This is a genomic window from Rhizobium indigoferae (assembly GCF_034554815.1).
Taxonomy (GTDB): Bacteria; Pseudomonadota; Alphaproteobacteria; order Rhizobiales; family Rhizobiaceae; genus Rhizobium; species Rhizobium leguminosarum.
This window is the reverse complement of the sequence record NZ_CP140635.1, coordinates 4,758,420-4,813,692: the sequence shown is the minus strand read 5'-3', so window position 1 is coordinate 4,813,692 and position 55,273 is coordinate 4,758,420. Positions and strand designations below refer to the sequence as shown.

Below are 55,273 nucleotides of genomic sequence, written 5' to 3'. Positions count from 1 at the left end.
CTGTCGCGCATTTTTCTTTGGGGAGGGAACAAGCCCGAGCGCTTGCGTTCTGAAGCAACGCGCACCTACACCCAAAGGAGATGTGTTGATCTCGTAGGCGACGAAGCAGAAGAAGCATTGGCCACGGGTAATTATGACGAACGACCCAGCGAGAGAATTGTCGGGGAAAAAGTTGTTCTCGTGCCTTGTCGATATGAACCTCTCGAAGTGCACATCGACGATGCTATCTTCGGGGCGAGCTCTTACGCAAAAATGAAATCCACAGGGTCTCGGGTTGTCGAGGGGGTACGCGCCAATGCATGCGACGGTCGCTTCGGACACCTGCCCGACGACCTTAACGACCTCGCAGCTCTTGTAGCGGCGGAGAGTGCATGGACAATCCTTCTCTGTGATAAACGCCCGGCCGTTTCATTTCTTGCTGTAGGACTAGCCGCCCAGACGCATGCGGCTGAAGCATTCTGTTGGGCTGATGCAGAGCTCGGTCCTCAGCTACGCCAATTCTCGCCTAGCGACGAAAACTCAACCGAACTTGCTTTCCAAAATGACCGTGAAGCGGCAGCTTATCTGGACATCATGCCCGTCATTTTCGAAACTTGTTCGTTGATGAGGCCACAAGAGGCCACGAGTGCCCAGTCAGCCTTTCTCAGTGACCTTTCATCTAGGTTTCTCACCGATCTCGACTTTAGTGCACTTGATTCAGACTTGGCTCGCCGTGTTGCACTGGCAACCGCAGAGGCTATCGACGGACGTTCGTTGACGTGGCTTGCCTACCCGCTTGGTCTTTTGGAGTCGCTGTGCAAGAGCAGCGCGGACAGCGAGCCTTGCGCGACGCTTAGGAGAGCCGAAGAAACCGCCATGATCCAGCCTATAGACGAGTGGCGCCATTGGCCCGACAGATCAAACAATCCGACCGCCCAAGATGGCGTGTCCGGAATCGACGTGAGCGCTCCGGTCTTCGTGTACGTTGCGGCGGAGGACCTGTTCAGTACACAGCTCGACGCCGTGCTCAGCAAGCTCCTGGTGCGAAAAAGGAATAGCGGTGGAGAAATTGTCTGGCCGGCCCTAGCCCGGAACGAGACCATCACCTGGAACGTCGACTTCGATATTTTTCAAACGCCCGTTTTCCCTTTCGAGCACGATCCTGCCATTCAGCAATGACCCTCCGCGCGACGCGGTGCGCCTCGCACCACCGGTTGAATTAGTGGAGTTAAGGGTCTTTCGCTCACAACATGAGCAGATTATGGCCACCGGCGGCCGCCACTTCGAGCGCGCGCTTGGCGCTTTCCTGGCCCTTGATCTCGGCGAGATCCGGCAGGTTTGCGGCATTGGCGCGGATCGACGCCTCCGGCCTGGATAGGACCTGCGTGCCACGGAAATGATTGGCAAGGGCGATCAGGCTGCGGGGTGCAAGGATATCGACCTCGGCGCCGCCCAGGCGGCTTCGGCGCCGCTTTCGGCCGGGCAGATCAGCCCCTTGCCGAGCGCATCGGCGCCGATCGCAGCCGGCAGCGCGCCTGATATGGCGGCGATCGTGCCGTCGAGGTTGAGCTCGCCGACGACGACAAAATCCGATAGGGCATCGGCGGGAATGGCGCCGAGGGCGGCCATCAGGGCAAGGGCGATCGGCAGATCGAAATGCGAGACCTCCTTCGGCAGGTCGGCAGGCGCCAGATTGACCGTCACCCGCTTCGCCGGCAGCGCCAGGCCGGAGGCGTGGAGGGCCGCCTGCACGCGCTCTCGGCTTTCGGCAACCGCCTTGTCAGGCAGGCCGACGATCTGCATCCCGACCTTTCCGGGAGCAACCATGACCTGGACCTCGACCGGCACACCTTCGATACCCTGAAATGCAACCGTACTGACACGCGCGACCATCAACCCATCCCCTTGCCGCAAACTTGTATATACCGCCCTGCAGCCTTTATTCGATGCATGTCGTGGTCCCTTGGGCGACATGCATTAAGGCTAGCGGTTACAATCTGGCATGGAAACTGGAATAAAACAAGAACAATCAAAGAACGGAATCAGGCATCCGCTGTGACCTTGGTTGCGCTCGGTCGCGGGACCTCAGAACGGTCATGGGCGGCTGGCTCAGCCGCGCTTGCGCTCGATCGCATCCCAAAGCAGGGCGGCTATATCGGCACCGCCGAACTTCTTCACCTCGCGAATGCCTGTGGGCGACGTGACGTTGATCTCGGTCATGTAATCGCCGATCACATCGATGCCGACGAGCAGGAAGCCGCGCTCCCTCAGCGCCGGGCCGATGCGGGCGCAGATTTCCTGTTCGCGCGGCGTCAGCTCGGTCGCCTCGGCACGGCCGCCGACATGCATGTTGGAGCGGCTGTCGTGTTCGGCCGGCACGCGGTTGATGGCGCCGGCGAATTCGCCGTCGACCAGGATGATGCGTTTGTCGCCCTTGCGCACGTCGGGCAGATATTGCTGGGCGATGAAGGGCTCGCGGAAAAGCTGGCCGAACATTTCGAGCAGCGAAGAGAGGTTGCGGTCGTCGCGGGTCGAATGGAAGACGCCGGCGCCGCCATTGCCGTAAAGCGGCTTCAGGATAATATCGCCCATCTCGTCGCGGAAGCGGCGGATCTCGGCGGCATCCTTGGTGATCAGCGTCTTCGGCATCAGATCGGAGAATTCGGTGACGAAGATCTTCTCCGGCGAATTGCGCACCCAGGCCGGATCGTTGACGACGAGCGTCTTCGGGTGGATGCGCTCGAGCAGATGCGTCGCGGTGATATAGGCCATATCGAAGGGCGGATCCTGGCGCAGCAGCACGACATCCATGGTCGCGAGATCGACGCGCTCCGGCGCGCCAAGCTCGTAGTGATCGCCCTTGACGTCGCGCAGCACCATCGGCTCGACGCTGGCATAAAGCCGGTTGTCACGGAAGCTCAGGCGGTCGGGGGTGTAATGGAAGAGCCTGTAGCCGCGCGCCTGCGCTTCCAGGCTCATGGCGAAGGTGGAATCACCCGCGATATTGATGCTTGCGACATGATCCATCTGGACCGCTACATTGGTGATCTTGGCCATTTCCATCCCTCGCTGAATGCCGGACAGATGTAGGTCGGCCAGATATCAAACGCAACGGCCAATCAAGGGCTTCGGCACTGGAGCATTTTTGTTTTTTGCGCAATTCCGGACACAAAACCGCTGCGCAGTTTTGCTGGAATTGCCTTTCACCGCGTTTCGAGTTTCCGCATCAATCGGCCGCGATAGCTATCGAGAATGACGGCGAGCACGATGACGGCGCCGATGACGATCGGCTTGATATTGTCGTCGGCGCCCAAGAGCTGCAACCCCGTCGACAGCACCTGCAGAATGCAGGCGCCGACCAGCGTGCCGACAATCGAGCCTTTGCCACCCGAAAGGCTGGTTCCGCCGATGATGACGGCGGCGATCGCATTCAACTCGTAGCCGATGCCCGCAACCGGGCTGCCGACATTGAGACGGAGCAGATAGACCATGGCCGCAATGCCGGCCGTCAGCCCTGAGATCGTAAAGACCGCAATCTTGTACCGTTTGGGCTCATGCCCCGACAGCCGGACAGCCTCTTCATTGGTGCCGATCGCGAAGACGAAGCGCCCGAAGACGGTGTAGCGCAGCACGAACCAGCCGATGAGGACGACGACGATCGCAATCAGAAAGATCGACGGAAATATGCCCCAGAAGATCAGGTTGCCGAAATCGACGAATGGCTGAGGCAGGCCGGTGATCGTGGAATTGTCGCTGACCACGCGCGCCAGGCCGCTCGCGACGTTCAGCATGCCAAGGGTGACGATAAAGGAAGGAAGCTTCCACTTCTCGCAAATCCACCCGTTGACGGCGCCAAGGATGGCACCCGTGCCCATCGACGCAAGACATGCGAGAACAATCGCCTGCCATGGCGAAAACGCCGGATTGATCATGATCGTCGCACCGATCACCGTGCAAAGGGCAAGCAGCGACCCGACCGAGAGATCGATGCCGCCAACGAGGATGACGAAGGTCATGCCCGCAGCAAGCACGGTGTTGATGGCAATCTGCACGAAGATCTTCAGGAAGTTCTCCGGCGTTGCGAAATAGGGCGCCGTCGCCGAGAAAAACGTCAGGATCAGAATGAGGGCAATGGCGACGCCCGCCTCCTTCAGCGAGATCCGGACAAGCTTGTCCCAGACGCTCACCTCTTTCGCCTCGGTCTGTTTTTCAATGTTGGCGGACACGACTGTACTCCTTGTAGGCGAGCGAAAGGATCCTGCTCTCGTCAAATTGTTCCCGAACTATTTCGCCCGATATCTTGCCGTCGGAGAATACGATGATGCGATGGCAAATGCCCATGAGCTCCGGCAGATCCGAAGAGACGACCAGAACGCCTTTTCCCTGAGCCGCAAACTTCCACAGAAGCTCATAAATCTCGGCCTTTGCACCGACGTCGATTCCACGGGTCGGCTCATCGAAAATCAGCACTTTGGGACCGCGGAACAGCCATTTTGCAATGACTACCTTTTGCTGGTTGCCGCCGGAAAACGTCCTGACGGCCTGATGGATGGACGGGGTCTTGATGCGCAGTTCGCGCACGAGGCGCTGCGAATGATCATCCTGCGCCCTTCGCATGATCAAGCCGTTGCGGGAGATCTTGGCGAGATCGGTTATGGTGGCATTTTCGGCGCAGCTCATATCGAGCATCAAGCCCTGCATCTTGCGGTCTTCGGTTGCCAGGCAGAGCCCGGCAGCAACGGCATCCTTTGGCGAATGGATCGCAACCGGCTCGCCATTCACGCGGATTTCGCCGGCCGCTTTGGCATCGGCGCCGAATATGGCGCGAACCGCTTCCGTCCGGCCGCTGCCGACAAGGCCGGCAATGCCGACGATTTCCCCCTTTGCCACGGAAAATGACAATTCCGGACTGTTTCGCGTCACCTTCAGGCCGGACACACCGAGCGCCTCGCCGGACACGGTGCTGTCGCTGCGAAAAATGCCATGATCCGAAAGCTTCCGCCCGACCATGAGTTCGACGATGTCAGGAATCGCAAGTCCGGCCAGTGGACGCGTGATCACATGCTGGCCGTCGCGCAGCACCGTCACATCGTCACCGACGTCAAAGATCTCCTCCAGCCTGTGAGAGATGTAGAGCGTGGTCACGCCACGCCGCTTCAGGCGCTTGAGAATTTCAAAAAGGCGATCGACCTCCTTGGAGGTCAAGGTTGCCGTCGGTTCGTCGAGAACGAGAAGCTTGCTTTCGTAGCAAAGCGCCTTGGCGATTTCGACCAATTGAAGCTGGGCAACGCTGAGGCGGCTCGCCAGTGTCGTCGGAGCCACGTCGAGGCCGACCTCTTCCAGGAGTTCCGCCGCTCTGCTGTTCATCGCCTTATAGTTCACCAGGCCATATCGGCGCGGCAGATGCTCAAACAGCAGGTTTTCCGCCACCGTGAGGTTGGAAAGCGGATGCAGTTCCTGGTGAATGACCCGGATGCCCGCCTTGAACGCCTCCAGCGGCGAGGCCGGATGGTATGGCTTGCCGTCGAACAGGATTTGACCGTCATCCGGCCTGAAAACGCCACCGAGCAGGTTGATCAGGGTCGACTTTCCAGCACCATTCTCGCCGAGAAGAACGTGCCCCTTGCCGCGGCCGATCCGCATGGAGACATCCTTGAGCGCCACGACGCCCGGGAAGCGCTTGCCGATCCCTTCCAGCCTCAAAATCTCGTCATCTGCTGCGTCTGACACGTCGACCTCATGCACGCTCTGTTCGAACTCCACGCAGGACGCATCCCAGGGCTCGGAAGCGAGCCTCACCTGAAGCGATCAACGCGTCAATCGGTTGCTAGCGGTGAGCGCCGGCCGCAGCCGGCGCTTCCTGTACGCTGCCGCTTTTTCAGGCACGCGATGCGGGCGATCCCGACTATTTGAGATCCGCTGCGGTGACCAGCTTGATGTCGGTCTTGACCCAGCCGGTGAATTTCTCGCCGGCAAGTTCACGCATGCCATACTGGATGCCGAGGACCGCCATCTGCGCACCATACTGTTCGACGGTGGCAAGCATCTTGCCATCCTTGATCAGCGGCTGGACCGGCGGAATGTTATCGAAGCCGACAACCTTGATCTTGCCACTTTGGCCGGCCGCATCGAGCGCCTTGACAACGCCGAGGGCCATCGAGTCGTTGGCTGCCATAACGCCCTGAATATCCTTATATTTCGTCAGGAAATTCGTCATGACGGTATTGGCTTCTTCCGTCTCCCAATGGGCCGTCTTGCTGTCGAGAAGCTCAAGCTTGCCAGACTTGACGGAGTCCACGAAGCCTTCCTTGCGCTCCTTGGCATTGTCGGCCTCGGGGTTACCCTCGAGGATGACGACCTTGGCGCCGGGTCCCAGATCCTTGGCAAGCGCGTCGCCCGCAAGCGTCGCCCCGCCCTTATTGTCAGGCCCGAAGAAAGCGAGATCGATACCGGCTTTCTTCTTCGCATCGGCATCGAGCGGCACGTCGATGTTGATGACCTTGACGCCAGCCTTGACTGCCTTTGCCAGCGGGGTTGCCATGGCCTTTGAATCGGCCGGCGCGACAACGATGATATCGTATTTCTGCGTGACGAAGTTTTCGACGGCATCGACCTGGGAAGCGAAATCTCGCTCGTCCTTCATGCCGACGGCCTTGAAGTCGAACTTGTCCTTGTTCTCGGCCGCATATTTGTCGGCGCCGGCCTTCATCTGCTTGAAGAACTCATTGGACAAGGATTTCATGATCAGGCCGACCTTCGGCTTGCCGGCCGCAAAGGCGGGCGACACGCCACAGGACAGCGCAAGCACCAAGGTGCCGGCAAGTCCGAGCTTCAATGCCGCACGGCGCGGCGCATTGATCAAGACGGATTCACGCTTCATAGAATTGGACATTTTTTCCTCCGAACGGTCCTGGGCTCAGCTCCACCTGAGTTGCCTGCGGCAATGAACCGTTTCCAACGACATCTGGGTAGCACGCCCTTAAAAATTGTCAAGCAGTGGGAATTCAGCCAAACACCCGCTTTTGTTCCTGTGTTTCGCTCATATCGGTGTGCATGTGATGAACCGTTTCCATTGAGCGTTGGCCCACGCTCATGCTATGGAGACTGGCGGTCAATATTGAGATGCAGCCCTTTGACGAGGGCGGTAAAGACCATTAGCTGGAAGCTTCGATCAGGCGCCCTTCGGTGTCTTCCGAAGGCGCAGAGAAAGGGCCACTGTTTCCGTTATGTCAAAGGTCGGGATTCGAGAGGTTGCCAAGCTTGCGGGAGTTTCCACCGGGACCGTTTCGCGAATTTTGAATGATCATCCCTCGGTGACGAAGGAGTTGCGGGCGCGCGTCACAGCGATCATCAAAGACCTCGGCTATACGCCCGACCCGTCGGCGAGAAGCATGCGCGGCAAGGTCAGCCGCCTCATCGGCATCGTCATTCCGGATCTGACCAATCCCTTCTTCGCGGAACTTGTCCAATCGGCGGAACAAGCGGCGGCAAATCACGGCTATAATATCATCGTCATGACGTCGTTTGATCATGCGGCCAAGGAGGCTGACCGCATCAAACAGCTGACAAGCCGTAAGGTCGACGGCATCATGCTGGTTCCCAGCAATGATTTCCACACACTCAAGCTGCCGAAGGGATTGCCGATCGTCGTCGTCGACCGGCTTATGCCAGGGTATTCCGGCATTGCCGCCGATCACCGCAATGGCGTTCGTCTTGGCGTCGAGCATCTTTTGCAGCTCGGCCATCGCCGCATCGGCTTCATTTCGGGGCCCGGGCACTCCGTCCCCGCTAACGATCGACTCAGGGGCTATCTCGATGCAATCGAGCAGGCGAGGGAGCAGGCAGACGGCACACGAATGGCAGGACCACCGCTGATTGCCGAGGCGGCCTTCGACTACGAGAGCGGCCGTTCCGCGGGAAATTATCTTCTGGCCCGCGCGCGAAACGAGCGGCCGACGGCGATCTTTGCAAGTTCGGACCAGCAGGCAATCGGCTGCATGCGGGCAGCGCATGATCTGGGAATCCCGATACCTGCAGCCCTTTCGATCCTCGGCTTCGACGGTATCCCGCTCGCAAGCATGACAACGCCACGCCTGACGACAGTGAAGCAGCCGATTCAAGACATAGCCGCAGCGGCGGTGGCCGTTCTGTTAAACAAGCAAACCGCGCCCGAGCTCGACAATCCGATCCTATTCGCTTGCGAGATCTTGAAGGGCGAAACAACCGCTTCGCCTCAGCCTGATTAGCGCGTAACTCCCAAAATCGAAATCGATCTTCAGGCAGCGATGCCCTGGTTGCCGCCGTTGCGCAGCATGTTGCGGAGGCGGTAGGCGATCGCCAGTGGCTTCGGGAAGGGTTTGCGCAGGAAGGCGACCTTGCGGACGTAATTGTCGACCCGCCAGCTCGCCCAGGTTCCGCCGGCGAAAAAGGCGACGTCGCCGGCGCGCAAGGTGCGTTCGGTGCCATCCTCGGCAGTGATATGCACCTCGCCTTCGAGGATCATCACGGTCTCGTCCCAGCCGAAGCGCCAGCGGAATTCACCCGCCGTGCAATCCCAGATCGCCGTCAACGACGCTTCGTCATAGCCGCGCGAGTGTTCGGCGGTGCGGGCCTGCGGATTGCCGCTGACGATCCAGTCCGGATTGATCGGCGTCGGCTTCAATGGCAGCAGGTCGCTCGCATGCGCCACGAAGGATTTCCCGGCCGGCTTCGCCACGGCATAAGGCGCGGAGCGCGCGGCCATGGCGACCGCACTTGCAAGCATCAGCTTCCAGGCCATGAAACAATCCCCAATTGTTATCCCTACCGAGATTTGGGGTAGCAGAGAGTCGTAAGAACCTCGTTCACGCGGGAACTAAAAGTTTAACGATTCGAAAACGGATTGGACCATAAAGGCGCTAAACGCATCCGGAAAGTGCCGCGGCAGGCGGCCGGGCATGATCGCCACGATATCATAGCGCTGGGAAAGGCGAGCCTGGTCCGCCTGGCGGGCGAGCCAGAGATCGCTTGCCGCCCGTATCCGCTTCTGCGCGGCGATAGAGACGGCATCGACCGCCGCGGCCTCGCCATGGCGGGCCTTGACCTCGACGAAGACGGCGAGATCGCCCTTGCGGGCAATAATATCGATCTCGCCGAGCCGGGTGCGGTGGCGCAGTGCCAGGATGCGGTAGCCCTTCAGCATCAGGAAGGCGGCCGCGACATATTCCGACATGCGGCCCCGGCGCAGCGCCTTCCTCCTGATGGCGGTGAGATCATTATCGCCCATCGGCGTTCTTGATCTCCAGCAGGCGCTGGTAGAGCACCTTGCGCGGCAGGCCGGTGAGGCGGGCGGCCTCGGTGGCGGCGCCTGCCGTCGGCATTGACTTCGACAGGTCGGCCAGCATGGCTTCGACATCGGCCTCATCAGTCTCGACCGGCTCTGGCGGACCGATCACGAGGACGATCTCGCCCTTGACGTTTTCCACTTGCTGATAATGGGCGGCGAGGTCGGCAAGCGTGCCGCGACGGAACTCTTCATAGGTCTTGGTCAGCTCGCGGCAGACGGAGGCGGGCCGCGTGGCCCCGAGCACATCGGCGGCGGCCAGAAGCGTTGCGCCGATGCGGTGCGGCGATTCAAAGAAGATCAGTGTCGCGGGTGCCGCGGCAAGTTCACCGAGACGGTCGCGGCGGGCCTTGTCCTTGGCCGGCAGGAAACCGGCGAAAAGGAAGGCATCGTTCGGCAGGCCGGAGCCGACAAGGGCTGCGAGCGGCGCAGAGGCGCCGGGAATGGGAATGACGCGGTACCCTGCCGCAATCGCCTGCTGCGCCAGCCGGTAACCGGGATCGGAGACAAGCGGCGTGCCGGCATCGGAGACCAGCGCCACCGAACGCCCGGCTTCGAGCGCCTGCAGCAACCTTGGACCGGCCTCGTTGGCATTGTGCTCATGATAGGCGAAGGGGCGGTTCTGGATGCCATACCGATCGAGCAGCACGCGCGTGACGCGCGTATCTTCGCAGGCAAGCACGTCGGCGCCGGCCAGCGTTTCGAGCGCCCGCAGCGTAATGTCGCCGAGATTGCCGATGGGGGTGGCGACCAGATAGAGCGCCGGCTCCAGCGGCCGCGCCGGCACCGTTGCATTGTGCAAGCGGAAGCTTCGCCGGGTGGCGGCGTCCGCTGTCGTTTCCTCATTCATGCCATTTGCTTTCGTCCCGCCGGCTCGTCGCCGGCATCGAAGCCTTTATGGGCGAGCCGCACCGCTTCGGCAAGGGTTCGGATTTCTGTGAGCATTGCTCCGGAAAACCGCAAATGCAGGCGCGCGTGCGTCCATGCCTCTTGCAAACCAATGCTGAAGTCTGCCATTTTGCCCGTCCACTCCCCCGGCCTCAAGCCGGGACAGCATTCTTCGGGTGCTCGATGCGCCCGGACAGTCACGGTCGAAAGCGGTAGCATCCCATGCGTATTACTATTGAGCGGTCAAACCTGTTGAAATCGCTGAACCACGTCCACCGCGTGGTCGAACGTCGCAACACGATCCCGATCCTGTCCAACGTACTGCTCAAGGCCGACGGCCAGAAGCTCGACATGAAGGCGACCGACCTCGACCTCGAAATCACCGAGGCGACACCTGCTAGCGTCGAGCAGCCCGGCGCCACTACCGTTCCCGCCCATCTTCTCTACGATATCGTGCGCAAGCTTCCCGACGGCTCGGAAGTGCTGCTTGCCACCAGCACCGATGGCGGCGCGATGACCGTGCAGTCCGGCCGCTCGAAATTCTCGCTGCAGTGCCTGCCGGAGTCGGACTTCCCTGATCTCACAGCCGGCACATTCACACATTCCTTCAAGCTGAAGGCGACCGATCTGAAGATGCTGATCGACCGCACGCAGTTCGCGATTTCGACGGAAGAGACGCGTTATTATCTCAACGGCATCTTCTTCCACACGATCGAGAGCAATGGCGAGCTGAAACTCAGGGCGGTTGCGACCGACGGCCACAGGCTGGCGCGTGCCGATGTTGATGCGCCCTCCGGCTCCGAGGGCATGCCGGGCATCATCATTCCGCGCAAGACGGTCGGCGAACTGCAGAAGCTGGTCGACAATCCCGAAACGACGGTGACCGTCGAGGTCTCCGACGCCAAGATCCGGTTGACGATCGGCTCGATCGTCATGACCTCGAAACTGATCGACGGCACCTTCCCGGATTATCAGCGCGTCATCCCCACAGGCAACGACAAGGAAATGCGCGTAGACTGCACGACCTTCGCACAGGCGGTCGACCGCGTCTCGACCATCTCCTCCGAGCGCGGACGCGCCGTGAAGCTGGCGCTTTCCGACGGGCAGCTGATGCTGACCGTCAACAATCCCGATTCCGGCAGTGCGACTGAGGAAGTCGCCGTCGGCTACGACACGGATGCGATGGAAATCGGCTTCAACGCCAAATACCTGCTCGACATCACCGCCCAGCTTTCCGGCGAGGAAGCGATCTTCCTGCTTGCCGATGCCGGCTCGCCGACGCTGATCCGCGACACGGCGGGCGACGATGCGCTCTACGTGCTGATGCCGATGCGCGTCTGAGGGGAACGAAGGCGACCGCTTGCCGTTTTTCCTCCTGTCAAAACGGAGGATCCCATGAGCAAAAAGACGGGAACGGTGCGCATCGGCATATCCGGCTGGACCTATGCGCCCTGGCGCGGCCAATTCTACCCGAAGGACCTGCCGCAGAAGCAGGAGCTTTCCTACGCCGCGCGCCACTTCCGGTCGATCGAGATCAACGGCACCTTCTACGGATTGCAGCGGCCCGAAAGTTTCGGCCGCTGGCGCGACGAGACGCCGGATGATTTCATCTTCGCGGTCAAGGGACCGCGCTTCATCACCCATATGCTGCGGCTGCAGAATATCGAGACGGCGCTCGCCAATTTCCTCGCCTCCGGCCTGCTGCGGCTTGGTCCCAAGCTCGGGCCGATCCTCTGGCAATTGCCGCCGAACATGGCCTTCGATCCATCCCTTTTCGAAAGCTTTTTGTCGCTGCTGCCGCATGACCGCGACGCGGCGATAGCGCTTGCGAAGCGTCACGACTGGCATATCAAGGGACCGGCCTGGCTTAAAAGCGACGGACACCAACCGATCCGCCATGCGCTCGAAATCCGCCACGAGAGCTTCCGCTCACCCATCTTCATCGAGATGCTCAGGCGTCACAAGGTCGCTCTCGTCTGCGCCGATACGGTGAAATGGCCGCTGCTGATGGATATCACCGCCGATTTTGTCTATTGCCGCCTGCATGGCTCCGAAAAGCTCTATGTCAGCGGCTACGAGGACGAAGCACTCGACATATGGGCGCAACGCATCCGCGCCTGGGCCTCGGGCGGAGAACCTGAGAACGCGACACGGGTACTGGCGCCCGTAGCGGCGCGCACCAAGGGCCGCGACGTTTATCTCTATTTCGACAATACCGACGTGAAGCTGCGCGCACCTGTCGACGCCGATCACTTGGCCGAAAGGCTGGCCGATCTCATGCCCGGTTCCGCGCCGAAAGCCGCATGAACTGTTGATGCCGATGTCCTTGTTGCGAAAATCCTTGTCCCTTAAGCGACAAGCGGCATATTAAGGCATTCGATCAACATGCGGATGGGTGGAGAATGAGCTTACGGGTCAAGGTGAAGGAACGGTTCGGGAAGAGGTTCGACGACGAGATCCGCTTCTTCCGAGGCATGATGCAGGGGCCGAAGACGGTAGGCTCGATCGTGCCGACCTCCTCGATCACGGCGAAGCGCATGGCAAGCGTCGTCGATATCCATTCCGGGCTGCCGGTGCTAGAACTCGGGCCGGGCACGGGCGCCATCACCAAGGCCATCCTCGGCCGCGGCGTTCGTCCGGAAAATCTCGTTGCGATCGAATATTCGACGGATTTCCACAAACATCTGCTGCGGACCTATCCCGGCGTGCACTTCATCAACGGCGACGCTTTCGATCTTCAGACCACTCTTGGCAATTTCGGCGGTCTCACCTTCGATTCCGTCGTCTCGGGCATTCCGCTTCTGAATTTCCCGATGGCGAAGCGCATCTCGCTGCTCGAAAGCCTGCTCGATCGACTGCCGGCCGGCCGGCCGATGGTGCAGATTTCCTATGGGGCGATCTCGCCGATCGCCGCCAATCCCGACCGCTACCATATCCAGCATTTCGACTTCGTCATGCGCAACATTCCGCCGGCGCAGCTCTGGATCTACAAGCGCGGCTGAGATGTTCGGGATCTACATCACTCATCCGCAGGTCAAGATCGACGCCAACGTGCCGGTGCCAAAATGGGGGCTTTCCGATGTCGGCGCGGCACGTGCCCGCAAAGCGGCAGAGAGCGGCTGGGTCAGGCAGTTGCAGCGCATCGTCTCCAGCGACGAGACGAAGGCGATCGAGACGGCCGAAATTCTGGCGGAGGCTTCCGGCGTGACCGTCGAGATCGTCCCCGCCATGCACGAGAACGACCGCTCGGCCACCGGCTTCCTGCCGCCGCCGCAATTCGAAGAAGCGGCCGACTGGTTCTTCGCCCATCCGGAACAAAGCTTCAAGGGCTGGGAGCGCGCCGTCGACGCGCAGGCCCGCATCGTCGAGTCTGTTAACGCCGTTCTTGCCACACATGATGCGACGGCGCCGATCGCCTTTGTCGGCCATGGCGGCGTCGGCACGCTGCTCAAATGCCATCTGGCGGGGAGCTCGATCGCGCGCGACCGTGACCAGCCGGGCGGTGGCGGCAATCTCTATGCTTTCGGTCTTGCGGATCGCCGCTTATCATGCGACTGGACGCCCATCGAAGACTGGCAGGGGTGACTTCAGATGGACGCACGCGAGCGGTTGATCGTCGGCCTGGATGTTCCAACGATCGGCGAGGCGGAAAGACTGGTTTCCGCGCTCGGCGACGATATTCTCTTCTACAAGATCGGCTATCAGCTGGTCTTTGCCGGCGGCCTGGAATTCGCCCGCGATCTTGCCGCCAGCGGCAAGAAGATCTTTCTCGACATGAAGCTGCTCGACATCGACAACACCGTTGCCTCCGGCGTCGAGAACATCGCCAAGATGGGCATGTCGATGCTGACGCTGCACGCCTATCCGAAAGCGATGAAGGCGGCGGTCGAGGCCGCGGCCGGTTCCGGCCTCTGCCTGCTCGGCGTGACCGTGCTGACCTCGATGGATGCCGATGACCTTGCCGAGGCGGGCTACAGCCAGGATCCGCACAGCCTGGTGCTGCGCCGCGCCGAACAGGCGCGCGCAGCCGGCATGGGCGGCATCGTCTGCTCGGCGGAGGAAGCGACAGCGGTGCGCGAAATCGTCGGACCCGAGATGGCGATCGTCACCCCCGGCATTCGCCCTGATGGTAGCGAAAAGGGCGACCAGAAGCGCGTGATGACACCTTTCGACGCGCTGAAGGCGGGAGCGACGCATCTCGTCGTCGGCCGGCCTGTCGTCAAGGCGCCCGATCCCCGAGATGCCGCCCGCGCCATCCTCAGCGAGATGGTGTCGGCGCTCTGGCCGGCAAACCGCTGATAGTTTCAACGACAAAAGGGAGAAGACCATGGCCAAGGGATATTGGATCGCCCGCGTCGACGTTCGCGATGCCGAGCGCTACAAGGATTATGTGGCGGCCGCCAAGCCGGCCTTCGAAAAGTATGGCGCGAATTTCCTGGCGCGCGGCGGCGCCTTCACCGAACTCGAGGGCAAGGCGCGCGTCCGCAACGTGGTGATCGAATTCCCGTCGATGCAGCATGCGGTCGACTGCTACAATTCGCCGGAATACCAGATCGCCGCGAAAATCCGCCAGGAAGTCGCGGATGCTGAAATGGTCGTCGTCGAAGGGGTCTAGAGCGGTCTCGCATCCCGCAAAACTGACGGTACGATAGGCCTTCCCGTCGCGCCGGGATTCGGCTAAGACGAAGCCAATCAAGCATTCCGCAAAGCCTTTCGAGGAGCCTGCCATGACCCTTGCCAACCTGCCGCCGCTCGTCACCGTGTTCGGAGGGTCCGGCTTCGTGGGCAGGCACGTGGTTCGGGCGCTGGCCAAGCGCGGTTATAACATCCGCGTCGCCGTGCGCCGTCCCGATCTCGCCGGCTTTCTGCAGCCGCTCGGCAATGTCGGCCAGATCTCCTTCGTCCAGGCGAACCTGCGCTACCGCAGCTCGATCGATCGCGCCGTCGACGGTGCGAGCCACGTCGTCAACTGCGTCGGCATTCTGCACGAAACCGGCCGCAACACTTTCGACGCCGTGCAGGAATTCGGCGGTCGTGCGATTGCTGAGGCGGCGCGCGGCGCAGGTGCGACACTGACGCATATTTCGGCGATCGGCGCCGACGCGAAATCCGATTCGGACTATGGCCGCACCAAGGGTCGCGCCGAAACGGCCATCCTCTCGGTCAAGCCCGATGCGGTGATCTTCCGTCCGTCGATCGTCTTCGGACCGGAGGACAGCTTCTTCAACAAGTTCGCCGAGATGGCGCGCATGTCGCCGATCCTGCCGCTCGTCGGAGGCGGCAAGACGAAATTCCAGCCTGTCTATGTCGAGGATGTCGCTGAGGCCGTCGCCCGCGCCGTCGACGGCAAGGTCGCCGGCGGCAAGGTCTATGAGCTTGGCGGGCCTGAGGTGCTGAGCTTCCGCGAATGTCTCGAGACGATGCTGAAGGTAACGTGCCGCAAAAACCCGCTGGTATCCCTGCCCTTCGGCATCGCTTCGATGATCGGCAGCATCGCTTCGCTGGTCCCCTTCATAACGCCGCCGATCACGCCGGACCAAGTGCGCCTGCTGAAGCGCGACAATGTCGTCTCCCCCGAAGCCGAGGCGGAAGGCCGCACGCTGAAGGGCCTCGGCATTGCGCCCACCATGGTGGCATCGGTGCTTGGCTCCTACCTGGTGCACTATCGTCCGCACGGCCAGTACACGGGTACCGGCAAGGCCGCCTGACCATCTTTTCCGAGGAACGATAACGCCGTCCGCCGATACCGCGGGCGGCGTTTTGGCGTTGGCGTGTCCCGCAAAGCCCGGCGCAAGTTTGAAGTGTTCTGGTGCTCGGCATACTCAGCGGCGTTGCATAAAAGACGCATCGGAATTTTTGTGGAATTAACGCCAAATTTAGCAGGAACGTTTATTGCTATTTGCCATTCCACTGACTACCAAACCCGCGCGTCTTCCAACGGACTCAACGCCTGCGGTCGCGTGCGGCAATCACTGTGAAAGGCATTTCTCGATGGGCAAGTCAATCGCGCTCCTGTTTGCGTGTGCGGCGCTGGTTATCCTTGCAGGCTCTTTCGTTGCACCCGGTTCGGTCGCGGCGGTAAAGGGCGATTGCTCGCCGGCCTACGGCGTCGATCCTTGCTCGACGGCTTCGATCATCCATTGACGAAAGGCCGGCCCTGCGCCGGCATGCTGCTCCAAGCAAGCAGTCGACCGGAACGCCTGAAACAGGGCGCTTCCAGATCACCGCTCAATATCGCCTGTTTCAAAACGGCGGCGGGCGCTTATCCCCTCAACATCGCCTATCTGAAATCGGCGCCCTGGCGGTAATCGAGTGTCTATTCGAGAAGTCCGGCGGGCATTTGCATTCGCGCCGGGAGTTGCGCGAATGCAATGCGGGACGGATGTCTCAGGCAATGAAACCGGTCGCGGCCATGCCGAGCAGCAAGACACCGAGAATGATGCGGTAGATGGCAAACAGCGTAAATCGGTTGCTTCTGATATAGGCAAGCAGCCATTTGACGGCGATGAAGGCGACGACCGTGGAGACGACGAAGGCGATGCCGAGCGCCGTCCAGTCTTCGCCTGCCGCTCCACCATCCCTGAACGTCTTCAGCAATTCATAGCCGCTTGCGGCATACATTGTGGGGATGCCGACGAGAAAGGCGAATTCCGTCGCCGCTGCGCGATTGCCGGTGCCCGCCAGCATGGCGACGAAGATCGTGGCGCCGGAGCGCGACGTTCCCGGGAAGACGCCGGCGACGATCTGGGCGATGCCGACCAGGATGGCGACAAGCCAGGTGATCTCTTTATGAGGCGGCCTGCGGGCGGCGGCCCATTCGGCAAAAATCATCCAGATACCGCCGATGATGAGCGCCCAGGCAATCGGCGTCGCGGTCTCCGGCAGTTCAAAGCCGAGCTTCTTGACGACCAGTCCAAGAACGGCGGTGATGAGAAAGGCGACGATCAGCTTGGCGGCATAATCGCGGTTGGCAGGATCGCGCCAGCCAAGCACCAGATCCAGCAGCCGACGCCAGTAAATGATGGTGACGGCGAGGATAGCGCCCGCCTGAATAACGATGTTGAACATATCCGACCGATGTCCGAGCCATTGCTCCGCAATGATCAGATGGCCGGTGCTCGAGATCGGCAGGAACTCGGTGATCCCCTCTATGACGCCGAGAATTGCAGCATTTATATAATCCATACATTGTCTCCGGTTTAAAGTTCGGTCGGGCCTGAGCGCTTGGGCCGATCAGGCTGCCGCTTCCATTCGTTCGTTAGACCGTGTTTCGCCATTATCAGGTGGCCTGAAAAATCCGATTCGCTTGTATTGGCGGGGCCAAGCTCCTATAGCTTCAACCAATGAGTCATGACTAGGGCGCTATAATTGAGCTGCCACACAGTCCTGTAACAGCAATCACAACGCCCGAGTATCGATGCCCACGCTTTATCATCATCCCATGTCATCCGCATCTCGCTTCGTCCGGCTGATCCTGGCGGAATACGGCTATCAGGCGGATCTGATCGAGGAGCAGACATGGGAGAAGCGCCGGGATTTCCTGGCGCTTAATCCGGCCGGCACGCTGCCGGTCTATGTCGACGACAGCATGCGCGCGCTCTGCGGCGCGAGCGTCATTTCCGAGTATCTGGACGAGACGCATGGCGTCTTGAAGCGCGACCGGCGGCTGCTCGCCGAAGATCCTTTCCAGCGGGCGGAAATCCGCCGGCTGACCGAATGGTTCATGCAGAAAATGGAAAACGACGTGACCAAGCCGCTCGCCCGCGAGCGTGTCTACAAGTTGCAGATGACAGCGGATCAGGGCGGTGGAGCGCCAGATTCCAAGGTTTTACGCACAGCGCGCGCGAATATCCGCCAGCATATGCGCTATCTCACCTGGCTCGCCGGTTCGCGTCAGTGGCTGGCGGGCGAGCGGATGAGTTATGCCGACCTGGCCGCCGCGGCCTCGATCTCGATCCTCGATTATCTCGGCGAGATCGAGTGGGCGGATTCGCCCGTCGTCAAGGACTGGTACCAGCGGCTGAAGTCACGTCCCTCCTTCCGGCCGATGCTGACCGAGCGCGTGCGCGGACTGACACCGGTTTCACACTATGCCGATCTGGATTTCTGACGAGGGCTCTTCATGCCCGAACCGAATGATGACCAAGGCCGCCGCCGCCGCGACAATTTGACCGAGTTCGTTCGGGCGGAATCTGCTGCCAAGGGCTTCGATCTCTGCCGCATCACGCGTCCGGACGCGATCCCCGAAGCCAAGGAGCGTCTCGGCCAGTTCATCGATGCCGGGCGCCACGGGACGATGGACTGGATGGCGGAGACTCGCGACCGGCGCGGCGATCCGCGCACACTCTGGAGCGACGTGCGCTCCGTCGTCGTCTTCGGCTTGAATTACGCACCGGAGGAAGATCCCCGCGGTATCCTCGACAAGCCTGATAAAGCGGCAATTTCCGTTTACGCCCGCAACCGCGATTACCACGACGTCATCAAGGGCCGGCTGAAGGAAATCGCCACGCGCTTTGCGGCACGGGCCGGCGCCGACGTGAAGGTCTTCGTCGATACGGCGCCTGTCATGGAAAAGCCCTTAGCGGCGGCGGCGGGGCTCGGCTGGCAGGGCAAACATACCAATCTCGTCAGCCGCACGCACGGTTCCTGGCTGTTTCTCGGCACGATGTTCACCACCGCCGATCTTGCCATCGACGCGCCGGAGAGCGATCATTGCGGCTCCTGCCGCGCCTGTCTCGACATCTGTCCGACGGCTGCCTTTCCGGCGCCTTACCAGATCGACGCGCGGCGCTGCATCTCCTACCTCACCATTGAGCACAAGGGACCGATCGACGCCGATTTGCGAGTGCTGATCGGCAATCGAATCTATGGCTGCGACGACTGTCTTGCCGCCTGTCCCTGGAACAAGTTCGCAAACTCCGCCTCCGAGATGAAGCTGCAGGCGCGGGAAGATCTGAAGGAGCCGTCGATCGCCTTTCTGCTGACGCTTGACGATGCCGCCTTCCGTACCTTTTTCAGCGGCTCGCCGGTGAAGCGGATCGGCCGCGACCGCTTCGTCCGCAACGTCCTGATCGCCGCCGGCAATTCCGGCGACAAGGTGCTCATCGGGCCATGTTGCGAGCTTTCGGACGATCCCTCGCCCGTAGTGCGCGGCATGGCGGTCTGGGCGCTTTCACGGCTGATGGAGGCTGGCGAATTCTCGGTCTTTGCCGCACAAAGGGCGGATGAGAAAGATGACGACGTCCTGAACGAATGGCGATTGGCGGGAGTGGGCTGATGCATGTGATGATCTTTGGCTGCGGTTATTCCGGCACAGCGATCGCCAAGGCCTTATCAGGCAACGGCGTGCGTGTTTCCGGCACCACGCGTTCGCCAGACAAGATGGACGTGCTCCGCCAGAATGGCATCGAAGCATTCCTTTTCGACGGCGAGAGCATGGACGAGGGGCTGCGCCGGGCGTTGACTGGTGTAACGCATCTCGCGCAGTCGATCGCGCCTGGAAAGGCCGACCCGCTGCTGCGGCTGCTTGACAAGGACGGCGCAAGCCTGCTGCCGAAGCTTGAATGGATCGCTTATCTCTCCACCGTCGGCGTCTATGGCGATCACAAGGGAGCCTGGGTGAGTGAGGAAACGCCGTGCCTGCCCATTTCCGGGCGGTCGAAGGAGCGGCTCGAGGCAGAAGAGGGCTGGCTGGCGATGGGCCAGGAGCGCGGTGTGCCGGCGGCGGTGCTCCGCCTTTCCGGGATCTATGGGCCGGGCCGCAACGCCTTCTGCAATCTGGCGAAGGGCACGGCGCGACGGCTGATCAAGAAGGACCAGGTGTTCAACCGCATTCGCGTCGAAGATATCGGTGCCGCGACCCACTTCCTGTCGGAGCGCGGGCTCGGCGGCATCTATAATGTCACCGACGACCGGCCCGGCCCGCCGCAGGATGTGATCGTCGAGGCAGCCCGCCTGATGGGCGTCGAACCGCCGCCCGAGCAAGCGTTTGAGACCGCCGAACTGACGCCGATGGCACGCTCCTTCTACGGCGAGAACAAACGCATCTCGAATGCGAAACTGAAGGCCACCGGCTTCGAATTCTCCTTCCCGAACTATCCGATGTCGCTTGCGCAATTGTGGCAGGACGGGCGCTGGCGTGGTTAGAACGCAGTCCTGTTTGCGACGGGATGTACTCACCCAAAATGAGTAGGAAATTCCTACTTTGCCGCTTTGGCCGGACAATTTTCGCCGCATCTTATGGTTAACGGCCTTTAAATTTGCCCAAATGTGGCAGCAAATATGGCGAAATCGGAAAAATATTTTCGCGATTTTCGTGAACGCCAGGCCGTTAACTATCCCTTCGGAAAATTCGTTCGGATTTTAGCTGATTTTATTAGGTTTTTTCCACATTTGGGGGCGGCATGGATTCCTGAGATTCCATCACCGCACTCACGAATGTTACAGATTGTAATATTCCGTGAACACATCCAGCACTTTTTCGCCACTTTTTCGCAGATTTAAGCCCCGCCGCCTGCAAGGGCGTGAGTTCAATAGTTGAGGGATACTCTGTTTTGAAGAAAATACGTCGTTCTATTATCGTCGCCGCAACTATTGCCGCCTGTTCCTCCATGATTCCGGCGGAAGGTTTTGCTGCAAATGGCTGTGGCGGTGCTTCATGGTACGCACTTCGCTCCAAAACTGCTTCCGGGGAACGTATGAACCCTGCCATCTTGACTGCCGCGCATCGTTCACTTGCTTTCGGCACCAAGGTGAAGGTCACCAACCGCAATAATGGCCGCACTGTCGTCGTTCGTATCAACGATCGTGGTCCGTTCATCCGCGGTCGTGTGATCGACCTGTCGCGCGCCGCCGCGCAGAATATCGGCATGGTGAGCTCCGGCACCGCGAAGGTTTGCTACCAGGTCATCAGCTGAGGCGCCGGAAGCGGCGCTTGCTCTTGCCGTCAATCGCGGTTACCACCCGGTTGAGACTTGTGAACAATCCACTGCGTGACTATCGCGTTTGCGCTGGTCGTTCACACGCCACGGCAACAGGAGACAATGTAAATGCGTCTGGGCGGCCGCCTCGAAGGGGCGATTTCTGTGCTCGCGGACATCGATGCCCGCAAGCGGCCCGTCGCCGACGCGCTGAAGGACTGGGGCCTCGCGCACCGCTTCGCCGGTTCCGGCGATCGTGCGGCGATCGGCAACATCGTCTATGACGCACTGCGCATGCGGCTTTCCCATGCCTGGCTGATGGATGACGATAGTGCCGCGGCGATTGCCCATGCCGTCATGTTCCGCCAATGGGGTTTCACCCCGGACAGTCTTGCCACCGAGCTGGCGGATGACAAGTTTGCGCCGACGCCACTGAGCGCCGATGCCGCCGCGGCGTTTGAAAGCCGCTCGCTCGACGATGCGCCGCCGCATATCCGCGGCGATATTCCCGAATGGGTTCAATCCTCCTTTGAACAAGCTTTTAGCGCCGCCTGGCTCGCCGAGGCGCAAGCGCTCGCCGCCCGCCCGACGCTCGATCTGCGCGCCAACCTGCTCAAGGCCTCCCGCGACAAGGTCGTCAAGGCGCTCGAAAGAGCCAACGCGCATGCAGCGAAGATCGCCCGCCAGGGCATCCGGATTGCCGCCGGCGAAGGCGCCTCGCGTCTTCCCAACGTGACAGCCGAGCTTTCGTTCCAGAAAGGCTGGTTCGAAGTTCAGGACGAGGGATCGCAGATCGTCGCCGACCTGGTGCTCGCCCATGATGGCGAACAGGTTCTCGACTATTGCGCCGGCGGAGGCGGCAAGACGCTCGCCATGGCGGCGGCCATGCAGAACAAGGGACAGGTTCACGCCTATGACGCCGACCGCAAACGGCTGGCGCCGATCATCGAACGGCTGAAGCGGGCGGGCACACGCAATGTCCAGGTGCATGACGACGCCAGGGCGCTTTCCGGCCTTGCCGGGCGCTGCGACAAGGTGCTGGTCGACGCGCCCTGCACCGGCACCGGTACATGGCGCCGCCGCCCCGATACGAAGTGGCGGCTGACGGCCAAGAACCTCGACGAACGCACCGCCCAGCAGCAGGACGCGCTGGCGCAGGCGAGCAGCTTCGTCAAATCAGGCGGCGAACTGATCTACGTCACTTGCTCGGTCCTGCCCCAGGAGAACGAGGAACAGGCGCGCCGCTTCACGGCCGCCAATCCTGATTTTCAGATCGTCAGCGCCCTACCCGCCTGGGATCAGCTCTTCGGAAAGGACGCCCCGCGTCCGCATTCTTCCGACGGCCTGACGGTGACGCTGACGCCCGCCTCCACAGACACGGACGGCTTCTTCTTCTGCCGCATGCAGCGCAAGGGCTGACGCGGCTTAGCGGAGGCCTGCAACGGATGGCGATGCCGTGGCGAAATGGCACGGTTGCTGCCGATTTTTCAATCAGATGCCGTTCAAAAATGACCGGTTGGTCGCGCCTGTCCATTCTTAAAATCATTCCAAACTAGAGTGTTTGACACCAGTTTGCTTTTGCGCGAAGAGACGGAGCCCGATTAGACGGAAAATCCCGTCACAGGAGAGGATCATGAAGCTCAACCGCAAATTCCGCGCAGCCGTGCTGGCGATCGCCCCCGCCGCCCTGCTCGCCCTTCCCGCGCATGCCGAGACCGATGCCGCCGCCGTAGTGAAACACTATGCCGATCTGGCGCATGCGAAATACGAAGACTCGCTGACGACAGCCAAGGCGCTCGACGCCGCCATCGACGCCTTCCTGAAGGCGCCGACCGACGCGACGCTCAAGGCCGCCAGGGACGCCTGGATCAAGGCACGTGTTCCCTACCAGCAGACGGAAGTCTATCGCTTCGGCAATCCGATCGTTGACGACTGGGAAGGTAAGGTCAACGCATGGCCTCTCGATGAAGGCCTGATCGACTATGTCGATGCCTCCTACGGCACCGAAAGCGACGAAAACTCTCTCTATGTGGCAAATGTCATCGCCAACAAGACGATCAAGATCGACGGCAAGGATGTCGACGCCTCCAAGCTGACGCCGGAATTCCTCTCCGGCACGCTGGCCGAGGCCGGCGGCATCGAAGCCAATGTCGCGACCGGCTATCATGCCATCGAATTCCTGCTCTGGGGTCAGGATCTGAACGGCACGGGGCCTGGCGCCGGCGACCGTCCGGCAACGGATTACGATCTCAAGAATTGCACGCACGGCAATTGCGATCGTCGCGCCGAATATCTGAAATCCGCCTCCACCCTGCTCGTTTCCGACCTGCAGGAAATGACCGACAACTGGACGCCGGATGGTGCTGCGACGAAGAACGTCGAAGCCGATCCGAAGGCCGGTCTCGTCGCGATCCTGACGGGCATGGGTTCGCTTTCCTACGGCGAGCTTGCCGGCGAGCGCATGAAGCTCGGCCTGTTGCTGCACGATCCCGAGGAAGAGCATGATTGCTTCTCGGACAATACCTACAACTCGCATCTCAACGACGCGATCGGCATCGCCGCCGCCTATACCGGCAACTATACCCGCGTCGACGGCACCAAGCTCAGCGGCCCGTCGCTGCACGATCTGGTGGCCGCCAAGGACAAGGCGCTCGATGCCGAAGTGGAAGGCAAGCTCAACAAGACGCTCGATGCCATGAACGCCATGGCTAAGCGCGGCGAGACGGTCGAGAAGTACGACCAGATGATCGCCGAGGGCAACAAGGAAGGCAATGCCGTCGTCCAGGCCGCCATCGACGGGCTGATCGACCAGACGAAATCGGTGCAGCGCGTTATTGCCGCACTCGATCTCGGCACGGTTCAGCTTGAAGGTTCCGACAGCTTGGATAATCCTAACGCCGTCTTCAAATAAGCAAAAAGGCGGGCCGCTTCGAAAGCCGAGGCGGCCCGGACCCTGAAATGTCGCATGCCCCGGCCCGCCGATTGATCGCCAGCGCAACGCTCTGCGCCACGCTTGCCGGTTTTTCCGTCAGCATCGCCGCCGGTTTCGATCTGCCGACGAAACGCACCGACCTTTCCGCGGCCGATCTCAAACGTGTCGCCGACGTCACCCGGCCGACAGCGGATTTTTCCAAGGCAGAACAATACGAAGCGATGCAGGCAGGGGCGACGACCTCGATCGACCCCGTCACCGAGGACAGCTTCTCGCATATTTCGGCCAACATCCCCTTCGACGAAGAGCAGAATTTCAAGCTCGGCAACGCGCTCTTCCGCAAGCTCTGGGTTTCCGCTCCCTCCTCGACGCAGGCTTCCGATGGTCTCGGGCCGCTCTTCAACGCCCGCTCCTGCATGAGCTGCCATGTCAATGACGGCCGCGGCAAACCGCCGGAGGGAGGCCCGAGCGCCACCTCGATGTTGCTGCGGCTTTCCCGTGCGGCCCGGACGCCGGAGGAAGAAAAGGCGGTCGCGAGTGCTGATGTCGTCAATTTTCCCGATCCGGTCTACGGCCATCAGCTGCAGGACCTCGCCGTTCCCGGCCTTGCTGCCGAAGGAAAGATCGCGATCAGCTACCACGAGGAGAGGGTGACGCTCGGCGACGGCGAGACCGTGTCGCTGCGCCGTCCGAGCTATGCGGTTGTCAATCCCACTTATGGACCGCTCGATCCCGCGACGACGATTTCGCCGCGTGTCGCCTCGGCGATGATCGGCCTCGGACTGATCGAGGCCATTCCCGAAGCCGATATCCTCGCCCATGCCGATCCGGACGATACCGATGGCGACGGCATTTCGGGGAAGGCGGCGATCGTGCGCGACCATCGCAGCGGCAAGATCGCGCTCGGACGATTCGGCTGGAAGGCACAGAACGCCACGGTGCGCGACCAGAGTGCCGATGCCTTCGCCAATGATATTGGCATCTCGACGCCCGATCAGCCGAAGGCGCAGGGCGACTGCACCAAGGCGGAAGAAAAATGCCTTGATATGCCGACCGGGGTGCAGAAACGGCTGGGCGCGCAGGAAGCGCCGGGTCCCATTCTCGACCTCGTGACCTTCTATTCTGAAAATCTCGCGGTTCCCTCGCGCCGCAAGGCAAGCTTCCCCGAGACGCTGCGGGGCAAGCGGATCTTCTACGAAACCGGCTGCATTTCCTGCCATGTGCCGAAATTCGTCACCCGCCGGGATGCGCCGGACAAGGCACAATCCTTCCAGCTGATCTGGCCCTATTCCGACTTTCTCCTGCACGATATGGGCGACGATCTTGCCGACGGGCAACAGGTTGGCCTTGCAAGCGGACGTGAATGGCGCACGCCGCCGCTATGGGGTATAGGACTGACCCGGACTGTCAGCGGACACAGCTTTTTCCTGCATGACGGCCGTGCGCGGAGCCTCACCGAGGCGATTCTCTGGCATGGCGGCGAAGCTGAAAAGGCCCGCAACACTTTCTCCTCCCTGTCGACCGACGACAGGGCGGCCCTGATTACATTCCTGGAGTCACTTTGATGCGCCTTTGGCACCCCCTGCTCTGCCTTCCTCTGATCGGCCTCGCGACATCAGCGGCCGCCCAGACGGCCACTCCCCCGGCAGGGCTGAACGAGGATGCCGTTCCCGCCGTCATGCAGCGCGCCGTCGACGAGGTGATCCGTCCCGGCTATCGCAACATGCAGCAATCGGCCGCCCGGCTGACGACGGCGATGAAGGATCTTTGCGCCGACGGCACGCAGCAGACGCTCGACAAAGCAAAGTCCACCTTCGACGACACGATCCGCTATTGGTCGATCATCGAGATCGTCCAGACCGGGCCTGTTATCCAGGACAATCTCTTCGAGCACATCCTGTTTTATCCCGACCGCAAGGGCGTTGGCCTCAAGCAGGTGCAGGCGCTGATCGCCAAGGCCGATCCGAAGGATGCGACCGTTGATGCGATCGCCGGCAAGAGTGTTGCGTTGCAAGGCCTGACGGCGCTGGAATACGTGCTTTACGGCAATGGCTCCGACGATCTCGTCGGGCAGAAGGGCAGTTTCCGCTGCCTTTACGGCCAGGCGGTCGCCGGCAATATCCAGCGTGAGGCCGGCGAAGTCGTCGCCGCCTGGGAAAAGCCCGATGGCGTGCAGGCGAGCTGGAAACATCCAGGCCCGCAGAGCAACGATTTCATGGACAACAAGGAAGCGGTGACGGCGCTGCTCGGCATTCTCGTCCATGGTGCTGAGAATGTCCGCGACCAGCGGCTGGAACAGTTCTACAAGGGCAAGGACACCGCGCCACGGCCGCGCATGGCGATCTACTGGCGCTCCAAAAATACCTGGAAATCGATGGCCGCCAATCTGGAGGGCCTGCGCACGCTCTGGCAGAAGGCCGGCATGGCCGAGCTTCTGCCGCCGGACAAGCAGCCGATTGCCGCCTCGATCGACGAGGACTTCAAATCGCTGCTCGACAGCGTGCCAAAGCTCAATCCCGACATCGATGTCGCCACAAGCGATGCGGAGAAGGCCAAGCTCGATACGCTGCTTGCCGATAGCCGCGACCTGATCACCCGGATCAGCGACGAATATGGCGCGGCCATCGGCCTTTCAGCCGGCTTTTCCTTTTCGGACGGAGACTGAGACGATGATGCCAAGTGCCGCGATCGACCGACGCAACTTCGTCAAGGCGGCCGGCCTTGGCTTCCTTGCGGCCTTGGCGCCGAGGTCGCTGATGGCGCTGGAGCGGGCCGATGCGGTCTATGCCTCGGGCATTCGTGCAGCCGACGGCTCCTTTGCCATTGCGACCGTGACCGAGCGTGGCGAGATCGTCGACCAAGTGGCGCTTCCCGCCCGCGCTCACGGCATGGCCTTCAGCGCCAGCACCGGCAAGACTGTCGCCTTCGCGCGCCGGCCCGGCACCTATGCGATGATCTTCGATCCCTGGAACAAAAGCGAGCCTGTTGTCATCAACTCCAGGGAGGACCGGCATTTCTACGGCCACGGCGCCTTCTCTCCTGATGGTCGTTTGCTCTATGCCAGCGAGAACGACTTCGACGGTAATCGCGGCATGATTGGCCTCTACGACGCCACCGACCGCTTCGCCCGCATCGGCGAATTCGAGACCTACGGCATCGGTCCGCACGACATGACCGTTTCCGAGGACGGACGCCTTCTCATCGTCGCCAATGGCGGCATCGAGACGCATCCGGATTTCGGCCGCACCAAGCTCAATCTCGGCGAGATGCAGCCATCGCTGGCGCTGATCGATGCGGCAACCGGGGCGCTGGTCGAAAAACATGTGCTGCCGGCGGAATGGGCAGAACTCTCCACCCGCCACGTCGATCTCGACGGCGAGGGCCGCATCTGGTTCGCCTGCCAGTATGAAGGCCACCGCCAGGATTTGCCGCCGCTCGTCGGCCATTTCGCCAAGGGTGAAGATCTCTCCTTCATCGACCTGCCGGAGGAGACGACGCGCAGGCTTGCCAATTACGTCGGGGCGATCGCCGTCAATCGCAGCGAAGGTCTCGTCGGTATCACCTCGCCGAAGGGCGGCGCCTCGGTGACCCTTGATGCAAAGTCGGGCAAGGTGCTGGCCGAGACCGTCGTTCCCGATGCGGCGGGCATCGCGCCGGCAAGAGGCGGCTTTGCCATCTCCTCCTATGATGGCGGTTTCCTGTCGACCCGCAGCGACGTCGCCTGGGATCAGCACATCGTGCGGATCTAAATCAGAGAGGCGCAATTCCGGACGCAAAACCGCTGCACACTTTTGCTGGAATTGCTTTAGCCGGCGCGGGAATAGGCTTTCTGCTCGGCGCTGACGCTCGATGCCGCGGCCCTTGCCGCCTCGTGCAGCCATTCGTTTCCCCGCACCGCCAAGTCCTTCAGGATCGCTGCAACCGCCGCCGCATCGTCGGAATGGCAATTGGCGATCTCGAAGCCCATCAGTTCCAGCATCGTCGGCGAAAGCAGGATCTCGGGATGCCGGTCGATTTCGATCTTGCAGCTGTTCGGCGAGAGCCGGCGCACGAGGATGCGGCCGGAGACCCGGTAGTGAGGATCGGCTGAGCGCGCCCGTCCATTGGCGATCTCGTCCGCATGGATCGCCACGTCCTGCGGCCTGTGGCGAAGCGACCAGACGGACGGCAGCAGCGCCTTCGCCTCGCGCAGCACCGGCCCACCCTGCCATTCGGCATAGGCGACGAAACGCGGCCGGCCGAGGCTGCCGGTGCCGCCGCTGCGCGGCTTCGGCACGAAAGGCCCTGCCCCGGACGGCAGCGCGGCGGCGAGCGCCTTGATATAGGCTGATGGCGGCGGCTTGCTGCCGGGAAGCAACATTTCGTATTTCTCCCAGAATTCCCGGCGTTCGGAATTCGGCAGCATCAGCGCCTTGCGCAGCCATTTGTGGTCGCGCTCGAGGATGACGGGCAACGGATTTTCAAGGCCCCTGCGATAGCCGCTCAAGATCAATTCGCCGATCATGCGAACCGAGGGACCGTTGTCGCCGCGCGCCAGGATGGCGCTTGCCGCAAGGCGAACGAGATCCAGCGCATAGGGCATCACCGCCGCGTCGTCGAAATCATTGACGCCCCAGACGAGCCGGCCCTCGATGTCGCGCCATGTGCCGAAATTCTCCAGATGCGTATCGCCGATCGCCAACACCTCGGGCACGGAGCCAAGTTCCGGGCAGATATCGAGGATGATCTCGCACCAGCGCCAATAGGTGGCGCGCAGGAAGACGAAATCGTCGCTTCGCATCTTTTCGTGCTTCTCCCGGAGATCGTCCTTGACGAGATCGTCGCCGAGTTCGCCGGCCAGCCAGGTCTCGAAATTCCGGACCGATTGCGATATCGTCGTCATGCCGGCGCTCCATCATTTCGCGACCCGATGCGGAGAATACGCGCACCGCGCGAAGCTGCAATCGTCTTCGCATCGGATCGCCACAATCCAGCGGTACTGGCCAGCGGTACTGGCCAGCTGTACCGGCTTGCGCGGCGACGCAAAGGTGAAAGGTTGCCCCGGCGACACGGTCCCGGGTTTCCATCGCCGCCCGGACCGATTTCAACAATGTCCAGCTTGTCGAATGCGGCGCGCCATGCCACTTTCGCGGCTGCAAGAGGGGCAGACATGAGCGAGACTGACAGGGGCGATTTCCGCGCGCGAATCCGCCGCAATTTTGCGCGCCAGGCGGCGATGGAAACGATCGGCGCGGAGCTGACGCGCGTCGAGCACGGCGTCGTCGAGATCGAGCTTCCCTTCGACGTCAAACTGACACAGCAGCACGGCATCCTGCATGCGGGCATCATTTCCGCAGCGCTCGATTCGGCCTGCGGCTTTGCCGCCTACAGCGTCATTGACCCGGAAGCCTCGATCCTGACGATCGAGTTCAAGGTCAACCTCATGTCGCCGGGGCGTGGCGATCGTTTCCTGTTTCGCGGGGAAATCACCAAACCCGGCTCCACCATCATCGTCGCCGACGGACGAGGCTACGCGATCAGCGACGGGCCGGCCAAACTCATCGCCTCCATGACCGGAACGATGATGGTGATCCGCGGTAGAGAGGGCATTACGGGATGAAGTTCGAACTGAAATCGATCGCGGGGAAATCCATCCTTTTCGTCATGGCGGCGGAGGCCGAATACGGTCCCTTCCTGCGTTCGCGCATCGAACCTTTGATGACCGGGGTCGGCCCGGTCGAGGCAGCCATCGCGCTGAGCAAGACATTGGCGCGGCTGGATGCAGTCGACGAACTGCCCGATCTCGTCGTGTCCCTCGGTTCGGCCGGCTCCGCGAAACTGGAGCAGACCGAAGTCTATCAGGTGACCTCGGTTTCCTACCGCGACATGGACGCCTCGCCGCTCGGCTTCGAAAAGGGCAAGACACCCTTTCTCGACCTGCCCGCAACGCTCGAACTGCCGCTGCGCATTCCCGGCATTGCCGAAGCAAGTCTTTCCACCGGCGGCAACATCATTTCGGGCGCCGCCTATACCGGCATCGACGCCGACATGGTCGACATGGAGACCTATGCGGTGCTGCGCGCCTGCCAGGGCTACAAGCTGCCGCTGATCGGCCTTCGCGGCATTTCCGACGGCGCCGTCGAGCTGCAGCATATTTCGGGCTGGACCGAATATCTGCACATCGTCGACCGCAAGCTCTCTTACGGCGTCGACAGCCTGTTCACCGCACTGGAGGACGGGGTATTCTGGTTCTGAGCCCTTGAATGCGGGACAATTGGAACAATAAAAACCCGATACCGCCGATTTCCCGCATTGCCAGGCGAAGCGCTTTTCATTAAAGCCTCGCCATGACCCAGACAGCACATCCCGACTCCGTTCTCATCGTCGATTTCGGCAGCCAGGTGACCCAGCTCATCGCACGTCGCGTGCGCGAGGCTGGCGTCTATTGCGAGATCGTTCCCTTCCAATCGGCCGAAGAGGGCTTCAACCGCCTGCAGCCGAAGGCCGTGATCTTGTCCGGCAGCCCGGCTTCCACGGTGGACGAGGGATCGCCGCGAGCGCCTCAGATCATCTTCGACAGCGGCCTGCCGGTCTTCGGCATCTGCTACGGCCAGCAGACGATGTGCATGCAGCTCGGCGGCAAGGTCGAGAGCGGCCATCACCGCGAATTCGGCCGCGCCTTCCTCGAGGTCGACAGGGACTGCCAGCTGTTCGAGGGCCTGTGGTCCTCCGGCTCGCGCCATCAGGTCTGGATGAGCCATGGCGACCGCGTCACCGCGCTGCCAGATGGTTTCGAGGTGGTCGCCACCTCCTCCAACGCCCCCTATGCCTTCATTGCCGACGAGAAGCGCAAATATTACGGCGTGCAGTTCCACCCGGAAGTCGTGCATACGCCTGATGGCGCCAAGCTGATCGGCAACTTCATTCACAACATTGCCGGCATCAAGGGTGACTGGTCGATGTCGGCCTATCGCCAGAAGGCGGTCGAGCAGATCCGCGCGCAGGTGGGCGACAAGCGCGTCATCTGCGCGCTTTCAGGCGGCGTCGACAGTTCCGTCGCAGCGCTCTTGATCCACGAGGCCGTCGGCGACCAGCTGACCTGCATCCTCGTCGACCACGGGCTGATGCGCAAGGACGAGGCGGCGGGCGTCGTCGCCATGTTCCGCGAGCACTACAATCTGCATCTGCTGCACGTCAATGCCTCAGATCGTTTCATCGGCGAACTCGAAGGCGTCAGCGACCCGGAAACCAAACGCAAGATCATCGGCCGGCTGTTCATCGAGACCTTCGAGGAAGAGGCCAAGAAGCTTGGCGGCGCCGATTTCCTCGGCCAAGGCACGCTCTATCCCGACGTCATCGAAAGCGTTTCCTTCACCGGCGGCCCGTCGGTGACGATCAAATCGCACCACAATGTCGGCGGCCTGCCGGAACGCATGAAGATGCAGCTCGTCGAGCCGCTGCGCGAGCTCTTCAAGGACGAGGTGCGCGCGCTTGGCCGTGAGCTCGGCCTGCCCGACAGCTTCATCGGCCGCCACCCCTTCCCGGGCCCCGGCCTGGCCATCCGCTGCCCCGGCGGCATCACCCGCGAAAAGCTGGAGATCCTGCGCGAGGCCGATGCGATATATCTCGACGAAATCCGCAAGGCCGGCCTCTACGACGCTATCTGGCAGGCTTTTGCGGTGCTGCTGCCAGTCCAGACGGTCGGCGTCATGGGCGACGGGCGCACCTATGAATTCGTCTGCGCGCTGCGCGCTGTCACCTCCGTCGACGGCATGACGGCGGACTTCTACCACTACGACATGGAATTCCTCGGCCGCGCCGCGACCCGCATCATCAACGAGGTGCGTGGCATCAACCGCGTGGTCTATGATGTTACGTCGAAGCCGCCTGGCACGATCGAGTGGGAGTGACGCGGAGTACCGTGGGGTAGTATCGGATGGGCAGAGGACACTCGAGCGAATCCTAGGCCATCGTACTTCTCGGGCCAAATCACACGGCCTTAGATCGATTACTGCTCCTTCTTGAACAAATCCTGGAAGATGAGCTGGCCCCAAGTGCGGCCGCGTGCGTGCACCAGTGCGCCACCCTCGTTGAGCTTTCCCAGCTTGACGGGTGCGAACCCGAGCTGTTTGGCCAAATCCGCCACGGGAGCGATCGCTTCCTCGTCGTCGCTCGACAGAAAGACGACCCGGTGGCCGCCATCGACGACCGGGTCGGCAGCCAGGGTGGACGCAATCAGGTGATTGAAACCTTTCACGAGCTTGGCGCCGGTGAACGACTTCGCTGCGAAGGCGGAGGACAGGAGGCCGTCCAGCTCCTCAAGGGGAACTAACGCGTTCATCGCGTCGATGACTGTCTTGCCTTCCCAGCTCGGCAGAGCCTTCGCAACCTCGCGATGCTCCCCGAACGGGACCGCCAGGATGATCGTGTCGGCCTCGAGTGCATCCTGCAGCGGCTTGGCGACGACCGTGGGTCCAATCGCCCGCGCCTGAGGCGCCAACGCCTCGGGCGGCCGGCGGCTGGCGACAGTCACGTCGATGTTTTTACGGGCGAAGGCGTGGGCAAGGGCCTGGCCTATCTTACCGAATCCTACAATCGCATAGCTCATGATACTTCTCCTATCCGTGTTGATATTGATTCCCAGGCCCTTAGGGGCTCTGGGGATCCGTTCCGCTGTCTGGCGACTTTCGCGTAGACGTCTCGCCGTGAACGACTTCCGCACGGCCGGACGGTCAGCCGCTTTCGGCGATCCGGCGCGAATTCAGATGGCCGAGAAGCCGCCGTCGACAGACAACTCCACCCCATTCACGAAGCTCGAATCGTCTGAAGCAAGAAACAGCGCGGCCGCCGCAATTTCCTCAGGACGACCCATCTTTCCCCGCGGGATCAGGGATTCGAACATTTGCTTCGCCTCCTCGGTGAGAACTTGGTCCTGCATCGGTGTGGCGATCGGCCCCGGATGCAGCACGTTCACCCGTATATTCCTGCCCTTGAGTTCGTTGAGCCACCCGCGTGCGAACGCGTGCAGTGCCGCCTTGCTCGCCGCATACACGCTGTAACCAGGAAAACCTTTCAGCGACGCAACTGACCCGGTCATGAAGATCGATCCGCCATCGTTGAACAGCGGCAACGCCTTCTGAACCGTAAACAGCGTGCCCCGCGTATTCAGGTTGAAGGTCGCGTCGAAATGCTGCTCGGTAATCTCGCCCAGTGGGACGGCTTCGCCCGTGCCGGCGCTCGCGTACAGGATGTCGGTCCTGCCCTTTTCCCGTTTAACCGTGTCGAACAGACGGTCGAGGTCGTCGAGATTGGCCGCGTCGCCGCGCACGCCGGTTACGTTCCGGCCAATCAGCTTGACGGCCTCGTCCAGCGCCTCCTGTCTCCGGCCGGTGATGAAAACATAGGCGCCTTCTTCAACAAACCGCTTGGCGCTCGCCAGCGCCATGCCGCTCGATCCACCCGTGATGACCGCAACCTTACCCTCAAGCTTTCCCATGACTTCTCCTTCCAGGCTCCGCCTTTGATCGTTCGGGGACGCCCCCGAGACCCTCCAAATAGGTCCGCCGGAGTCAGGCGTTGAGTGCGGAAGCGCGCACATCGGTGGTGCAAAATCGATCCGGCTGGACGACTGACGCCAGCCGCGACGATCGGCGTCCGCCGTTCGGAATTGAGCCGCGCCCGTCGACATAAGCTATGATGACAGCCCGTACTGCTGTACGAATGCGTTGGATACGGGCTTTGGAAGGCGCACCGCGCGGTGCCGGATTGCACCATGATCGACTGGGATGACATTCGCTACTTTCTTGCCGTGGCGCGCGGAGGCTCTGTGCGGGCTGCCGCCGAGGGCCTCGGGGTGTATCATTCGACCGTGCTGCGACGCATCGCTCAGCTCGAGGAACGCCTCGGGGCGCAGATGTTCGAAAAGCTGCCTTCGGGCTACCGCCTGACGGCTGCGGGCGAGGAGGTCCTCGAGCTCGCGAACCAGATGGAAGCGTCGTCGCACCAGCTGGAGACGCGCGTCTTCGGTCGCGACCAGAGCGTGCGCGGGCTTCTGCGGGTGACGTTGGCTCCAACCCTTGCGACACATCTGCTCATGCCGGATCTCGCCGATTTCGCGCTTCTGCATCCTGATATCGAGATGGAAATCATCTCGTCCGGCGAGCTGGCAAATCTGACCAACCGAGAGGCCGACGTGGCGATCCGCGTCGTTTACGACCGCAAAACCCTGCCGCTCAATCTTCACGGCCTGAAGGGACCGGAGCTCTTCAGCGGCGTCTACATGTCTCGCGATCGACTGGCCGCATGGCGTGCGGGCGCGCCGGATCCCGTCCGGTGGATCGTCATAAGCATTCATGGCATCCCGGACTGGGTCCGCGAGGGTGAGGTTCGCGCCACGGGGGTTCCGTTCAGGACCACGGACGGCGAAGCGCAGATCGTTGCGGTACGGCAAGGGCTCGGGATGACGACACTGCCGTGCTTCGTCGGAGATGCCGACCCCCTATTGGTGAGGGTGCCGGGCGCCGACCTGCACCTGCATGGAACTCTCTGGCTTCTGACGCAGGGGGAGACGCGCAAGACGAAGCGCGTCCGGCTCTTCACGGAATTCGTATCCCGCAGGCTTGCCGCGTATGCTCCGCTTCTCGGGGGGCTGTCCATGTCGCGCGACTGACGCCCGGAAGGTCGCCGGCGACGCTTGCCGTAATCCGGTCGGAAGCCGAGCGGCGATTTTCATCTGGCGAGTCGCCAGATCAGGCCGGAACGTAGGTCAACCTGATTACATCCTCGCCAATCCGGTCATGAGCCATCAGGCGGAGCGGCGGCCGGGGTCCGGCGAAATATGGCTTGCCGTGACCGAGCACGACGGGGTGCAGGTAGATTCGATACTCATCGATCAGGCCAAGTTCGGTGAGGCTTTGCGCCAAATTGGGGCCGGCAACTTCGATCTCCCCGTCGCGTTCCGCCTTCAGCTTGCGGATCGCGGCCTCAAGATCTTCCCCAACAAGGCTGGCGTTGGGACCGACCGACGTCAACGAGCGCGAGACGACCCATTTCGGCTGGTTCCGCCACGCTGCCGCGAAGGCCTGTCGCTCTGCGTCCCATTCAGGATGTTCATCGTCCCAGTAACGCATGACCTCATACATCCGGCGACCGTACACGCTACCCGCCTGCCGCTGAGCCTCTTCGATGAAGTGGCGGAAGAGCGTGGGGCTTGGCCCAAACGCCATATGATCGACGTAGCCGTCCAAAGACTGGTTCATTCCGAACACAAGCTTGGCCATCCTCACTTCCTTTCCTTAAACGGCATATTCGCGCATGTCTGATTGCATAATGCAATCAGTTTTACGTTAGCTCAACTGATTTTATTTCGCACTTGGTTTTTGCAGTGCGCATAAACCCCGACCTGACGTTCGCCACCCGCCGTGCGAGATGCTGACCGACCAGAGGAGCGGGCCTGGTGGACAACAGCCTGTCCGCTTCCGGCGATCAGAATGGACAAGCCGCGGCCAGAGGGCGCTATTTCAGCGGCAGGAACAGTTCCGCCACCGCCTCATGCTCCGGCACCTCGGGGAAGAAACTCAGCCGCTGGCAATAGATCGGGAAATCGCGTGCTTCCTCGCCGCTCGCCGGAAGCCAGTCGCGATAAAGGTAGAGCGCGGCGGGCTCCAGATTGTCGGTGTTGCCGACGACACGCAGGACCGCGCAGCGTCCGCCGGGAATCTCGCCGGCTTTGATCTCTTTGCCGTTCGCCTCGATCGGTTGGTCGGTCCCGACACAAAGGTCCACGCTATAATCGGCAGGCGACGCAGGACGCCGCTCGGAACGCCAGACATTGAAGGTCGGACTTGTCTTGGGGTGTAGGCCAGCGGCCACGCGCCAGGCGATGAACCGCTGAATGGTGGCGCCGAGCGTCGCCGGGTCGCCCCGGTGCTCCATGATCGCCACCGGCGTGGGCGGCACATCGCGAATCCTAACGTCGTCAGTGGTAAAAGTCTTCTGCATGAGCTTGCTCCTTGCGTTGTCGAGAGGCCCGAAGGCCGCAAGCCACGGCTCCCAGTCGGGAGACTTCCGGAACGACGAAGGCGATTGCCCGAACCGTTGCCGAAAGGCGCGGGCGAAGGCATCCGGTGCTTCATAACCGGCATCCATCCCTATGTCAGTGACGCTTTGGGCGTCCCTGTAGGCCAGCCGGTGCGAAGCCCGCTTCAGACGGGCAAGCTGGACATAGCGATGCACGGACAATCCGAAGGTCGCCGTAAACTGCCGGTGGAAATGAAACTTCGAAAAGGCCGCAATACGGCTCACCGTTTCCAAGTCCAGCTCACTGTCAAGATGCCGGTCGATATAGTCCAGCACCCGCCGCATCCGGGCCTGATAGTTTTGAAGCGCCGTCTTCATCGTCCCTCCTGCGTGGCGGCTCCATCTAGTCGCTGGCGGCCATAACGTGCTCGACTGATCTTGCGGTTTGGCGTGGATCAGCCGGAAACTTCCGACGACCGCTTACAGGCAAGCCTTATCTAGGGCACGCGGAAAAAAATGAGCGCGAGCTGTCGGAAACTGCCGATCTGGTCCGCTTCGCCCACACTCTTATCGCCCAGGGATTGGTCGACCAGTTCGCCCTGCTCGTCGCGCCGGTGGCGCTGGGCAAAGGCCTGCCGCTGTTTTCCGAACTCACCCCGCCAACGCCTCTCAAGCTGATAAGCGCGAAGGCCTTTCCGGGGGGCGCGATGACGCAGATCTATCGGCCTTGCGATCCTCGCACAGGACTGTTATTCGCATTTCCGTCCTAGAGGAGAATGCCTTTGTTTGCCGTCGCAACGATCCAGAACTCACCGGCTGCGGCGGTAGGGATGAAGGCGCTCGGCATCATGACCGGGAGCTGATCCTCGCCCTATCGCTCGGCCTTAGCGCGCCCAATGCCGGCGCATGTCTAATGTCGAGAAGACTATGATCATCGAACTAACCACTCATGCCTTCGAAGCGCTGCTGAAGGGCATCGCGCCTCGCAATCTGCGCCTTGTCCAAGACAGTGCAATTGCGCCTCCTGAGATATTGGAGATGTTGAACCGCCTGGCGACTGAAATCAGCGCTGAATTCTCGCCGTCGGCCTGGATGATCGTGGAGGATGGCGAGATCGTCGGCCTCTGCTCCATCGTTCGAGTTCCACAAGATGGAAACATCCATATCGGCTATGGGATTGCGCCTTCGCGCCGGGGCCGTGGATGCACCGCGCGCGCCATAGGCCAGTTGCTGGCGTGGGGGCGGAGCGACCCTCGCGTGGCTCTGATCTCCGCAGAGACCGGGGTTGCGAACATTGCGTCACAGCGTGTCCTCGAGCGCAATGGATTCATTCGCGCCGGCGAGCGTATCGATGCCGAAGACGGTCCATTGATTTGCTGGGAAGCAATAACGGTCTAAGGTTGCGGGCCGAATAAGCCCGCACGGGAAACGGCCGGCCGAGGTTCAATTACCTCGGCCGGCCTTTTGTCATGGACAGATGACGACTGCGATCACGGCCTGCTTCAGCGGCCGTAGGTGACCTCGACGGAGGCCTTGTCGAGCGTATTTGCCCTGACATAGAAGCCAACCATGGCGGCCGGCGCAGTATCAGGAAGCGGAAGCTTGTCGACCGAAAGCGCATAGACGGTGAACTGGTAATGGTGCGGCGCATCGCCGGCCGGCGGGCATGCGCCGCCATAGCCTGATGTACCAAAATCGGTGTGACCTTCGACAGTGCCTGCGGGAAGCTTTTTGTCACCGCTGGCGCCGGTGGCGATCTCCGAGGCATTTGCGGGAATGTTGAACACCGACCAATGCCACCAGCCCGAGCCGGTCGGAGCATCCGGATCGTAAGCCATGATGGCGAAGCTCTTGGTCGCCTCGGGAGCACCCGACCAGGTCAGTTCCGGCGAGATGTTCTTGCCGGCGCAGCCGAAGCTGTTGAAGACCTGTGCATCGGCCATGGGCTTGCCGGCGGTCAAATCCTTCGAGGCGAGCTTCATTTCGGCCTGTGCGGCCGTCGCGCCAAAGACGGATGTGGCGAGAAGTACTGCTGTGATAAAACGCATTCTGTTTTCCTGCGGTTGATAATGCAGGAAAACTATCGTCACCGAGCAAGTGCATCTGCCCCGCTATGCTCAACTTCTGCCCCGATCCGCTCAAAACGCTCAGAGCCTCCCCGCACATGGCGTGGATTGACGCCAAACCGCTCTTTGAACCGCGCCGCGAATTGCGACGGGGAATCGTAACCGACCTCAAGCGCGACCTGCGCCATCGGCAGGGTTGTGGTTTGAATGAGGCCTAAGGCGCGATTCATTCTTGTATCGCTCAAGATCTCACTGAAACCGGTATTCTCGGCGGCCAGCTTACGCCTCAGCGTCGCTTCGCTCATGTTGAACGAGCGCGCCGCGTGTGCAAGCGTCCAATCAAAGGTCGTATCACTTTCGATCATCTGCCGCAGCCGGTCCTCGAGCCGAGGGCTTTGGCATTGGCCCAACACCGCTCCGTAGAGCGCAAACCAGGTGATCAGCTCCATCAAACGAGCCTTGGCAATGGCGCCGGGAAGCCTCGTCAGATTGCCGGGCTGACAGCAATATTCAAACAATGCCGCGGCTTCCTCCGGCAGCTTCGAGGTCCCTGCCGGGACAGGCCTCGATGGAACGGCGAGCGATCCCATCCTGGTATAGGCTTCCTCGAAGAGCTGTCGCGGAACAGGAAGCGCCAGGGTCTGATACTTCTGCGGCGCCTTGGGAATGTTCTCCATCGTCAACGGTCGATAGTCGGGCAGCAAGCCGTAGGCGCCCGCCTCGAGGCGCAAAGCCTTGTCATCTGCCATGACGATCTTCGTTCCCGATTGCACCTGTATCAACAGGGGGCTCGTATTGACGAGACGAAAAAAACAGGCCCGCCCGCCCTGGCGGATCAAGGCCCTGGTCGGAATGGGAAAGACCTCGTCGAGCATATGTTCTCCGACAACAGGATGGATGATCGTGGGGCTCGGGCTGCCAGGCCGTGAGACTGGAGCCATGATCGGTAGACTCGCCACCACCGATCCCTTGAGGATCGGGAATAGCAAAACCGCGTGTGATGGGCAATCTTGAGCGTCATTCAGGTGTTCGAACTCAATGGAATTCCGCGCGTCCCACCTCAGCGCATTTTCGTGGCTGGTGTTTGCTTGTCATCGATGTGAATTCGGGTTTTGTCGGCAGCGTCGGCCCGGCTTTTCACGTGATCGATGAAGGCCCGCAGCTTCGGCATCACCTGATGACGGCTGGGATAGTAGAGGAACACACCCGGCGCCATCGGTGCGAACGCCTCCAGGACGCGGACGAGTTTTCCCGCCCTCACTGGTCGGGCGGCGATTGGCTCCGGCACTTGCGCAAGCCCCATATCTTCGACGGCGGCTCCCAGCATGGTGGGAAAATCATGGGCGATCAGCGGCCCGGAGACAACAGCCTCGATCGGCTTTTTGCCGCTGACAAACGACCACGGCGCGATTGAGCCGTTAGAGCGGCGCATGCGGATGCAGGCATGTTGACGCAGATCGTCGATACGCTCGGGCCGCCCTCTCCGGTGCAGATATTCGGGGCTGCCGACGACCACCAGCGGGAAGGACGGCGTCAGCCGGACCGCGACCATGTCGACTGCGATGAACTGGCCGAGCCGGATACCGGCGTCAAATCCTTCGGCCGCGATATCGACCAGTTCCTCATTCGCGGCGACCTCCACCTCGATCTCGGGAAAGGCCTGGCAGAAGGATGCAATCAGTGGCTCCAACAGGATCGGCACCACTGACGGCGGCACGGTGAGCCGCACAGTCCAGCCGGTCTCTGGCCGAGCTCACGCGCAACCGCGCTTGCGGCGACCAGTTCCTCGAAAGCGGGCTTTGCGCGCGTGAGGAACCGCTCGCCGGCTTCAGTCAGACCGACACTGCGCGTCGTGCGGATGAAGAGTACTGCGCCGACACGCTCCTCAAGAGCGCGTACGGCCTGGCTGACTGCCGAGGGGGTCACCCCGAGTTCCCGCGGCTGCTCTGCGAAAGCTACGGTGATGGGCAACGCTCAGAAACGCCTCAACGCCGTCGAGCGCGCCTTGCCTGACTGTGAAGTTCTGCTTCATACCGCATCGATATTATCGCCAATAGTCGATCGCGGGAAGCGGCCGTACATCTGGACCCCACAAATCAGGAGTGCCCCGATGTCGACGGAATCCATCTTTCAAACCCATCTCGCGCTCGGCTATGTCGCGTGGCTGCTTTGCTTCGGCGCCTATATTCTGCCCTGGCTCAAATCGATGGACAGGGTCAAGGCGCACCGCGCCATCGCCACTCTGCACAGCTTCCGCTTCTTCGGGCTCGTCTTCATTCTGCCCCGCGTCGTCGGTCCCAACCTGCCCACCAGCTTCGCCATCTTGGCTGCCTATGGCGACCTCGCGGCCGGGCTGCTCGCCATGTTGGCGCTCGTCACGATCCGCATGCGTCCGGTCTTCTGGCTGTTCGTCGTCGCCTTCAATCTCGTGGGAATGGGCGACCTCGTGCTCGACTACTATCACGCGATCCAGGCCTGCCTGCCGGCGCGGGCGGAGGAATTGGGCGCCGCATACGCGATCCCGATCATTTACGTGCCCTTGCTGATGATCACCCACGTCTTCGCATTCTATTTGCTTCTGCGTCCTCAGCCTAAGGCAACCCAGGCGCTCGCCGGCGAGGCGGCAGTATCTTAACCTCCGCCATCTCAGGCGTTGCACCTTGCGATCGAAGATCGCAACTCTAGAGCCCGTCAAACCTGCGGACATAATCGACCAATGCGCGCAGCTTCAGCGGCTGTCTCTGGCGCCTGGGGTAGTAGAGATAGAAGCCCGGGAATGGCGGGCAGAAATCCTCCAGCAGCGGCACGAGCTCCCCGCGTTCGATATAGGATTGGAAGGTTTCCGCCATGCCGAAGGTGATGCCTGCTCCGGCGCAGGCCATGCGGATCATCATTCCCATGTCGTTGGTCGTGACGACGGGATCGACGGAGACGTCGAAGTCGCGATTGTTCTCGGTGAACTCCCAGCGATAAGGCGCCGTATCCGGGCGTGGCCGCCATCCGATGCAGGCATGATCCTGCAGGTCGCGGGGATGGCGGGGATGGCCGCGGCGCTCGAGATAGCTGCGGGATGCGGCCGCGCATTGTCGCTGCTCTTCGGAGACTGAAATCGCGATCATGTCCTGCTCGATCACTTCGCCCAGCCGGACACCGGCGTCGAAGCCGGCCTCGACGATATCGAATTCGTCATCGGTGATGGTGATATCGAGTTTGATGTCGGGGCAAGCTTCCATGAAACCGGCCAGTAGCGTGCCGGACAGGAAGTTCTCGGCGATCGAGGAAACGGTGATCCTCAGCAGGCCGCTCGGGCGCGCCTGCATTTCCCGCACCGTCTGCATTGCATCCTTGACCTGCCGGACCGATGGACGAACCGCGTCGAAGAACACTTCGCCGGCTTCGGTCAGGCTGACGCTGCGGGTCGTGCGCTGGACCAGGGCGACGCCAACCCGATCCTCCAGGCGCTGCAGGGCCTGACTGACGGCGGAGCGGGTGACGCCAAGCCGCTCGCCGGCAAGGCGGAAGTTCCGCGCCTCGGCCACCGCAAGAAAAACTGAAATGCCTTCGAGATCATCGACCATTGGTTAGTATTTCTAACCAAGGCATCCTCGATTGGCAACTTAATCGCCGCGGATGGGCACGCTATCTTTCAAGTCGAGATCAGCGCCAAGACCCACGCATCGGCAGATCTTCTTCGAAAGGCAAGGCAATGCGAAGGATTTTCAAAAGCCCGGTTCTGCAGTTTTTCACGGCGGTCACCCTGGCTGGCACGGCGACCAGTTCGTCCGCCACCCATGCCGTGAACGACCGAGATCAGCAGCAACAAACAAGCGAGAACAGAATGCAGCAACACCCCTATGTCGGCATGTGGGTTACGGATGATGGCCGCGTCCGCCACGAACTTTTGCCGAATGGCCGTTACGACGAAGCCCGCGGAAACCGGGAAAGCGCCTATCGCGGCCGCTACGAAGTCATCGGAAGGCACATCGAATACTGGGATGACACGGGCTTTACGGCCGACGGCGATTTCGTCGACGGCAATACCCTCCATCATGGCGGCATGGTGCTTCGCCGCAAGTGACGTGCCGCCTGAAAGGCAACATCACCAAGGATAAGGCCGGGTTTGCCGGCCGGAAAGGATGACGATCATGTCTTCCCCAACACCCATCTGGTTCATCACCGGCGCATCGTTCGGCCTCGGCCGGGCACTCGCCGAAGCGGTCCTCGCCCGTGGCTGGCGCGCCGCCATGACGGCGCGCAGACCCGAGACCCTGGCAGATCTCACGGCAGAGCACGGTGACCGCGCACTTGCCCTTGCACTCGATGTGACGGACAGCAACTCCATCGCCGGCGCGGTTCATGACGCGGAAACGCATTTCGGCGTGATCGACGTCCTCGTCAACAATGCCGGCTACGGCTACCTCTCGGCGATCGAAGAGGGCGACGATGCCGAGATACGCGCTCAGTTCGAAACCAATGTGTTCGGTTTGATCGCTGTCACCAAGCAAGTTCTGCCGGGCATGCGCTCACGCCGGCAAGGACATATCTTCAACGTCTCTTCGCTCGGCGGGCTCGTCGCTTTTGCTGCAACCGGCTCTACCACGCCACCAAATTCGCGGTCGAAGGCTTGTCGGAATCGCTTTCGCATGAGGTCAAATCGCTTGGCATCGATGTGACGATCCTCGAACCGGGCGCCTTCCGCACGGATTGGGCCGGCCGGTCGATGGTCGAATCCAGTACGATCATCGACGACTATGCCGAGACATCCGGCAAGCGGCGCCAGGTCACCCGCTCGGTCTCCGGCAACCAGCCGGGCGATCCGGTGCGAGCCGCGACAGCAATCATATCGGCGTTCGAGGCGGACGAGCCGCCGCTGCGCCTGCTGCTCGGCGCACCTGCCCTGAAGATCGCCCGCGAACGACTCGATGCGCTGCGCGCAAATTTCGAAGCCTGGGCGGAGACGACGCTCAGCGCCGATTTCCCAAGCTAAACCCCAAGAAAACCCTCAGCCGCATCGCCAGGCGAGCGGCCTGCAAATGGAGCTTGAAATGTCTGATATCAAAGGAAAAGTCATTGCCATCACCGGAGCCAGCAGCGGTATCGGAGAGGCTGCGGCAAAGGTGCTGGCAGCCGCAGGCGCCCATGTCCTGATTGGCGCGCGCCGCACCGAGCGCCTGGAGGAACTCGCCGCCGACATCGCGGCAAAGGGTGGGTCGGTGCGCCTGCAAAAGCTTGACGTCACCGACCGGGCGGATGTGGAAGCCTTCGCAGGCTTTGCCAAGTCCGAATTCGGCCGGCTGGACGTTATCGTCAACAATGCCGGGGTCATGCCGCTCTCGCCGCTAGACGCCCTCAAGGTCGACGAGTGGGACCGGATGGTCGACGTCAATATCAAAGGCGTTCTCTACGGCATCGCGGCGGCCCTTCCGATCATGAAGGCGCAGGGATCGGGGCAGATCATCAACCTGTCTTCGATCGGCGGCCACAGCGTCTCTCCGACCGCCGCGGTCTATTGCGCGACGAAATTCGCAGTGCGGGCGATCTCGGACGGGCTGCGGCAGGAAACCGATCGCATCCGGGTGACCGTCATCTCCCCCGGCACGACGACATCGGAACTGGCCGAGACGATCACCGATCCGACGGCGCGGGATGCCATGAAGGCGTTCAGGGCGATCACGATCAGCCCCGAGGCCATCGCCAATTCGATCCTCTACGCCGTCAGCCAGCCTGATGATGTCGATGTCAGCGAGATCATCATCCGGCCGACAGCCAGCCCGCATTGATCCGCTGAGATTTTGCCAAAGCAATTCCAGCAAAAGTCTAGAGCGGTTTTGCGGAACTGCTCTAGAAACCCAGCGACTGCTGGGCAGGCGGTGGCGGCGCAAGGTTGACGCCTTCGAGTTCCAGCATGCGGGCTTTCGATGACGAACCGCCGGGAGCGGAGAAGCCGCCGATCTTGCCGCCGGCGGCCAGCACCCGGTGGCAGGGGATGATCAAAGCGACCGGGTTCTTCGCCATCGCCTGACCGACGTCGCGGGCGGCTTCCGGCCCGACGCCGAGCTCCTTCGCCAGCGCGCCGTAAGTGGTCGTGCGACCCCAGCCGACACGCCGTGCCGCCGCATAAATATCCCGGAAGAAGGCATCCTGACCGGCAAGATCGAGTTCGACGCCGGAAAAATCCGTCTCCTCGCCCTGGAAATAGCGCTTCACCGCAGCGACCGTCTCGAGCACAGCAGGCGTCGGTGCGCCGGATTCGGCATCCGACAGGCGGCGCAACAGCAGCCGTTCGGTCGCTTCCGCTGATTTGGTCGGCAGCTGGAAGCGGGTGATGCCGGCATCGCTCCAGGCGATGCCGCAGAAACCGCTCGCGGTTTCGAAGATGAGATAGTGGTGCATTGTCTCAGCCATGACAAAGGCTCCGCGTTTGCGATGACCCATAAAATCGTATGAGACGGCCGCTGTTTCAACCCGTTTCTTGCGCGCGCCGGGCTTCCCGGAAAGATCGCGATGCTGCAATGTCGGTCGAACGTCCACTTCAGCCGCTTCTCTCCGACCGCAAGGCCGTGCCGCTGATGCGCTTGGCCACGGCTTGCGCTTGCCTAGCTTCTGCGCATAAAGCTCGTTCAGGTGTTGCACGGGGAGCGAAATCAGCATGGACGTTTCAGAGATCATCATCCCTGGAGATACGCCGGGAACGGAGTGGCGGCTGCCGGTGCTGCGCTTTACGGGCGGCGATCCGAAGGCGCCGAAGACCTATATCCAGGCGGCCCTGCATGCCGGCGAGTTGCCGGGAACAGTGCTCTTGAATTTCCTCTGCGAGAGGCTGCGGCAAGCGGAGAGCCAAGGCGGGATCGCCGGCGATATCACCATCGTGCCGCAGGCCAATCCGATCGGTGCGGCGCAATCCCATTTCGGCGATTTGCAGGGCCGTTTCGACTTGGGCTCGCGCACCAATTTCAACCGGGATTTCCCGCTGATCTCCAATGCGGATCGCGCCACGCTGATCGAAGACCTCGATGATTACCCGGCTACCGACAGGTTGAAGCGGCAGCTGCTGCACATGGCGCTCGGGGCCGATCTCGTGCTCGACCTGCATTGCGACGACGAATCCCTGCAATATGCCTATATCGACGAGGCCTTCTGGCCGGAGGCGGCCGATCTCGCCGCTTCACTCGACATGAAGGCCGTGTTGCTTTCGGATGGCGAAAGCTCGGCCTTCGAGGAGGCTGTCGGCTTTGCATGGAAATATGAAGTTCCCGGCGAGCGCCAATCCCGGCTGCCCGGCAAACTCTCCGTCACTGTCGAGCTGCGCGGCAAGCGCGATGTCGATCCGGTGCTGGCGAAAAAGGATGCCGACGGGCTCTGGCACTTCCTCGCGACACGGGGGATCGTCAGTGAAGGGAAGCCAGCGGCAACGCCATTTTCCGGTCCGGCCGTGCCGCTCGATAATATCGAGATCATTCGCACTCCAGAAGGCGGGGCCGTGCTTTTCCATCGCGATATCGGCGAGAAGATTGCGGAAGGCGACCTTCTGGCGACGATCGTCACCCGGCCGGGACAGCCGGGCGGCAGCATCGAGCTTACCGCGCCGCAGGACGGGCTGATCCTGACCCGAACCTCCGACCGGCTGGTGCGGCGGCGCGGCGACCTGATGAAGATCGCCTGCGACGAACCCAGCAAGGCCTCCCGCAAGGCCGGCACGCTGGAGAATTGAACGGGGCCGTCTCCTGCTGCGATTGTCGACGCGCTCGGGGATAAAACGTCGCACGGCGTTTGCGCCGGCCTTCGTGCATGTTATCTCGCTGGCATCACAGGGAGATCGATCGGGCATGGCCGTCACCATCTATGGCATCAAGAATTGCGACACGATGAAGAAGGCCCGCAGCTGGCTGGAAGAACACAGCGTCGCCTATGAATTTCACGATTACAAGGCGCTGGGTATCGACCGCGCCCATCTCGAAGCCTGGATCGACGAAGCCGGCCTCGACACCGTGCTCAACCGCGCCGGCACCACCTTCCGCAAACTGCCCGATGCCGACCGCGAGGACCTCACCCGGGAGAAAGCAATCCAGCTGATGCTCGACCAGCCGTCGATGATCAAGCGGCCGGTGCTGGAGGCGAAGGGCAAGCTGCTGATCGGCTTCAAGCCGGAGATTTACGCCGGTATGCTCGGAGGCTGACAGGCGGCCCGCTGAGCTCACGAGGGAAAGAGATGTCCAAGACCACGCGCGCGACACAGCTTCTTTCGCAGGCGGGCGTCGCCTTCACAGTTCATGCCTATGACTACGACCCCAATGCTGAGCGTGTCGGGCTGCAGGCGGCCGAAGCGCTCGGCGAGGCGCCGCATCGGGTGTTGAAGACGCTGATGGCGGAAGTGGACGGCAAACCGGTCTGCGTCGTCGTACCGTCGGATCGCGAGGTCAGCATGAAGAAGCTTGCGAGCGCCTTTCACGGCAAATCGGCCAACATGATGAAGCCTGCCGATGCCGAGCGGCTGACGGGCTATCATGTCGGCGGCATCAGCCCGTTCGGCCAGAAGAAGACCGTGCCGACGGCGATCGAGGAAGCCGCCCTTGGCGAACCGCTGGTCTATATCAATGGTGGGCAGCGCGGGCTGCAGGTGCGGCTCGATCCGAAGGCTGCGTTGAAGGTGCTGAAGGCTGTCGCCGCGCCGCTGATTGCCTGATCGGAGCATGATGCCGAAAAGTGTAGACGGTTTTCGGATGACATCATGCTCTTACTGTTGAATCTAGAGGAAGCGGTCAAGCAGGCCGGCGATCGTCTTCGCCTCGTTGTCGGCAAGCTTGCAGCCGATATGGGTCTCGATCGATCTGGCATAGACGGTCCACATGCGCTCGCGAAGCTTTCGGCCGGCATCTGACATCACCACCCAGCGGCCGCGCCCATCTTCAGCGAAGGCCTCGCGCCGGACCAGCCCCTCTTTTTCCAACCGATCGATCATCCGGGAAAGATTATACTGCGCCAGCAATGTCCGCTCTTCGATCTCGTAGGGGCGCAGCTTGCCATCTTCCGAGCGCGTCAATTCCCAAAGCACGTCATACCAGGCAAGCGGCGGCATGCCGGCCGCCTTCAGATCGGCTTCGATGGCAGCAAGCAAGCGTTCGCGGGCGCGCATGATGCTCGTCCAGGCAGAGGTGACCGCTTCGCTCGGATTCGACGTTTTTTCGGACATAAATGCAATTACATCTATCTTGAATTCCGCCGCAAGCGATATTAGATGCAGTTACATCTATCATCGCCGCATGGAGACCGTCATGAGCAAACTTACCCTCGTCAGCCATCATCTCTGCCCCTATGTGCAGCGCGCCGCGATCGCGCTTCTCGAAAAGGGCGTGCCCTTCGAGCGCATCAACATCGATCTTGCCAACAAGCCGGACTGGTTCCTGCAGATCTCGCCGCTCGGCAAGGTGCCGCTGCTGCGGATCGAGGAAGAGGACGGCAGCGAGGCGGTGCTGTTCGAAAGCAGCGTCATCTGCGAATATCTGGAGGAAACGCAGCCGGGCGTCACGCTGCATCCCAAACACCCGCTGACGCGTGCCCGCCATCGCGGCTGGATGGAATTCGGCTCGTCCGTGCTTTCCGATCTCTGGGGCTATGAGACGGCACAGGATGCGGACCCGCTGGAGGCCAAGCGCAAGGCGCTCATCGCCAAATTCGCGACGCTCGAGGGTGTGCTGACGGATGGGCCTTATTTCGCCGGCAACGACTTCAGCCTCGTCGACGCCGTCTTCGCGCCGGTCTTTCGGTATTTCGATCTCTTCGACACGCTCGGCGACAGCGGCATCTTCGAAGGGCTTGAGCGGGTGGCGCGCTGGCGCAAGGCGCTCTCCGAGCGGGCGAGCGTCAGGGCCGCTGTCGGCGCGGACTACCCGCAGCGGCTGATGGAATTCCTCGAAAAGCATAACTCAATCCTGCTCAGGCAAGCTGCCGCCGCCTGAAGCGCGTCCGGCGGCCGGACATATATCCGGCCGCTTGCAATTCGGCGGCAATACGCTTCATTTTCGCCGCAAACGGGTCTAAGTCTTCCCGCCTCCCACCGTCGATGACAGAAGGCAGGTTGAACCATGACTTTCATGCCCCAGAGCCAGAACACCGTTGATCCCGTCAAGCTGGAAAAGCTTGCGGAAGTCGCCATCAAGGTCGGGCTGCAACTGCAGAAAGGTCAGGATCTGGTGATCACCGCACCTGTCGTGGCGCTGCCGCTGGTTCGCCTGATCACCAAGCACGCCTATCAGGCCGGCGCAGGGCTGGTCTCCGCCTTCTATTCCGACGAGGAGACGACGCTGGCGCGCTATCAATATGGCAGCGACGAGAGCTTTGACCGCGCCTCCGGCTGGCTCTACGAGGGCATGGCCAAGGCCTATGCCAACGGGGCGGCCCGTCTCGCGGTCGCCGGCGACAATCCGATGCTGCTATCCGAGCAGGATGCCGGCAAGGTCGGCCGCGCCAATCGCGCCAATTCCACCGCCTATAAGCCGGCGCTGGAAAAAATCTCGAATTTCGACATCAACTGGAACATCGTCTCCTATCCGAACCCATCCTGGGCCAAGGTGGTCTTCCCCGACGATCCGGAGCCGATCGCGATCGCCAAGCTCGCCAAGGCGATCTTTGCCGCCTCGCGCGTCGACGTCAGCGATCCGGTCGCCGCCTGGACCGAACACAATGCCAATCTTGCCAAGCGCTCCGCCTGGCTGAACGGCGAGCGTTTCGCCTCGCTGCATTTCAAGGGACCTGGCACCGACCTGACGGTCGGCCTTGCCGACGGGCATGAATGGCATGGCGGCGCTTCCACCGCCAAAAACGGCATTACCTGCAATCCGAACATCCCGACGGAGGAAGTCTTCACCACGCCGCATGCGCTGCGCGTCGAAGGCCATGTGTCGAGCACCAAGCCGCTTTCGCACCAGGGCACGCTGATCGACAATATCCAGGTGCATTTCGAGGGCGGGCGCATCGTCGAGGCCAAGGCCTCTCGCGGTGAAGAGGTCTTGAACAAGGTGCTCGATACCGACGAGGGCGCGCGCCGGCTCGGCGAAGTGGCGCTCGTGCCACATTCCTCACCGATCTCGGCCAGCGGCATCCTGTTCTACAACACGCTGTTCGACGAAAACGCCTCCTGCCACATCGCGCTCGGCCAGTGCTATTCCAAGTGCTTCCTCGATGGCGCGACACTGAGCCAGGAGCAGATCAAGGCACAGGGCGGCAATTCCAGCCTGATCCATATCGACTGGATGATCGGCTCCGATAACGTCGATATCGACGGCATCAAGCCGGATGGTTCGCGGGTTCCGGTGATGCGGCAGGGCGAATGGGCCTGAGCGGCATCCTCGTGGGCTGACTGAGCCAGACGCTGGCGCACCACAACTAGCCCTCATCCTTGTACGTTGCTGATCATGTAGAATGCGATTGTGCGACGTAGGAGGATGAGGCTGGAGGGAGGGCGTGCCGGCCCCACGGCATCGCGACAAGCGATCATCCTCTCTGTTTTTTTTTAGCAATCCGAACGCAAACCCGCTGCACACGTTTGCTGGAATTGCTTTAGCGGATCGCCGATAGCAGCTTGCGCACGCGATCGAGATGCACCGTCCGCTTTGCATCGGTGGCGCGGTCCATGTCGTGCAGGCTGAGCATCTTGAAATTCAGCCGCTTCGAGCAGAAGGCGGCGATGCCGCGCTTCAAGAGCCGGCGCACCGGATCGCCCATATAGAGACGCACCAGCCACCAGGGCGAGCCTGTCGTCGTCAGCGCATAGAGCAGCCTGATATTGGTAAGCTGCGGCACGATACGGCCGCCACCGGCGTCATGGCTGAAGGCGACCCCGGGGGCGAAGACACGATCGAAGAAACCCTTGAGAATGGCGGGGAAATTGAACCACCATTGCGGAAAGACGAGGATCAGGCCATCGGCCGCCTTCAGGCGGACAACGGTATCGGCAACGGCTGAGGTGTCATAGGGCACGTCGAAATAGCCGCGGCGTTCAGCTTCGGAAAGACGCGGATCGAAATCTTCGCGGTAGAGATCGAGCAGATCGACGACATGGCCGGAGGCTTCCAGTGCTTCGCGGGCCGTTCGCGCCACCGAGGCGGCGAAACTGTCCTCCAGTGGATGGGCAAGTACCAGTAGGATCCGCATTGTCAGAACAGGCTTCCCTGCTTCGGCGGTTCTGCGGGTTTTGCGCTGCGCTTCTTGGCACCGGCCGGCGGTGTGCCGCCTTCCGTGGTCATGGCGCCGACACGACCGTCGGCGAATTCGATGGCGATGCCCATGCCGGCGGAGAGTTGAGCAGCCTGCGAGACCGGCCTGTTATCCTCATCGCGAATGACGGCGTAACCGCGCTTCAGCACGTTCTTATAGGAGAGCGAGTGCAGCACGCGGTCTTGCGAAGAAAGCTCGGCGCGCGCACGGGTCAGCTGGTGGCGGATCGCCGTATCGGCATGGCGCGAAAGATTGCCAAGGCGTTCGCGGCCGCGGTCGGTCTGGGTCTTCATCCGGGCAGGCAGCGAGGCGAGGATTGCTTCGGCGCGGTCAACGCGTGATTTCGAGCGGTCGATCAGCCGCTCGACCATGCGCTCGGCCCTGGCCATGCGCTCGTTCAGCGTCTGGCGGCGCTCGGCGATGCGGCCGGCGAGCAGATCCGGGCGAAGATGCGAGCCGACGCGCTCGAAGCCGCGGCGCTTGTTGAGGGTGTTGAGCTCCAGCCCGCGGCCGAGGCCGGTCGCCGCCTCGTCGAAGCGGCGGCGGGGCAGCGCCAACAACTGATCGAGCGACGGCAATGCCCGCATCAGCGCGCGCACCGACTGGCGGCGCTGATCCATTTGCCGGTTCATGCAGCCCTGCAGGCGGGCGGCAAGAGCGGCGGCCTGCGCCTCGAGCTCCGCCTTGACGGGCACCGCCATTTCGGCAGCCCCTGTCGGCGTGGGAGCACGGACATCGGCGGCATAGTCGATCAGCGTCCAGTCGGTCTCATGGCCGACGGCCGAGATCAGCGGTATTTCGCTTTCGGCCGCAGCGCGCACAACGATTTCGTCGTTGAAGCTCCAGAGATCTTCCAGACTGCCGCCACCGCGCGCGACGATCAGCACCTCCGGGCGCGGAATGGCGCCGGCCGGCTCCAGCGCGTTGAAGCCGCGGATGGCGTTCGCCACCTCCTCGCCGGACCCCTCGCCCTGAACCTTCACCGGCCAGACAAGGACGTGCACGGGAAAACGATCGGAGATGCGGTGAAGAATATCGCGGATCACCGCGCCGGTCGGCGAGGTGACGACGCCAATTACGCTGGGCATGAAGGGCAGCCGCTTCTTGCGGGCGGCATCGAACAGGCCCTCAGCGCCGAGCTTGCGCTTGCGCTCCTCGATCAGCGCCATCAGCGCGCCGGCGCCGGCCGGTTCCAGCGTCTCGATGACGATCTGATATTTCGAGGAGCCCGGAAAGGTGGTGACCTTGCCGGTGGCGATGACTTCCATGCCTTCTTCCGGGCGGAACTTCAGCCGCGAGAAGGTGCCCTTCCAGATGACGGCGTCGATGCGGGCGCGGTCGTCCTTCAGCGCGAAATAGGCATGGCCCGAGGAGTGCGGCCCACGATAGCCTGAGATCTCGCCGCGCACGCGAACCTGGTCAAAGGCGGTTTCGACGGTGCGCTTGATCGAGCCGGAAAGCTCCGAAACCGAATATTCGGCAAGGTTGGTCGGCGAATCGCTGTCGAAGACGTTGCTCATCCCTCCTTTCTATGTCGATCAGCGGTAAACGGGAAGGTCGGCATTGGGGGCGGGGCTTGGTTTTCCCGGCCGTTGAAATCGTTGGCGGGAGGGTTCGTCGCCGTTGCGTCGAGCGCGCTCGTCTCAACGCATCCTGCACATGCACTCGTTGCAGCCAGGTGGACAAACAACAAAATCGAGTAAATCTGTTTTGTTGCGGAACGTATAGTTAGACAATGCGTTTCACATGAAAGGGATTGCTAACCACCGCAATACAAAGGCTTTTCGGCAAAGCCTGCCGGTAAATCTTTGTTAGTTGGCGCTTCCTATGCTTCCCCTCGTTATCTCTGGGAAGGTGCTGAAATGATTATTCTCACAGCCAGCAGCATTGGGCATCAGCGCCGGGCAAATGCGCTCGGCTGGCGTGATCGCGTTGGTCGCCGCGTTGATCGGAATGACATTCGCGCTGGCGGCGATAACCTCGCCCGGCCCGGTGTCCATTCTGGCATTCGTCTATGCCGTGCTCGGCTATAATGGCGGCCTCATGCTCTTCGTGCTCGGGCTCTTTGCCAATCAGCGCCTCCGTCGCGCCACGCGTGTCTCACACTGAAAGCGCGTCGCGATCTTTCAGATCGCTCCTCGCGCTTTAGGTCCTTATCTCAAACGCATGTCGTTATCGCAAAGCCGCCGCACAGTTTTGCGCGACATGCTTTAGTCCATCCTTGAAACTTGCCGGCGTCAATTCATCGCCGGCCGATAGCGAAAGAATTGCACGCCCACGTCGGCCGCCTTCGGAAGCGGTTCCAGATAGGGCGGGATATTCCCCTTGCCGAGTTGCGCATAGAGCCCATCCGGCTTCAGCTTGGCGATCTCGCGCGTCTGCAGGTCGCCGGGGCAGAAGGCAAGCGCCGTCACGCCAGTCCCCTTGAGGAAGGCTTCCGCCTCCTGAGGCTCCGCCAGGCCGATATGCAGTTCCGTCAGCATGCCGCCCTGATTGCGATGATAGGGCGCGGAGAGAACCCGGTTCTTGGTGAAGCGGAGGATCGGCACCCCCATTTCCGACGGCGCGGAGATCAGTCCGGCCGGTAGCCCGGCGAGCGGCGCCAGCGCCGCTTGCGATGTGCAGGAAATTTCCTTTGGCGGCTTCGCTGCGTTCTTCTGGGCAGCATTCTCCATCTGCAGCGAGATAAACCCGCCACCGACGGCCCAGGCGGCCGGAGCACTGGCGAGCACGGTCACGATATAGATGAAGGCGGCGGCGACATTCTCGCTGTCGCCGTTGGAGATGCGCTTGATATCAATGATCAGCAGGGCAAGCGGCAGGATCGAGATCAGGTTTGAGAACGTGGAACCGCGCACCTGGACCAATGCGATTGCCCAGCTCGTCATCAGCAGGAAGAGCAGGATCAGGTGGATCTGCACGCGGTCACGCTGAGCGACGCGGAAGATGCAGACGGCGATACCGAACAGGCCGGCCGCATAGAAGCCACCGATCGAGAAGGGATCGGTGCGCCCGAGAACGAAAAACGACTGCGCTTCCGAAACATTCCTCAGCCAGAGCTCGACCAGCATCGGATCGAGACTGGCCAGCGGATCGCTCAGGCATTGCGGTGCGATCACGATCGCCGAACCGAAAACACCGGCGCCGACGACGGCGAGCGCGGCAAAGCGCAGGGGCCGGCGCAGGCGGCTGGCAAAAACCGCCGAAAACAACAGTAACCCGCCGCCGATCGCCGCCAGGCTGTAATAGCCGAGCGAAAAATTGTCGCAGGTGACCATCGAATAAAGCCGGGGCGGCACTGTTGCGAAGAAGAGGATGCTGATCGCAATCGCCAGCGCCAGCCCGAAGGCCCTCGCGGCGGCAGCGAAATCTTCGCCCTCCCATGCCCAGAGCAGGGCAATGGTCAAGCAGACCGCGGCGACGAAAGGTGTCGTCTCGGCGCCGATGGCGATGGCAACCGCTGCCGCGATGCCGGCGACCGCATAACTCCAGGCGCGACGCTCGGGATCCAGCAGCATCGCGATCATCGTCGCGACCAAAGTCAGCTGCGCATTGTGATGATCGATGGCGCCCGGCGCGAAACGGTTTCCGGTGTAGATCGCAAGACCGGTCAAGCCGAGACTGATGTGCATGGCGGCAACGCCGCCGATGCGCCGACCGGCAACCGCCATGGCGAGCATGGCGGGCAGGATGAGCGATACCGGCCAGACGCCGAGCGCCAGCGCCTCGGCCGTCTCATGGGGTACAAACAGGCCGAAGAACCAGATCAGCGAGGCGATCGGCAGGTCGATCAGCCGCGACCAGTGCATCAGCGTGCCGCCGTCGAGGCCGAGGCGGTATTGCATCAGATCGAACCAGCCCTGCCCGGCCAGAAAATCTCGAACTTCGACGAGACGCATTCCGTCGTCATTGTCGGGGCCGACGTAATCGGTGGCACCGGAAAGCTTGGTGATGAGGATGGCGGCGGCAAGGATGACGCTATAGGCGATGACGGTTGGCCAGAGACGCGTCAGCAGGCCGCGTACCCCGCCCCTGCGGGCGCCGGTTACGGAGGATGCATGGGCGATCGACTGCACAGCGTTCATTGTGGTTAGCGGTTCGTTTCCAGATGGCGAAGCTTAGCCGCCGCCGATCAAGAAAGTGTAAAGCCGTTTGTGGCAGCTGCCGATTTTGCCTGCGTCATAGGGTCTTATTAACGGCGCGTGATTTAGGCTGGGCGCGGCTTTAAGTGTAACGAGTAGAGTCATGGCCCGATCGCGTACCGACAATCTGAATATTGCCGTCCTGCTTCCATGCTATAATGAAGCGGCGACGATCGGCCCTGTCGTCCAGGGCTTCCGGGCGACGCTGCCCGATGCTGCGATCCATGTCTACGACAACAATTCCACCGACGGCACCGCTCTGCAGGCAATGCTTGCCGGCGCGCATGTGGTGCGCGAGCGGCGCCAGGGCAAGGGCCATGTCGTGCGCCGCATGTTCGCCGACATCGACGCCGACATCTACATCATCGCCGACGGTGACGGCACCTATGCCCCGGAGGATGCCGAAGAGCTGGTGCGCACGCTGCTGACGGAGCGCGCCGACATGGTGGTCGGCACTCGCCGCGGCGTGCATGACGATGCCGGCCGTCAGGGCCATGCGATTGGAAACCGGCTTTTCAACCTGCTCTACCGGATGATCTTCGGCCCTGACTTCACCGATATCTTCTCCGGCTACCGCGCGTTTTCGCGCCGCTTCGTCAAGAGTTTCCCGGCTGTATCAGGCGGCTTCGAGATCGAAACCGAGATGTCCGTGCATGCCTCCCGGCTGAAGCTGCCGGTCAGCGAGCTGGAGCTCGACTACGGCCGCCGGCCGGAAGGCTCGCATTCCAAGCTTTCGACATTCCGCGACGGCGCCAAGATCCTCTGGATGTTCGCGATGCTGATGAAGGAAACCCGGCCCTTCGCCTTTTTCAGCG

55 protein-coding genes and 4 pseudogenes (2 of these 59 only partly in view) are annotated in these 55,273 nt (G+C 61.7%); 35 read left to right on the top strand and 24 right to left on the bottom strand.

The window, feature by feature from the left end; genetic code table 11:
* Positions 1-1,158, top strand: partial view of a hypothetical protein gene (locus U5G49_RS23615; protein ID WP_193446403.1) — the 3' portion only. Its footprint begins 693 nt before the window's first position; only the last 1,158 of its 1,851 coding nucleotides appear in the window; its start codon lies beyond the left edge, outside the window; it ends in the stop codon at positions 1,156-1,158.
* A 67-nt stretch (positions 1,159-1,225) separates the two neighbouring features.
* On the opposite strand, the pseudogene U5G49_RS23610 reads toward U5G49_RS23615, so the two are convergent.
* From U5G49_RS23610 to U5G49_RS23590, 5 genes and pseudogenes are all read right to left on the bottom strand, one after another.
* Positions 1,226-1,872 (bottom strand): annotated as a pseudogene (locus U5G49_RS23610) (magnesium chelatase domain-containing protein); the annotation flags it as partial.
* Positions 1,873-2,088: 216 nt separating this feature from the next.
* Positions 2,089-3,036: a glutathione synthase gene (gene gshB / locus U5G49_RS23605; protein WP_018447873.1), complete on the bottom strand. Its 948-nt coding sequence runs from the start codon at positions 3,034-3,036 to the stop codon at positions 2,089-2,091.
* A gap of 146 nt (positions 3,037-3,182) precedes the next feature.
* The gene (locus U5G49_RS23600; protein WP_193446404.1) at positions 3,183-4,205 is read right to left on the bottom strand and encodes an ABC transporter permease; all 1,023 of its coding nucleotides are present in this window, start codon (positions 4,203-4,205) and stop codon (positions 3,183-3,185) included.
* The gene (locus U5G49_RS23595; RefSeq protein ID WP_193446405.1) at positions 4,189-5,709 is read right to left on the bottom strand and encodes a sugar ABC transporter ATP-binding protein; all 1,521 of its coding nucleotides are present in this window, start codon (positions 5,707-5,709) and stop codon (positions 4,189-4,191) included. The genes U5G49_RS23600 and U5G49_RS23595 overlap by 17 nt, the downstream gene beginning before the upstream one ends.
* Positions 5,710-5,884: 175 nt before the next feature.
* A complete protein-coding gene (locus tag U5G49_RS23590) occupies positions 5,885-6,871 on the bottom strand; it encodes a sugar ABC transporter substrate-binding protein (RefSeq protein WP_018244443.1) in 987 nt (328 codons plus the stop codon).
* A 334-nt stretch (positions 6,872-7,205) separates the two neighbouring features.
* Here U5G49_RS23590 and U5G49_RS23585 point away from each other — a divergent pair, with 334 nt between their 5' ends.
* Positions 7,206-8,225, top strand: coding sequence for a LacI family DNA-binding transcriptional regulator (locus U5G49_RS23585; protein ID WP_193446406.1), 1,020 nt, complete (start codon positions 7,206-7,208; stop codon positions 8,223-8,225).
* A gap of 29 nt (positions 8,226-8,254) precedes the next feature.
* Here U5G49_RS23585 and U5G49_RS23580 read toward each other — a convergent pair whose 3' ends face one another.
* The 4 genes from U5G49_RS23580 to U5G49_RS23565 all read right to left on the bottom strand — a co-directional run bounded on the left by U5G49_RS23580 (position 8,255) and on the right by U5G49_RS23565 (position 10,318).
* Positions 8,255-8,758 carry a cupin domain-containing protein gene (locus U5G49_RS23580; protein ID WP_193446407.1) on the bottom strand — a complete coding sequence of 168 codons (504 nt, stop codon included), beginning with the start codon at positions 8,756-8,758 and terminating at the stop codon, positions 8,255-8,257.
* Positions 8,759-8,833: 75 nt separating this feature from the next.
* A complete protein-coding gene (locus tag U5G49_RS23575) occupies positions 8,834-9,244 on the bottom strand; it encodes a YraN family protein (protein ID WP_193446408.1) in 411 nt (136 codons plus the stop codon).
* Complete coding sequence (gene rsmI, locus U5G49_RS23570; RefSeq protein WP_193446409.1) at positions 9,234-10,151, bottom strand: 16S rRNA (cytidine(1402)-2'-O)-methyltransferase; 918 nt, start codon at positions 10,149-10,151, stop codon at positions 9,234-9,236. Before rsmI ends, U5G49_RS23575 begins: the two co-directional genes overlap by 11 nt.
* Complete coding sequence (locus U5G49_RS23565; protein ID WP_193446410.1) at positions 10,148-10,318, bottom strand: hypothetical protein; 171 nt, start codon at positions 10,316-10,318, stop codon at positions 10,148-10,150. Before U5G49_RS23565 ends, rsmI begins: the two co-directional genes overlap by 4 nt.
* Positions 10,319-10,411: 93 nt before the next feature.
* Between U5G49_RS23565 and dnaN the strand changes: the two genes are divergently transcribed.
* From dnaN to U5G49_RS23525, 8 genes are all read left to right on the top strand, one after another.
* Complete coding sequence (dnaN, locus tag U5G49_RS23560; protein ID WP_193446411.1) at positions 10,412-11,530, top strand: DNA polymerase III subunit beta; 1,119 nt, start codon at positions 10,412-10,414, stop codon at positions 11,528-11,530.
* A gap of 54 nt (positions 11,531-11,584) precedes the next feature.
* On the top strand, positions 11,585-12,496 hold the full coding sequence (locus U5G49_RS23555) for a DUF72 domain-containing protein (RefSeq protein WP_193446412.1): 912 nt from the start codon (positions 11,585-11,587) through the stop codon (positions 12,494-12,496).
* Positions 12,497-12,591: 95 nt separating this feature from the next.
* Entirely contained in the window at positions 12,592-13,191 is a 600-nt protein-coding gene (gene pmtA / locus U5G49_RS23550) for a phospholipid N-methyltransferase PmtA (RefSeq protein ID WP_018244435.1), read from the top strand.
* Position 13,192: 1 nt separating this feature from the next.
* On the top strand, positions 13,193-13,774 hold the full coding sequence (locus tag U5G49_RS23545) for a histidine phosphatase family protein (RefSeq protein WP_193446413.1): 582 nt from the start codon (positions 13,193-13,195) through the stop codon (positions 13,772-13,774).
* 6 nt (positions 13,775-13,780) lie between these two features.
* Positions 13,781-14,488, top strand: a complete 708-nt coding sequence (gene pyrF / locus U5G49_RS23540; protein ID WP_193446414.1) for an orotidine-5'-phosphate decarboxylase — start codon at positions 13,781-13,783, stop codon at positions 14,486-14,488.
* Between the two features lie 28 nt (positions 14,489-14,516).
* Entirely contained in the window at positions 14,517-14,804 is a 288-nt protein-coding gene (locus U5G49_RS23535; protein WP_003544731.1) for a DUF1330 domain-containing protein, read from the top strand.
* 112 nt (positions 14,805-14,916) lie between these two features.
* Positions 14,917-15,897 carry a complex I NDUFA9 subunit family protein gene (locus tag U5G49_RS23530; protein ID WP_193446415.1) on the top strand — a complete coding sequence of 327 codons (981 nt, stop codon included), beginning with the start codon at positions 14,917-14,919 and terminating at the stop codon, positions 15,895-15,897.
* 283 nt (positions 15,898-16,180) lie between these two features.
* Complete coding sequence (locus U5G49_RS23525) at positions 16,181-16,333, top strand: hypothetical protein (protein WP_003544729.1); 153 nt, start codon at positions 16,181-16,183, stop codon at positions 16,331-16,333.
* Positions 16,334-16,576: 243 nt separating this feature from the next.
* Here U5G49_RS23525 and U5G49_RS23520 read toward each other — a convergent pair whose 3' ends face one another.
* Entirely contained in the window at positions 16,577-17,374 is a 798-nt protein-coding gene (locus U5G49_RS23520) for an undecaprenyl-diphosphate phosphatase (RefSeq protein ID WP_182563604.1), read from the bottom strand.
* Positions 17,375-17,606: 232 nt separating this feature from the next.
* On the opposite strand from U5G49_RS23520, the gene U5G49_RS23515 reads away from it, so the two are divergent.
* The 9 genes from U5G49_RS23515 (at position 17,607) to U5G49_RS23475 (ending at position 27,789) form a co-directional block, all read left to right on the top strand.
* Positions 17,607-18,299 (top strand): glutathione S-transferase family protein, encoded by a 693-nt coding sequence (locus U5G49_RS23515; RefSeq protein WP_003544722.1) that lies wholly within the window; start codon positions 17,607-17,609, stop codon positions 18,297-18,299.
* Positions 18,300-18,311: 12 nt separating this feature from the next.
* Positions 18,312-19,466 carry a tRNA epoxyqueuosine(34) reductase QueG gene (gene queG / locus U5G49_RS23510; protein WP_193446416.1) on the top strand — a complete coding sequence of 385 codons (1,155 nt, stop codon included), beginning with the start codon at positions 18,312-18,314 and terminating at the stop codon, positions 19,464-19,466.
* Positions 19,466-20,335 carry an SDR family oxidoreductase gene (locus tag U5G49_RS23505; protein ID WP_193446417.1) on the top strand — a complete coding sequence of 290 codons (870 nt, stop codon included), beginning with the start codon at positions 19,466-19,468 and terminating at the stop codon, positions 20,333-20,335. Before queG ends, U5G49_RS23505 begins: the two co-directional genes overlap by 1 nt.
* A gap of 407 nt (positions 20,336-20,742) precedes the next feature.
* The gene (locus U5G49_RS23500) at positions 20,743-21,105 is read left to right on the top strand and encodes a septal ring lytic transglycosylase RlpA family protein (RefSeq protein ID WP_193446418.1); all 363 of its coding nucleotides are present in this window, start codon (positions 20,743-20,745) and stop codon (positions 21,103-21,105) included.
* A 132-nt stretch (positions 21,106-21,237) separates the two neighbouring features.
* Entirely contained in the window at positions 21,238-22,527 is a 1,290-nt protein-coding gene (locus U5G49_RS23495; protein WP_193446419.1) for an RsmB/NOP family class I SAM-dependent RNA methyltransferase, read from the top strand.
* Positions 22,528-22,741: 214 nt separating this feature from the next.
* The gene (locus tag U5G49_RS23490) at positions 22,742-24,019 is read left to right on the top strand and encodes an imelysin family protein (protein ID WP_193446420.1); all 1,278 of its coding nucleotides are present in this window, start codon (positions 22,742-22,744) and stop codon (positions 24,017-24,019) included.
* Between the two features lie 47 nt (positions 24,020-24,066).
* Positions 24,067-25,605, top strand: a complete 1,539-nt coding sequence (locus U5G49_RS23485; RefSeq protein WP_193446421.1) for a di-heme oxidoreductase family protein — start codon at positions 24,067-24,069, stop codon at positions 25,603-25,605.
* Positions 25,605-26,705 carry an imelysin family protein gene (locus U5G49_RS23480; protein ID WP_018447893.1) on the top strand — a complete coding sequence of 367 codons (1,101 nt, stop codon included), beginning with the start codon at positions 25,605-25,607 and terminating at the stop codon, positions 26,703-26,705. Before U5G49_RS23485 ends, U5G49_RS23480 begins: the two co-directional genes overlap by 1 nt.
* A gap of 4 nt (positions 26,706-26,709) precedes the next feature.
* Positions 26,710-27,789 (top strand): DUF1513 domain-containing protein, encoded by a 1,080-nt coding sequence (locus U5G49_RS23475; RefSeq protein ID WP_193446422.1) that lies wholly within the window; start codon positions 26,710-26,712, stop codon positions 27,787-27,789.
* Positions 27,790-27,845: 56 nt separating this feature from the next.
* Here the strand turns inward: U5G49_RS23475 and U5G49_RS23470 are convergent, their stop codons facing one another.
* Positions 27,846-28,922, bottom strand: coding sequence for a DUF2252 family protein (locus U5G49_RS23470; RefSeq protein ID WP_193446423.1), 1,077 nt, complete (start codon positions 28,920-28,922; stop codon positions 27,846-27,848).
* Between the two features lie 267 nt (positions 28,923-29,189).
* Here U5G49_RS23470 and U5G49_RS23465 point away from each other — a divergent pair, with 267 nt between their 5' ends.
* The 3 genes from U5G49_RS23465 (at position 29,190) to guaA (ending at position 31,929) form a co-directional block, all read left to right on the top strand.
* On the top strand, positions 29,190-29,639 hold the full coding sequence (locus U5G49_RS23465; RefSeq protein ID WP_003544704.1) for a PaaI family thioesterase: 450 nt from the start codon (positions 29,190-29,192) through the stop codon (positions 29,637-29,639).
* Positions 29,636-30,274 (top strand): 5'-methylthioadenosine/S-adenosylhomocysteine nucleosidase, encoded by a 639-nt coding sequence (locus U5G49_RS23460; RefSeq protein WP_193446424.1) that lies wholly within the window; start codon positions 29,636-29,638, stop codon positions 30,272-30,274. The genes U5G49_RS23465 and U5G49_RS23460 overlap by 4 nt, the downstream gene beginning before the upstream one ends.
* A 92-nt stretch (positions 30,275-30,366) precedes the next feature.
* Positions 30,367-31,929, top strand: coding sequence for a glutamine-hydrolyzing GMP synthase (guaA, locus tag U5G49_RS23455; protein ID WP_193446425.1), 1,563 nt, complete (start codon positions 30,367-30,369; stop codon positions 31,927-31,929).
* Positions 31,930-32,027: 98 nt separating this feature from the next.
* On the opposite strand, the gene U5G49_RS23450 is transcribed toward guaA, so the two are convergent.
* Complete coding sequence (locus tag U5G49_RS23450; protein ID WP_193446426.1) at positions 32,028-32,627, bottom strand: NADPH-dependent F420 reductase; 600 nt, start codon at positions 32,625-32,627, stop codon at positions 32,028-32,030.
* A gap of 153 nt (positions 32,628-32,780) precedes the next feature.
* The gene (locus U5G49_RS23445) at positions 32,781-33,515 is read right to left on the bottom strand and encodes an SDR family NAD(P)-dependent oxidoreductase (protein WP_128408411.1); all 735 of its coding nucleotides are present in this window, start codon (positions 33,513-33,515) and stop codon (positions 32,781-32,783) included.
* Between the two features lie 276 nt (positions 33,516-33,791).
* Between U5G49_RS23445 and U5G49_RS23440 the strand changes: the two genes are divergently transcribed.
* Positions 33,792-34,688 (top strand): LysR family transcriptional regulator, encoded by an 897-nt coding sequence (locus tag U5G49_RS23440; protein ID WP_193446427.1) that lies wholly within the window; start codon positions 33,792-33,794, stop codon positions 34,686-34,688.
* A 79-nt stretch (positions 34,689-34,767) separates the two neighbouring features.
* Here the strand turns inward: U5G49_RS23440 and U5G49_RS23435 are convergent, their stop codons facing one another.
* Positions 34,768-35,298 carry a dihydrofolate reductase family protein gene (locus U5G49_RS23435; protein ID WP_193446428.1) on the bottom strand — a complete coding sequence of 177 codons (531 nt, stop codon included), beginning with the start codon at positions 35,296-35,298 and terminating at the stop codon, positions 34,768-34,770.
* Between the two features lie 235 nt (positions 35,299-35,533).
* Entirely contained in the window at positions 35,534-36,415 is an 882-nt protein-coding gene (locus U5G49_RS23430) for an AraC family transcriptional regulator (RefSeq protein ID WP_193446429.1), read from the bottom strand.
* 528 nt (positions 36,416-36,943) lie between these two features.
* Between U5G49_RS23430 and U5G49_RS23420 the strand changes: the two genes are divergently transcribed.
* The gene (locus U5G49_RS23420) at positions 36,944-37,435 is read left to right on the top strand and encodes a GNAT family N-acetyltransferase (RefSeq protein ID WP_193446430.1); all 492 of its coding nucleotides are present in this window, start codon (positions 36,944-36,946) and stop codon (positions 37,433-37,435) included.
* A gap of 104 nt (positions 37,436-37,539) precedes the next feature.
* On the opposite strand, the gene U5G49_RS23415 is transcribed toward U5G49_RS23420, so the two are convergent.
* The 3 genes and pseudogenes from U5G49_RS23415 to U5G49_RS23405 all read right to left on the bottom strand — a co-directional run bounded on the left by U5G49_RS23415 (position 37,540) and on the right by U5G49_RS23405 (position 40,135).
* The gene (locus U5G49_RS23415) at positions 37,540-38,085 is read right to left on the bottom strand and encodes a YbhB/YbcL family Raf kinase inhibitor-like protein (RefSeq protein ID WP_193446431.1); all 546 of its coding nucleotides are present in this window, start codon (positions 38,083-38,085) and stop codon (positions 37,540-37,542) included.
* A 38-nt stretch (positions 38,086-38,123) separates the two neighbouring features.
* Complete coding sequence (locus U5G49_RS23410; RefSeq protein WP_018447904.1) at positions 38,124-38,978, bottom strand: AraC family transcriptional regulator; 855 nt, start codon at positions 38,976-38,978, stop codon at positions 38,124-38,126.
* 185 nt (positions 38,979-39,163) lie between these two features.
* Positions 39,164-40,135, bottom strand: a pseudogene (locus U5G49_RS23405) (LysR family transcriptional regulator).
* Positions 40,136-40,213: 78 nt separating this feature from the next.
* On the opposite strand from U5G49_RS23405, the gene U5G49_RS23400 reads away from it, so the two are divergent.
* Positions 40,214-40,738, top strand: a complete 525-nt coding sequence (locus tag U5G49_RS23400) for a hypothetical protein (RefSeq protein WP_193446432.1) — start codon at positions 40,214-40,216, stop codon at positions 40,736-40,738.
* Between the two features lie 46 nt (positions 40,739-40,784).
* On the opposite strand, the gene U5G49_RS23395 is transcribed toward U5G49_RS23400, so the two are convergent.
* Positions 40,785-41,681 (bottom strand): LysR family transcriptional regulator, encoded by an 897-nt coding sequence (locus tag U5G49_RS23395; RefSeq protein WP_018447907.1) that lies wholly within the window; start codon positions 41,679-41,681, stop codon positions 40,785-40,787.
* Between the two features lie 128 nt (positions 41,682-41,809).
* On the opposite strand from U5G49_RS23395, the gene U5G49_RS23390 reads away from it, so the two are divergent.
* From U5G49_RS23390 to U5G49_RS23380, 3 genes and pseudogenes are all read left to right on the top strand, one after another.
* Positions 41,810-42,181 carry an Atu4866 domain-containing protein gene (locus tag U5G49_RS23390; protein ID WP_131631024.1) on the top strand — a complete coding sequence of 124 codons (372 nt, stop codon included), beginning with the start codon at positions 41,810-41,812 and terminating at the stop codon, positions 42,179-42,181.
* 58 nt (positions 42,182-42,239) lie between these two features.
* A pseudogene (locus tag U5G49_RS23385) lies at positions 42,240-43,090 on the top strand (oxidoreductase).
* Between the two features lie 58 nt (positions 43,091-43,148).
* Positions 43,149-43,883, top strand: a complete 735-nt coding sequence (locus U5G49_RS23380; RefSeq protein ID WP_026230906.1) for an SDR family oxidoreductase — start codon at positions 43,149-43,151, stop codon at positions 43,881-43,883.
* A gap of 61 nt (positions 43,884-43,944) precedes the next feature.
* Here the strand turns inward: U5G49_RS23380 and U5G49_RS23375 are convergent, their stop codons facing one another.
* The gene (locus U5G49_RS23375) at positions 43,945-44,508 is read right to left on the bottom strand and encodes a methylated-DNA--[protein]-cysteine S-methyltransferase (RefSeq protein WP_026188582.1); all 564 of its coding nucleotides are present in this window, start codon (positions 44,506-44,508) and stop codon (positions 43,945-43,947) included.
* A gap of 244 nt (positions 44,509-44,752) precedes the next feature.
* Here U5G49_RS23375 and U5G49_RS23370 point away from each other — a divergent pair, with 244 nt between their 5' ends.
* The 3 genes from U5G49_RS23370 (at position 44,753) to ybaK (ending at position 46,786) form a co-directional block, all read left to right on the top strand.
* Positions 44,753-45,814 (top strand): succinylglutamate desuccinylase/aspartoacylase family protein, encoded by a 1,062-nt coding sequence (locus U5G49_RS23370; protein ID WP_193446433.1) that lies wholly within the window; start codon positions 44,753-44,755, stop codon positions 45,812-45,814.
* 115 nt (positions 45,815-45,929) lie between these two features.
* Complete coding sequence (locus U5G49_RS23365) at positions 45,930-46,280, top strand: ArsC family reductase (protein WP_131631021.1); 351 nt, start codon at positions 45,930-45,932, stop codon at positions 46,278-46,280.
* A gap of 32 nt (positions 46,281-46,312) precedes the next feature.
* Positions 46,313-46,786, top strand: coding sequence for a Cys-tRNA(Pro) deacylase (gene ybaK / locus U5G49_RS23360; RefSeq protein ID WP_131631020.1), 474 nt, complete (start codon positions 46,313-46,315; stop codon positions 46,784-46,786).
* 63 nt (positions 46,787-46,849) lie between these two features.
* Here ybaK and U5G49_RS23355 read toward each other — a convergent pair whose 3' ends face one another.
* On the bottom strand, positions 46,850-47,293 hold the full coding sequence (locus U5G49_RS23355) for a MarR family winged helix-turn-helix transcriptional regulator (protein WP_131631019.1): 444 nt from the start codon (positions 47,291-47,293) through the stop codon (positions 46,850-46,852).
* Positions 47,294-47,375: 82 nt separating this feature from the next.
* Here U5G49_RS23355 and U5G49_RS23350 point away from each other — a divergent pair, with 82 nt between their 5' ends.
* Both U5G49_RS23350 and U5G49_RS23345 read left to right on the top strand, forming a co-directional pair.
* A complete protein-coding gene (locus tag U5G49_RS23350; RefSeq protein WP_193446434.1) occupies positions 47,376-48,059 on the top strand; it encodes a glutathione S-transferase family protein in 684 nt (227 codons plus the stop codon).
* Positions 48,060-48,185: 126 nt separating this feature from the next.
* Positions 48,186-49,439 (top strand): aminopeptidase, encoded by a 1,254-nt coding sequence (locus U5G49_RS23345; RefSeq protein WP_193446435.1) that lies wholly within the window; start codon positions 48,186-48,188, stop codon positions 49,437-49,439.
* Between the two features lie 220 nt (positions 49,440-49,659).
* On the opposite strand, the gene U5G49_RS23340 is transcribed toward U5G49_RS23345, so the two are convergent.
* Positions 49,660-50,253, bottom strand: coding sequence for an NAD(P)H-dependent oxidoreductase (locus tag U5G49_RS23340; protein ID WP_131631016.1), 594 nt, complete (start codon positions 50,251-50,253; stop codon positions 49,660-49,662).
* 2 nt (positions 50,254-50,255) lie between these two features.
* A complete protein-coding gene (gene xseA / locus U5G49_RS23335) occupies positions 50,256-51,836 on the bottom strand; it encodes an exodeoxyribonuclease VII large subunit (protein ID WP_193446436.1) in 1,581 nt (526 codons plus the stop codon).
* 342 nt (positions 51,837-52,178) lie between these two features.
* Between xseA and U5G49_RS23330 the strand changes: the two are divergent.
* Positions 52,179-52,425 (top strand): annotated as a pseudogene (locus U5G49_RS23330) (hypothetical protein).
* A gap of 128 nt (positions 52,426-52,553) precedes the next feature.
* Here the strand turns inward: U5G49_RS23330 and U5G49_RS23325 are convergent.
* A complete protein-coding gene (locus U5G49_RS23325; RefSeq protein ID WP_193446437.1) occupies positions 52,554-54,401 on the bottom strand; it encodes a hypothetical protein in 1,848 nt (615 codons plus the stop codon).
* Positions 54,402-54,561: 160 nt separating this feature from the next.
* On the opposite strand from U5G49_RS23325, the gene U5G49_RS23320 reads away from it, so the two are divergent.
* On the top strand, positions 54,562-55,273 hold the 5' portion of the coding sequence (locus U5G49_RS23320) for a glycosyltransferase (RefSeq protein WP_065276963.1). Its footprint extends 296 nt past the window's final position; the window shows 712 of its 1,008 coding nt (coding positions 1-712); it begins with the start codon at positions 54,562-54,564; the stop codon falls past the right edge of the window.

Excerpts from the sequence above, each read along its gene's own strand:
- gshB (WP_018447873.1), bottom strand. The coding sequence starts at position 3,036 with ATGGCCAAGATCACCAATGTAGCGGTCCAGATGGATCATGTCGCAAGC.
- U5G49_RS23590 (WP_018244443.1), bottom strand. The coding sequence starts at position 6,871 with ATGTCCAATTCTATGAAGCGTGAATCCGTCTTGATCAATGCGCCGCGC.
- U5G49_RS23585 (WP_193446406.1), top strand. The coding sequence starts at position 7,206 with ATGTCAAAGGTCGGGATTCGAGAGGTTGCCAAGCTTGCGGGAGTTTCC.
- U5G49_RS23580 (WP_193446407.1), bottom strand. The coding sequence starts at position 8,758 with ATGGCCTGGAAGCTGATGCTTGCAAGTGCGGTCGCCATGGCCGCGCGC.
- U5G49_RS23575 (WP_193446408.1), bottom strand. The coding sequence starts at position 9,244 with ATGGGCGATAATGATCTCACCGCCATCAGGAGGAAGGCGCTGCGCCGG.
- rsmI (WP_193446409.1), bottom strand. The coding sequence starts at position 10,151 with ATGAATGAGGAAACGACAGCGGACGCCGCCACCCGGCGAAGCTTCCGC.
- U5G49_RS23565 (WP_193446410.1), bottom strand. The coding sequence starts at position 10,318 with ATGGCAGACTTCAGCATTGGTTTGCAAGAGGCATGGACGCACGCGCGC.
- dnaN (WP_193446411.1), top strand. The coding sequence starts at position 10,412 with ATGCGTATTACTATTGAGCGGTCAAACCTGTTGAAATCGCTGAACCAC.
- U5G49_RS23555 (WP_193446412.1), top strand. The coding sequence starts at position 11,585 with ATGAGCAAAAAGACGGGAACGGTGCGCATCGGCATATCCGGCTGGACC.
- pmtA (WP_018244435.1), top strand. The coding sequence starts at position 12,592 with ATGAGCTTACGGGTCAAGGTGAAGGAACGGTTCGGGAAGAGGTTCGAC.
- U5G49_RS23545 (WP_193446413.1), top strand. The coding sequence starts at position 13,193 with ATGTTCGGGATCTACATCACTCATCCGCAGGTCAAGATCGACGCCAAC.
- pyrF (WP_193446414.1), top strand. The coding sequence starts at position 13,781 with ATGGACGCACGCGAGCGGTTGATCGTCGGCCTGGATGTTCCAACGATC.
- U5G49_RS23535 (WP_003544731.1), top strand. The coding sequence starts at position 14,517 with ATGGCCAAGGGATATTGGATCGCCCGCGTCGACGTTCGCGATGCCGAG.
- U5G49_RS23530 (WP_193446415.1), top strand. The coding sequence starts at position 14,917 with ATGACCCTTGCCAACCTGCCGCCGCTCGTCACCGTGTTCGGAGGGTCC.
- U5G49_RS23525 (WP_003544729.1), top strand. The coding sequence starts at position 16,181 with ATGGGCAAGTCAATCGCGCTCCTGTTTGCGTGTGCGGCGCTGGTTATC.
- U5G49_RS23520 (WP_182563604.1), bottom strand. The coding sequence starts at position 17,374 with ATGGATTATATAAATGCTGCAATTCTCGGCGTCATAGAGGGGATCACC.
- U5G49_RS23515 (WP_003544722.1), top strand. The coding sequence starts at position 17,607 with ATGCCCACGCTTTATCATCATCCCATGTCATCCGCATCTCGCTTCGTC.
- queG (WP_193446416.1), top strand. The coding sequence starts at position 18,312 with ATGCCCGAACCGAATGATGACCAAGGCCGCCGCCGCCGCGACAATTTG.
- U5G49_RS23505 (WP_193446417.1), top strand. The coding sequence starts at position 19,466 with ATGCATGTGATGATCTTTGGCTGCGGTTATTCCGGCACAGCGATCGCC.
- U5G49_RS23495 (WP_193446419.1), top strand. The coding sequence starts at position 21,238 with ATGCGTCTGGGCGGCCGCCTCGAAGGGGCGATTTCTGTGCTCGCGGAC.
- U5G49_RS23490 (WP_193446420.1), top strand. The coding sequence starts at position 22,742 with ATGAAGCTCAACCGCAAATTCCGCGCAGCCGTGCTGGCGATCGCCCCC.
- U5G49_RS23485 (WP_193446421.1), top strand. The coding sequence starts at position 24,067 with ATGTCGCATGCCCCGGCCCGCCGATTGATCGCCAGCGCAACGCTCTGC.
- U5G49_RS23480 (WP_018447893.1), top strand. The coding sequence starts at position 25,605 with ATGCGCCTTTGGCACCCCCTGCTCTGCCTTCCTCTGATCGGCCTCGCG.
- U5G49_RS23475 (WP_193446422.1), top strand. The coding sequence starts at position 26,710 with ATGATGCCAAGTGCCGCGATCGACCGACGCAACTTCGTCAAGGCGGCC.
- U5G49_RS23470 (WP_193446423.1), bottom strand. The coding sequence starts at position 28,922 with ATGACGACGATATCGCAATCGGTCCGGAATTTCGAGACCTGGCTGGCC.
- U5G49_RS23465 (WP_003544704.1), top strand. The coding sequence starts at position 29,190 with ATGAGCGAGACTGACAGGGGCGATTTCCGCGCGCGAATCCGCCGCAAT.
- U5G49_RS23460 (WP_193446424.1), top strand. The coding sequence starts at position 29,636 with ATGAAGTTCGAACTGAAATCGATCGCGGGGAAATCCATCCTTTTCGTC.
- guaA (WP_193446425.1), top strand. The coding sequence starts at position 30,367 with ATGACCCAGACAGCACATCCCGACTCCGTTCTCATCGTCGATTTCGGC.
- U5G49_RS23450 (WP_193446426.1), bottom strand. The coding sequence starts at position 32,627 with ATGAGCTATGCGATTGTAGGATTCGGTAAGATAGGCCAGGCCCTTGCC.
- U5G49_RS23445 (WP_128408411.1), bottom strand. The coding sequence starts at position 33,515 with ATGGGAAAGCTTGAGGGTAAGGTTGCGGTCATCACGGGTGGATCGAGC.
- U5G49_RS23440 (WP_193446427.1), top strand. The coding sequence starts at position 33,792 with ATGATCGACTGGGATGACATTCGCTACTTTCTTGCCGTGGCGCGCGGA.
- U5G49_RS23435 (WP_193446428.1), bottom strand. The coding sequence starts at position 35,298 with ATGGCCAAGCTTGTGTTCGGAATGAACCAGTCTTTGGACGGCTACGTC.
- U5G49_RS23430 (WP_193446429.1), bottom strand. The coding sequence starts at position 36,415 with ATGAAGACGGCGCTTCAAAACTATCAGGCCCGGATGCGGCGGGTGCTG.
- U5G49_RS23420 (WP_193446430.1), top strand. The coding sequence starts at position 36,944 with ATGTCTAATGTCGAGAAGACTATGATCATCGAACTAACCACTCATGCC.
- U5G49_RS23415 (WP_193446431.1), bottom strand. The coding sequence starts at position 38,085 with ATGCGTTTTATCACAGCAGTACTTCTCGCCACATCCGTCTTTGGCGCG.
- U5G49_RS23410 (WP_018447904.1), bottom strand. The coding sequence starts at position 38,978 with ATGCTCGACGAGGTCTTTCCCATTCCGACCAGGGCCTTGATCCGCCAG.
- U5G49_RS23400 (WP_193446432.1), top strand. The coding sequence starts at position 40,214 with ATGTCGACGGAATCCATCTTTCAAACCCATCTCGCGCTCGGCTATGTC.
- U5G49_RS23395 (WP_018447907.1), bottom strand. The coding sequence starts at position 41,681 with ATGGTCGATGATCTCGAAGGCATTTCAGTTTTTCTTGCGGTGGCCGAG.
- U5G49_RS23390 (WP_131631024.1), top strand. The coding sequence starts at position 41,810 with ATGCGAAGGATTTTCAAAAGCCCGGTTCTGCAGTTTTTCACGGCGGTC.
- U5G49_RS23380 (WP_026230906.1), top strand. The coding sequence starts at position 43,149 with ATGTCTGATATCAAAGGAAAAGTCATTGCCATCACCGGAGCCAGCAGC.
- U5G49_RS23375 (WP_026188582.1), bottom strand. The coding sequence starts at position 44,508 with ATGGCTGAGACAATGCACCACTATCTCATCTTCGAAACCGCGAGCGGT.
- U5G49_RS23370 (WP_193446433.1), top strand. The coding sequence starts at position 44,753 with ATGGACGTTTCAGAGATCATCATCCCTGGAGATACGCCGGGAACGGAG.
- U5G49_RS23365 (WP_131631021.1), top strand. The coding sequence starts at position 45,930 with ATGGCCGTCACCATCTATGGCATCAAGAATTGCGACACGATGAAGAAG.
- ybaK (WP_131631020.1), top strand. The coding sequence starts at position 46,313 with ATGTCCAAGACCACGCGCGCGACACAGCTTCTTTCGCAGGCGGGCGTC.
- U5G49_RS23355 (WP_131631019.1), bottom strand. The coding sequence starts at position 47,293 with ATGTCCGAAAAAACGTCGAATCCGAGCGAAGCGGTCACCTCTGCCTGG.
- U5G49_RS23350 (WP_193446434.1), top strand. The coding sequence starts at position 47,376 with ATGAGCAAACTTACCCTCGTCAGCCATCATCTCTGCCCCTATGTGCAG.
- U5G49_RS23345 (WP_193446435.1), top strand. The coding sequence starts at position 48,186 with ATGACTTTCATGCCCCAGAGCCAGAACACCGTTGATCCCGTCAAGCTG.
- U5G49_RS23340 (WP_131631016.1), bottom strand. The coding sequence starts at position 50,253 with ATGCGGATCCTACTGGTACTTGCCCATCCACTGGAGGACAGTTTCGCC.
- xseA (WP_193446436.1), bottom strand. The coding sequence starts at position 51,836 with ATGAGCAACGTCTTCGACAGCGATTCGCCGACCAACCTTGCCGAATAT.
- U5G49_RS23325 (WP_193446437.1), bottom strand. The coding sequence starts at position 54,401 with ATGAACGCTGTGCAGTCGATCGCCCATGCATCCTCCGTAACCGGCGCC.